The organism is Lactobacillus apis, assembly GCF_003150935.1.
GTDB classification, from domain to species: Bacteria; Bacillota; Bacilli; order Lactobacillales; family Lactobacillaceae; genus Lactobacillus; species Lactobacillus apis.
In genome coordinates this window covers 1047058-1104728 of sequence record NZ_CP029476.1, presented here as the reverse complement: position 1 = coordinate 1104728, position 57671 = coordinate 1047058, and the positions used below count along the sequence as shown (strand labels likewise).

Here is a 57671-nt window from a genome sequence, read left to right as displayed (position 1 = left end):
GGCTTTATTCAATCCAGTAATAATGATACCAAAAATTTGATAGAATGTAATCATAAAACTAAAAATATCCAAAAAAGATATTGAAAGGTGATCTCCATTTTGAAACGAAAAATTTCCCAGCTTTTAGTGGTACTTGTTACCATAGTCACATTATTATTACCGACACAGACAATATCGGCTCAGGCAATACCGGACAATTACAGACAAGAACAACTGGACTTAGATGTAAAATCTGCTCTTGCTATTGATAGTAGTACCGGTCAGCTTTTATACGGTAAAAATATTAACGAGCCACTTCCGATTGCTTCAATGACGAAGCTTATAACAGCCTATCTGACATTGAAGGCAATTGATGATAAAAAAATCACTTGGAATACTGAAGTTCAACCAACTGAGCAAATTGTCAAGGTGGCGAATAATAGACTTTTTTCCAATGTGCCATTAAAAATGAATCATTCTTATACAATTAAGCAGTTGTATCAAGCCACTTTAATTGAATCGGCAAACGGTGCAGCGATGTTATTAGCTCAAGCTATTAGTGGCTCACAAAAAGCCTTTGTAAAGCAAATGCGTTTGCAAGTAGAGCAATGGGGCATAAAAGATGCCAAGCTATATACTGCTTGTGGCTTGCCCAACAAAAGTGTAGGGAGTGACGCTTATCCTGGAGCTGAAAAAAATGCAGAAAATCTAATGTCGGCTAAAGATATGGCAGTAGTTGGTCAGCATTTACTAAATGAGTATCCAGAAATAATTGAGACAACTAGAATTGCCCATTTGGATTTCGTAGATCAAGCTACCAAAACACCAATGACAAATTTTAATTGGATGCTTAAGGGGTTATCGCAACATAGTTCCAATTTCAACATTGATGGTCTGAAGACAGGTACAACTGATGCAGCGGGTGCGTGTTTTATTGGCACTGCGAAGCATCAGGGAGCGAGGGTTATCACTGTTGTTATGGGGGCTAAACACCTAAACAGCGCTGATCCAGCTCGATTTGAACAAACAAGTAAATTATTATCATTTGTTTACCAAAAGTATCAACCAATTAAATTGAATAAGGACCAAGCAATCATTGGTTCAACTAATGTTAATGTGCATAATGGAAAAAGCAAGCAAGTTAATATTAGCATAAAGAATCAAGCAATTATTTGGCGACCTGTTGATGAAACATTTTCGGTTGGTCTAACTAAAAAAACAGTAGAAGCTCCGATCGTTAAAGGTCAAACAGTCAGTTCATATTATTTTAAGTCAGGTAATTCAAAACTATTTTCGCTAGAGCAGCCCAACGGCATCATGCTTCCAGCCCAAGCGCAAACGTCAACTGATAGAGTAAGTATCTTTATTCGCTTCTGGCACTGGCTATTTGGAGGATAAAATGACAAAAGTAACAGAAAAGATCTTAACAAAAGTAATTTCGAAGAGAAAAAGCGCTAGTCATAAAGGCGATTATGGTAGGGTTTTGCTAATTGGTGGTAGCGAAAACTATGGTGGAGCGATTATCATGGCTACTGAAGGAGCACTAAAAAGTGGTGCAGGCCTGGTAGCTGTGGCTTGTCACTCGATTAATTTAAATGCACTTCATGCTCGTGATCCAGAAGCAATGTACATCGATTGGCGTAGCAGCGACTTGGCAGAACTAGTTCCAAAAGTAGATGTTATTATTTGTGGACCAGGGATGGGCACTAATGAGTTTGGTAAAAAAATACTGATGATGTTATGCCAAAAAATTACAAGTAAGCAAACATTGATTTTAGATGCCAGTGCGCTTGATTTAATTGCAACTAATCATGAATTAATTCCGCAAGCTGCTGGCTTAGTGATCCTCACCCCACATCAAATGGAGTGGCAACGCGTCAGCCAGCTCAGAATACCTTATCAAACTGATAGTGCCAATCTTTCTACTCTTGTTAATCTTTTTCCTAATAAAAATGGCATTTTGGTTTTGAAATCAAATCACACTCACATTTATGATTCAAACGGAAATATTTATGAAAATACTACTGGTAATCCAGGAATGGCAGTAGGAGGCATGGGAGATACCTTAGCTGGAATAATAGGTGGATTTGTAGCTCAGTTTGGTAGCAACATTGATTCAGTTTTAGCAGCAGTTTACTTGCATTCACTGGCTGGAGATATCATTGCAAAAAGAGATTATGTTGTTCAACCAACTAAAATCAGTGCGCTTTTGCCTAAATTAATGAAAGAATTTGAAAATCAATAAGTTTATTTTGCAAAAGATTGTAAAATAGACCTGAGAGCTTCATAAGGAGGTCGGCTGACATGAAAGACAACTTATTAAAACCGCTCGCGACTTTTTTTATACTTTTGATTTGTGCGATTAGTTTGGCGCGCGTTTCAATGCCTCCAACACAAGAAAAGGCAAATTTGCCTCAAAAACAAAGTACGGCAACTAAGACCGCAGCTTCTTATCGTCCTTATAAAGACCCTAAAACTTTAAATGTGCCGATCAATTGGCGTAAACCAAGTCAAAGCATACCGTATCCCAAAGTTAAACGTCTTGAAAATGATTTAACGATTCGTGTCTCCTTAAAAGGGAATCGCGTTTATATTTTACGTGACAATCATGTTGTATACACAATGGTTTCAAGTGCAGGAAAGTATTACAATGGTAAGTCATATACGCCGACTGGTACATTTAAGATTCAGAATAATCGTGGGTCATCGTTTTACAATCCTAAATTAAATGAAGGTGCGAATTATTGGACAAGCTTTGACACTGACAATGTCTATTTATTTCATTCTGTTCCCGTCAAAACCAATGGCAAGTACAATAAAAAAGAAGCAAAAAAGTTGGGTATTAAGCCCTCATCACACGGTTGTATTAGATTAAGTGTGCCTGATGCATATTGGATAATGAAGCATGTACCGGCAAACACCGAAGTTATAATCAAAAACAATTAAAACGGTTGGCTTTAACAGTTTTTCCTGTTATAATCTGTTTTTGTAAGGTGTTAGGAGTAGTAAGTATCTTTTCCATTTTTAGCGAGTTCACGTTGGTGTAAGGTGAACTGGAGAAATAGCTGAAGGCGTGCCTAATAATATAAAAAGATAACAAATTAAATAAGCGGATACTTAGTGTCAATTAGAGTGGTACCGCGGGTAAAAACTCGTCTCTTCCTTTTAAGTAAGGAGGAGACTTTTTGTTTGATTTTGGAGGTAACGATGGACTTTAAAAATAAAGTAGTTGATTTGGTTTCAAGCCAAGTTGATCTGCCAAAAGATAAGATTAGTCAGTTAATCGAACGGCCTAAAAATGAAAAGATGGGTGATTATGCTTTTCCGGCTTTCGTCTTAGCAAAAACAATGCATAAAAATCCAGCAGAAATTGCAAAAGAAATCGCAGCTAATTTGACTAGTGCTGACTTTGCAAATATTCAGGCAGTTGGCCCTTATGTCAATTTTGCAATTGACCATGAAAAGCTAATCAGTCAAACTCTTGACGAGGTACTAAGTGAAAAAGAACACTATGGTGACCAGAAGTTAGGTGAAGGTAATGTTCCTATCGACATGTCAAGTCCTAATATTGCAAAACCAATGTCAATGGGCCATCTGCGTTCAACTGTGATTGGTAATTCAATTGCAGAAACAATGAAAAAGGTTGGTTACACACCAATCAAAATCAATTATCTTGGTGATTATGGTACCCAATTTGGTAAATTGATTTATGCATACAAGCGCTGGGGCAATGAAGAAGACGTCAAAAAAGACCCTATCATGAACTTGTTTAAGTACTATGTTAAATTCCATGAAGAAGCTGAAAAAGATCCCAAATTGGATGATGAAGGACGTGCTTGGTTTAAGAAGCTGGAGGACGGTGATCCTGAAGCAGTCGAATTATGGCAATGGTTCCGTGAGGTTTCTTTAGCTGACTTTAAGCGGATCTATAAAGAATTAGGCGTAGACTTTGATTCTTATAAAGGTGAAGCCTTTTTCAATGACAAAATGCAGCCTGTTATTGATGAATTGAAGGAAAAGGGCTTGTTGCACGAATCTCGCGGAGCCCAAGTTGTTGATATGGGTGAAGATGAAAACCCAGCTTTAATTGTTAAATCTGATGGTAGTAGTATTTATTTAACAAGAGATTTGGCAGCTGCAATTTATCGAATGAACACTTACCATTTTGTAAAAATGCTATATGTTGTTGGGAATGAGCAAGCACAACATTTCGTAGAATTAAAAACTGTTCTTAAGAAAATGGGTTATGACTGGGCAGATCGAATTCATCATGTTCCATTTGGCTTAATCACCCAAAATGGCAAAAAGCTTTCTACTAGAAAGGGTAATGTTGTTTTCCTTGATCAAGTTTTAGGGGATGCAGTTGACCTTGCGCGCAAGCAAATTGATCAAAAGAATCCTAACTTGGTTAATAAGGAACAAGTTGCGCATGATGTAGGTGTTGGTGCAGTTATTTTCCACGATTTGAAAAATGATCGAATTGAAAACTTTGATTTTGACTTGGATGAAGTTGTTCGTTTTGAAGGTGACACTGGTCCATACGTTCAATACACCAATGCGCGTGCTCAAAGTGTTTTACGCAAAGCTGCGAAGATGGGTCAAGAACCTAACCTTTCAAATAATAGTCTTAATGATGATTGGTCATTTAGCGTTGCTAAGGCTCTAGCCGATTTTCCTAGAATCATTGCACGTAGTAGTGACAAGTTTGAGCCTTCTATAATTGCTAAATATGCTTTAGATGTTGCGAAAAAGTTTAACAAGTACTACGCTAATGTTAAAATTTTGACTGAAGATGAGCAGATTAATAGTCGTTTAGCCTTGGTTGAAGCCACTTCAATTATTTTAACTGAAGCATTAAGATTATTAGGTGTAAATGCACCAAAAGAAATGTAAATTTTTTTGCAAAAATAGCGTTTACATTGATTAAAAGATTGCTCATCACTTCATTATTACGGTACAATGTGACTGTAAGATTAATAGGAGGTAATTATTAATGGCATATTTAGATAATGGTAACCAAATCTTTAAAGATGCGCGTGAAAACCATTATGCAGTAGGTGCTTATAACACTAACAATTTGGAATGGACTCGTGCAATTTTGCAAGCTGCTGAGGAAACTAGAACCCCAGTTTTAATCCAAGTTTCAATGGGTGCTGCTAAGTACATGGGTGGTTACAAGGTTGCTAAGGATATTGTTGAAGACTCAATGGATTCAATGAATATCTCAGTTCCAGTTGTTTTGAACTTGGACCACGGTGATTTTGAAGCTGCTAAGGAATGTATTGCACTTGGCTACTCATCAGTTATGTTTGATGGTCATGCTTTGTCAACTGAAGAAAACTTAGCTAAGACTAAGGAAATCGTTAAGTTGGCTCACGAACGCGGCATTTCAGTTGAAGCTGAAATCGGTAAGATTGGTGAAAACCAAGGTTCCGAAGGTGGAGAACTTGCTTCTGTTGAAGATGCAAAGGCATTTGCTGCTGCTGGCGTTGACAAGCTTGCTTGTGGTATTGGTAACATTCATGGTGTATACCCAGCTGACTGGAAGGGTCTTAACTTTGACCGTCTAAAGGAAATTGCTGATGCTGTTTCAGTTCCACTTGTATTACACGGTGGTTCAGGAATTCCTGAAGAACAAGTTAAGAAGGCTATTTCACTTGGTATTTCAAAGGTTAACATTAACACTGAATTCCAATTAGCATTCCAAGAAGCTACTCGTAAGTACTTCGAAGCTCACAAGGATGAAGACAAGGACAACAAGGGTTACGATCCTCGTAAGCTTCTTCTTCCTGGTACTGAAGCAATCACTGACTCAATGAAGGAAATGATTACTTGGTTAGGTACTCCATCAATCGACGACAAGATTAAGTCAGTTGCATTTGATAAGAGCTCATTAAACTTAGAATAATTAAGTTAGCTTAATATCTAAAAAAAGTCAGTTTAAAACTGGCTTTTTTTGTACTTCAAAAAGCTAGTTCTCTAATTTTTAAATGAGTGGAAAAATTCTTGACTTAAAGTGGGCTTTAAGAACTATACTCAAGAAAAACATATGGGAGGACAATTATGATTTTTGATGAAACATTTACACTTACTAATGGAGTAAAAATCCCTAAATTAGCTTTGGGAACTTGGGAAATTCCAGACGATGAAGTAGCTTCACCTGTAGCAGCCGCTTTAAAGATGGGATACCGTCATATCGATACCGCACAGGCTTATCATAATGAAAAAGGGGTTGGTCAAGGAATAAGAGAATCTGGCATTCAACGTGACCAAATTTTTGTTAATTCAAAAGTTGAGGCTGAAATCAAAAACTATCAAGAAGCGAAAAAGTCAATTGATGAAACTCTCACACGGATGGAACTTGATTACTTAGATATGATGATCATTCATAATCCGCAACCTTGGCGAGAAGTAAATCAATCTTCTGATCGTCATTTTGAAGGCAACTTAGAAACCTGGCGTGCTTTAGAGGATGCAATGAAAGAGGGTAAATTAAGAGCTATTGGTGTTTCAAGCTTTGAACCAGAGGATTTGAAAAATTTGATTGATAACAGTGATACTAAACCACTGGTAAATCAGATTTTGTGTCATATTGGAGCAACTCCTAAGAAGCTAATCGATTTTTGTCAAAAAAATGATATTGTAGTTGAATCATTTTCTCCAGTTGCACATGGAGAAGCTATGAATAACTCAACAATTAAAGAAATTGCAGATAAATATGATGTTTCTGTTGCTCAGTTGTGTATTCGTTATGATTGGCAGTTAAACACTGTAGTTCTGCCTAAAGCAAAAAATCCAGATCATATGAAGCAGGATGCAGCGCTGAATTTTGAAATAAGTGCTGAAGATATGTCCACTTTAGAGAATATCACTAGTTTTGATTACGGTTCTGCTGGGCATTTTCCAGTATTTGGTGGAAAAATGTAAAGCAAGAACGTAAATTTGCTAAGATGTAAAAAACTTTCTACATTTAATCATCTTAAATGTAGGAAGTTTTTTGCGTTAGGTTATAAAAAGTGCATGTAATTAGCAGCTTGGGTTAAAAAGCTCTTGTAAATAAAAAATATCGTTTTCAAATGTATATTTCAGCACTGAACAGTTTTTAATTCGATCTTTACGCGTAAAGGTGTTGTACTTTTCCCATTGTCGATAGAAGTTTGCAATAGCAGCCCCATGCGAAACGATTAAGATTTGTTCATTGCTAGACTCTGCAACTATTTTAGTAATGGCTTCATTGATTCTTCTAGTCAGCTGGACTTGGGATTCACCCCCAAATTGAACAAAGAAGTCATTATAAGGAAGAGGAGGATTTAAATGTTCACCCTCGCCCTCGTAAGTACCAAAGTTCCATTCACGTAAATCTTTATGAGTTGAAAAAGGCAATTCAGTGATTAACTTTAGAGTATCAACTGCTCGTTCTGAAGTAGAACAATGCGCTTCCTCTAAAGTAATCTGCTTGTGTTCAAAATATTCTTTTTTGGTAGTCAAAGCTTGCTTAATACCTAATTCGGTCAATGGTGAATCACAAAAGCCCTGAATTTTATGTTGAACATTAAACAAAGTTTGCCCATGACGTACCAAGTAAATTGTTTTCATAAATAAGTTACCTTTCTATTTTTCATTAATACGTAACACTCAGAGTTTATTATAATACTTTTGTTTTTAAAGATTATCGTAGCTTTTATACTGTACTCTAAATTAGTATAAAAACTAGTAAGTTAAGATTTTACTCGTAAAAGTTCTTTTCAGTATTTTGCTAACTTCATTAATTTCTTCTGCCAGCTGAATATTTGATGTATCAGTAGAAACCGCAAAATTGACATTAATCTCATTAACCGGCAACACAATATAATTGATATTGCTAAATCTATCATTTTTAACCATTTCAATACTAGTTGTCATGTTTCCCAATCCCTTGCTCGCTAGCTTAAGGGCAGTGAGCGAATCTCGAACGTGAATTTGTGGGTAAAAATGAAGTCCAATTTTATTAAAATAGTTATTAATAATTTCTTGATAATGGCGTTCACCATCAACAATAATAAAGTTTTCCAGGATGAGCTCATGAAGTTTGTTAAGAGAAAAAGGGATTTCTTTTTGGCAAGGCTGGTATAACTTTGAATTTCTACCTAAAACTAAAACTTGAGTATCTTTGTGCAGGCTTTGGCTCTTAATACTGGGAAGTTGAATAACGTTACCAACAAACAAGTCTAGTTGTTCATCTTTAAACGCTTTTTCTGCATCAGCTGTACTAAGTTCTAGCGTAGAAGTTCTTAAGTTAGGAAACTTCTCCAATAAAATTGGTAATATGGTTAGGTTAAAATTCTCTCCAAGTGGGGGAGTAATTCCCATTCGTAATGTGGGAAAAGAACTTTGCTCATATTTTCTCATTTTATTAGTTAATTCGTTTTGTAATTGTAAATCTTTGCGCAAATAAGTGATTAAAAGATGCCCTGCAGGGGTTAATTGTACCGGGTGAGAATTACGATTAATTAGAGTAACATTGTATTGTTTTTCATATTTTTTGATTACGCGACTGACGTAAGGCTGTGATAAATAAAGCTTTTGTGCTGCTTCGGAAAAAGACGTGCTGCTTTCAAGTGCTTCCAAAAAAGTTAATAGCCGACTATCCATTTTACTCACCTATTCCTATTTTGTAATAGTAATTTCAATAATTAAGTATTTCACATACTTTAAATTATAGTGTTAAATAAAAGAGTAAACAACAGTTTATCTAGGAGAATAAAAATGGTTAATAACGAAAAATTTCAATGGGATGCAGTATATGATGTAGCCGTTTTGGGCTTTGGTGGGGCAGGTGCAACTGCTGCTAGATTTGCCGCTGATAACGGTGCAAAAGTTCTTTTAGTAGATAGTGCCCCTGAGGGTCATGAAGGTGGTAATACAAGATATTCAGGTCAAATGGTTGGTGCTGGTACTGACTATGAAGCATTAAAGAACTACCATGAACATATGGCGGCACCGCTTAAGCCAGACAATGAAGCTTTTGAAAACTTGATTGAAGGTATGGCTAACATGGGAAACTATTTTAGAAAGTACTTAGATGTTGAGCCAGTAAGTATGAAAAAAATGCTCGCAGGAACGCCTTCAACAGCATACGTAACTGAATACCCTGAATTACCTAATGCAGATTCATATGACGACTATTTAGTTCACGAAGGCGTTGATGACGCAGCTTTGTGGAAGATTTTGAGACAAAAGGTCATTGATCGCTCAGATAAAATTGATATTTGGTATTCTTCTCCAGCTAAGCATTTAATTCAAGACGGTGTCTCAAAAACAGTTATTGGTGTTCAAATTGAACGTGATCATGTTTTAAGAAATATCAAAGTCAAGAATGGTGTAATTTTGGCTGTAGGTGGTTTCGAAAATAATAAAGAAATGATTCAAACGTTTTTGCAATCGCCTTATTTGTCACCAATTGGTTCCCTATATAATAAAGGTGACGGTATTAAAATGCTGCAAGAAGTAAATGCTCAATTGTGGAATATGCGATCATTTGAATCATTGGGACAATTCCACGGTTTATCATTGCGTCAAAAAGAGGGTGTTCGCTCAACTTACGCTTTGAATGTCTTTTGGCAAGAGAGTTCAACTGGTAGTGTCGTTGTAGTTGGTGATGATGGTACACGTTACTTTAACGAAGCCGAAATGAACCGTCATGGTCATATTTATAACCACGGCGACTGGGTTGTTCCACTAAATCAAGAGCGCCCATACATGATCTTTGATCAACAAAAATATAATGAACTAAAGAATGAACCTGATGATGGTCTAAAAGTTCCTGGTTACCTTGAAAAAGCCATTAAAGCAGAAACAATCGAAGAATTAGCAGAGAAAATTAATAAGAGTGCTACCAATTTGACTGAAACAATTGAAGAATTTAACTTTATGGCTGAACAAGGCAAGGATTATGCCTTTCATCGAAATCCAAAAACTTTGCGTAAATTTAGCGAAAATGGACCTTATTATGCAATTGCTTTAAGACAAAATATGCTTAATACGCAAGGTGGAGGAAGAAGAGACGGACACTGCCAAGTTCTTGATCCTAATAACCAACCAATTCCACACTTGTATGAAGCTGGAGAATTAGGTTCACCATTTGTTAATAAATATACTACTGGTGGTAATGTGGCGGATTGCTTGATTTCTGGTAAAATTGCTGGAGAAAACGCAGCAATGATTAAGCAGGATTTACCAGTTTCTGGTGGTATTGACCTTAACGAAGCAGTTGTAAATAGTAATTTTGATACAACCAGTGATGAGGACAAAGGACAATATTCTGTTGGTAAAAACCAATATTTAGGTTATAGCAACCAAGGAATGGGTGACGGTGTTGTTGTCCGGACTACAGTTGGTGATAATGGCCAGATTAAAAATGTTGAGATATTGAAACAAACTGAGAGTGATGACTATGGTCTAAAGGCAGTGAAAGAATTGCCACAAAAAATGGTCGAAGAAAACACGTATGATGTTGATGCAGTTTCTGGTGCTTCGCAAACTAGTCGCGCAATTAAGGAAGCAGTTAAGGACTCATTAGATAAAGTCAAATAAACTAGATGATTTTCTATATATAAAAAGGCACTGCAATTTGCAGCGCCTTTTTAGTTTTTTATTTTACTTTTGTAAATTCAGTTGGTTCTTTAAGTGCAGGATCAGATTGAAGTGCAATTTTATCTTTACCTAATGTAATTGGAATTAGGCCATGTTGATATAATCTTTCTTCAATGAACATTTTACCGTCTGCATTTTCAATTACTGGGTAATTCCATTTGCCAATAGTAGCTTTTAGTTCACCGTTTTCATCGCAGAGGGTAACCAAACCGTAACCTGGATTTTGATAATCACCAAGTAATTCAGCTGTTGCTTTTACCGCTTTTGGAGATGGTCCTTTAAGCTTAGCAATGTTATCTTCACGAGCACGATTTTTATCTGCCATGATTTTACTTACTTTGTCTGCCCAATCTGTATCATGAATTCCTAAAGTTTCGTCAATTGTTTGATAGCCAAGAGCAAAAATTGAATCTGTTGAATCCATATTGGTAGTAAAGACAAAGGCAAGGTCAAGGTCAGGAACAAAACCAAGGAATGAGCAATAACCAATGTATGAGCCACTGTGATAGAAGTATTTGTGACCCCGATAGTCTTCCATCATCATACCCAAACCATAAGCACCAAAGTTTGCCCCACCGTAAGGACGATTAGGTAACATAATTGATTGTGGTAAATAACGTTGTGCTGTCACTTCATCTTTGGTTGATTTTTGGGTTTTCAGTTGAAATTCTGCCCAAGTTAGCAAGTCAGAAATTGTAGCTAGCATACTGCTGGCACCACCAACTTTACCAGGTGCAATAAATGGTACTTCTTCTGTTACATCATTGTCTCTAATATATGGCTTAGGTATGCGGTCACGAGGAGCCTCATTATGGTTGATGTATGTGTCATTCATGTGTAGTGGCTTTAAAAGGTGTTCACGCTCATATGAACCGTAATCTTGACCGATTGCTTGTTCCATTACGTAGGTAGCCACAGCATAAACCAAGTTGCTGTATTGCATTTTTACACGCAATTCTTGATTGGGCTGTAAATAACCGACATGCTCTGCTTTTTCTTTTAATGAAAGATCATGTTTATTCATATTAGTAAAACGCATTAAATCATGTGCTGGTAAGCCACTTTGATGACTTAATGCATCCCTGAATGTTAAGTGATCTTCAACATATTTGTCGACCATTTTAAAGTCAGGCCAATATTTCTTTAATGGATCATCTAAGCTAATTTTGCCTTCATCAGCCAGTTGACAAATTGCTGTAGCTAAGAATGACTTAGAAATAGAAGCCAATGGATACAGACTATCTTCGTTTGCATCACCGTAGACGTGGCTGTAGCTTTCATTTTTGTGATATACACCAAAGCCTAGACTAGGTAAATTAAATTTATCCATTACTTTTTCAGCGAAATCAGTTATTTTTTGCTTTTCCATTACTACTCCTTTAAAAATTACCGGTACATTAGTGTAAACGTATCGATAAAAAACAGACTTTTATCACCATTTTACTCCTTTCTTTACTAAAATTAAATGTTATTTTTATAATTATGATGTAATAATTTTATTTCTATGATATATTTATTAATATTAATAAATTAAATTTATAAAGAAATGAGAAATAAGATGAAAAAAGCTAAACTATTTTCTTCAATTGGTATTTTGAGTTTGTCAGCATTTGCTTTAACTGCATGTGGTAAAGGCAATGACAACAACAGTGCTAATAATGATGACACCAAATCTGTAGCCAAGTTTCCAATGGAAACACCGAAAAAGGCAATTAAAAAGGGTGGCACTGTCAAAATTGCCGTTGAAACAGATACCCCATTTTCAGGTATCTTTTCTCAAGAATTATCTTCTGAAGATGTGGATTCAACAGTTGCTTCTCCTGGCCAGGAAACTTTGTTTGACAGTGATGACAATTATCGCGTTACGGACAAGGGTGCTGCTACACGTAAATTAGATCCAAAAAACAACACAATCACCATTAATATTAAAAAAGGTGTTAAATGGTCAGATGGTAAGCAAGTCGTTGCCAAGGACTATGAATATGCATATGAAATCCTAGCTAACAAGGATACGGCTTGCCAAAGATATAGTAGCCAATTTGAACTCTTAAAGGGCCTCAAAGAATACCATGAAGGTAAGGCTAAGACTATTTCTGGAATTGAAATGCCAGATGGAGAAAATGGCCGTAAGTTGATTCTTCACTTCACTGAATTAAGCCCAAGTATGTACAATGCGGGAAGTCGTTCACTTTGGGAAGGGGTTGAACCATACCACTACCTTAAAGACGTTCCATTTGCTAAATTAAAGTCATCTGACAAGATCAGAAAGAATCCATTATTCTTTGGTCCTTATAAGATGGAGAAACTTGTTCGTGGTCAATCAGCTACTTGGGTACCTAACGAATACTACTGGCGTGGTAAGCCTAACCTAGATAAGATTGTTGTTTCAGTTATTTCACCAAACTCTGCTTCACAAGCAATCAAGAGTCATAAGTTTGATGTAATCCCTGTAATTAACACGCAATGGCCACAAGTTAAGGAAACTAAAGACGTTAACTTCATTGCCCAAATTCCAATTGCATATCACTACTTAGGTTTTAAGGTTGGTAAATGGGATAGTAAGCTCAGCAAGAACGTTGAAAATCCAAAGGCTAAAATGAACAACAAGTATTTACGTCAGGCAATTGGATATGCAATGAACGTTGATGCAGTTAATAAACGCTACACTTATTCATTAACTTTCAGAGTGAAAACTCTTGTTCCGCAACAATTTGGTGACTTTTACGACAAGAGCGAAAAAGGTTTTGACTATAACTTAAAGAAAGCTAATGAAATTTTAGACAAGGCTGGTTATAAGAAGAAGGGTAAATGGCGTGTGCAACCTAACGGCAAGCCTTTAACTATTAATGTTGCTGCTATGAGTGGGGATGCAACTAAGGAACCAATCATCCAAAACTACATCCAACAATGGCATAAAGTAGGTTTGAATGTTCAATTAGCTACTGGCCGTTTAATCGAGCACAACTCGTTCTACGATAAGTTGCAACACGATGACAAGGGGATTGATATGTATATTGGTGGTTGGTCAACCCCTACGGAACCATCGCCAAACCCATATTACAGTGAAACTGCACCGTTTAATATGACTCGTTTTGTAACTGAAAAGAACAACAAGCTCTTGGAAGAAATGAATTCGCAAAAGGCTTTGAACCATAAATATCGTGTTCAAAAATTCCATGAATGGCAAAAATACATGAATGACGAAGCTTATGTAATTCCAATCGATAATTCATACCAAATTTCAGCAATTAACGATAAGATTACTGGTTATTCATTGAAGCCATCTGAGGGTAATAACGGTCACCCATTATGGTACAAAGTTGGTTACGCAAAATAAGATAAAAATAGGCTAGAAAGGGACTAGACTAACTAATGAGAACAGGTTCAAAAATTATCACTTTAGATAACGGCTATCACTTATGGACAAGTACCCAAGGTGAAGGCGATATCCATTTATTAGCATTACATGGAGGCCCAGGCGGCAATCATGAATATTGGGAAGACGCCGCAGATCAATTGGCTAAACAAGGACTTAATGTCCAAGTAACAATGTACGATCAATTGGGCTCACTTTATTCAGATCAACCCGATTATGATGATCCAGAGATTGCAGCTAAATACCTAACCTACGAATACTTTCTCGACGAAGTGGATGAGGTTCGGGACAAGCTTGGCCTTGATAATTGCTACTTGATTGGACAAAGCTGGGGCGGCTTGCTGGCGCAAGAATATGCGGTTAAATATGGTCAACACTTAAAAGGAACAATTATTTCTTCTATGGTTGATGATACAGATGACTATATTGAATCAATCAATCGTCGTAGACAAGAAATTTTTCCACAGTCAGAAATTGACTTTATGCGTGAATGTGAAGAAAACAATGACTATGACAATAAACGCTACCAAGAGGACGTTCAAATATTGAACATTAACTTCCTTGATCGTCGTCAGCCATGTAAGCTATATCATATTAAGCGGATTGGCGGATTGCCTGTATACCATGCTTTTCAAGGTGATAATGAATTTGTGGTAACTGGCAAATTGAAAGATTGGCACTTTAGAAAGTATTTAAAAGAAATCAAAATGCCAACATTATTAACCTTTGGTGAAGAGGATACAATGCCTTTAGAAACAGCAAGAATCATGCAAAAAGAAATTCCTAATTCTCGCTTAGTTACTACACCGAATGCGGGACATCACCATATGGTTGATAATCCAGATGTTTACTACAGACATGTAGCTGATTTTATCCGTGAAGTTGAAGCTGGCACTTTTAAGGGGGAATAACCGCTTATATAACTGCTCGAGCTAAAGATAAATAAAACAAAAGAAACCGTGAGTCGATTGACTTACGGTTTCTTTTACTTTTTGCTTAACTAGTATCTATTCTTTTGACTCGTTTTTATTTACCAATTATGCCGAATCCACCTAAAATAATTCCGGCAATCAAAACGGTAATAATCAATTTAGTTGAAGTCATTTTCTTCTTGCCGAGAAGCCAGTAGCAGACTGCAACTAATAGTACTGGAACAAGGGAAGGCATGATTTGATCTAAAATTGATTGTGCTTTTAGAACAACTTTACCTGTTTTAAAGACTAATGGTACATTTGCATTAACAACTGTTGGAATCAGAGCCCCTACAACTGTTACTCCGAGTAAAATTGCTGCATCAGTTAGTCTGTTTAATTTATTTCCTGCTGCATAAATTAATTTCTCACCTTGCGAATATCCCATCGGAAGTAGGGCAAAACGTAAGAACAGAACAACAAAGTTTGCTATCAGCCAAATGATTGCACCAATTGGATTTCCTTTTAGTCCCATATATGAAGCAATTGAACCGAAAATTGTTGGTAGAATAACACCAAAAATTGTATCACCGACACCAGCAAATGAGCCCATCAGACCAGCTTTTAAACCGGCAATTGCTTCTTCAGCTTTCCGTCCTTCTTTTTCTTCAATGGCCATATCCATTCCGACAATAAACCCACCGACGTATGCGTTCGTGTTGAAGAACTGGTTGTGAAGTTTCATCATTGCAACACGATCTTCTTTTTCAGGATAGAGTTTTTGAATTGTTGGTAACATTGTGTAAAGATATCCAGTCGACATCATTCGCTCATAGTTCCAACAGATTTGGCTGCTCCACAACCAACGCCAGTTTGCGCGGAATAAATCTTTCTTAGTTATTTTTTGGGAATTAGTCTTCATATTCGCCGAGTTCATTTTCATGTCCTCCTTCAGTTTGAGTAGTTGTTGCTTCCTTAGTTTCACTTTGTTTGTAATAGATAATTGCCATTGCTGCACCAATAATTGCCACACCAAGCATTGGTACTTTGATATATGCAGCTAAAAAGAAACCAATTAATAGGTAAGCAATAAAACGTTTAGTAGGTAAAAATCTAAGTAAAATTGCAATTCCGACAACTGGTAAAATTCCACCGGCTGCGGATAAACCATTAGTTAGCCATTGAGGCATAGAGTTAACTACAACCTGAATTGTGTTTTTACCAACTAATAACATCAAAAGTACCGGTAGTGCACGTGATAATCCCCAAGGAAACATCCCGTAAATAATATTATGGGCAACGCCGTTTTCATTATCTTCTTCAATCATCTTATCTACTCGATGTAAAAAGAATGTATTAGTGAAACGGGCCAGAACATCTAATTGAACCATTAAAAGGCCGACAGGGACTGCTAGACCAATTGCAAAGCTAACACCTTTGTTGCTCATAACCGCGTAGGCAGTGCCGACAATAGCCCCAGTCATAAAGTCTGGCATACTAGCACCGCCATAAGTACCGACACCCAACACCATTAATTGAAGCGTCGCGCCCACAACTAAGCCTGTCTTTATATCACCCATAATAAGTCCAGCTACAAGACCAATTAAAAGCGGATAATTACATAATATTGCAACTGTAAGTTGGTCAATAATCATCCAAAAAGCAAGTGCTGTTAATAGTAAAATTTGCCACCATGTGATTGCCATTTTAGTTCTCCTTCTTATTTAACATTGAAATAAATGGCTCTTGTTTATCGTTCGGAACCATTTGATGATAAAATTCAATTCCTTTTTCTGCCATCTGATTAAAGGTAGCAGTGTCCTCGTCAGTAACAGCAACACTTTTAGCAACTTGACGCGCTCCCTGAGACATTGACATGTTACCAACATTTACTGCCGGAAGCTTAACACCAGCGGATACAAGCTGTGCCAAGATTTGCGGCTTTTTTAACGAGTAAAAGAACTCTTTGACCGTTATATTGCCCACTATTGATTCGTTCTGCAGCTCCCTTAGCTGTAAGAATACTTAAGTGAATCCCAGCTGGAACAGCCGTTTTTAAGGTTGCCTTTTGCACCTTACTGGTAACAATTTGATCGTCAACGACCATGATTCTCGTCGTATTAAGACTTCTAGTCCACATGGTAGCAACTTGACCATGAATTAAGCGCGAATCAATTCTTACATTGACTAGAGGGTTACCAGTATTTACAGGAGCAGTTTCTTTATTGGGTGCTGCGGACTGCTTTTTAGGTTTCTTTTTGATGTTTGACGCCATTAATTCAATTGTTTGACTGATTGCTTCTTCAGCAGGAGTTCCTGTTGCCAGTGATAAGGTCAACATAAGGGAAAGTCCGGAATATAGTTTGACGTCAGGATGTTCTGCAATAAAAGTATTTGCTGCGTTTGCTGGTGTACCGTTTGGAATATCAGCAATAATTACGACTTCCTCAGCAGAATCTTGTCTGCCCTGATAAATATCTTCATAGCATTTGACGACATCATCAATGCCCATCGGATCTTTAAAAGAAACTGTTGCGAAATTAGTTAATTCGCCTGTAATCATTTCACAGCTCTTAAGCGTTTGTTTTGCATAGTCACCATGACTTGCTAAGATATACATATAAAAATCACTCTCCTTCAACTTAATGCGTTAACTTGGTTAAAAGATAAATATTAATTCTAAATGAAAGCAATTGCAATAGCTTTATAACAATATTTTATAAAAGCAGCTATGGACTTTTATATTTCTTAGTGTTTAACTTAATGTGTTAAATATTGAAATGGATTGGGAGGAATAAACATGGTAGAAGCTTTGACTAGAATTAAGCAATATGAAGACTTGGGGTTAGGCTTATTTATTCATTGGGGCTTATATTCGCAATTAGAAGTCGGAGAGTGGACAGAATATATCCATCATCGAGATAAAGCAGAGTATGAGCATTTAATTAACAATTTTTCTGCTAAAGATTTTGATGCCGAGCAAATTGTTCTGTCTGCTAAAAAAATGGGTGCTAAGTATATTGTTTTAACAACCAAGCACCACGAAGGCTTTTTCCTGTATGATACCCAAGGACTATCTGAGTTTGATGCAATGCACAGTCCTGCCCATAGAGACTTGATTCGAGAGTTTATTGATGCCTGCCATAAATATAATGTTCAGCCTTTTTTATACATGGCGACATATGATTGGCATAATGAACTGTATGAAACTGACTTCAATAAGTATTTAGATTATCTATTAAAATCCGTTGAAATTTTGTGCAAGAATTATGGCTCAATTGGAGGATTTTGGTTTGATGGTGATTGGAATAAAAAAGAGGCTAATTGGAAATTAGATCGTTTATATGGAACAATCAGAAAATATCAGCCTAACGCAATAATTGTTAACAATACAGGTTTAAAAAACAGAGGAAAGATAAGTAATCCTGAAATTGATGTTGTGACATATGAGCGAAAAACGCCAGATCAAGTTAATCATGGTTTCCAAGATAAATATGTTGCTGGGGAAGCCTCAGTAACAATGAATAAACATTGGGGCTATGCAAGAGATGACTTAAACTTCAAATCTACAAAAGAGCTAATTGAAAATATTGTTCATGCTCGTGGCATTGGAGCTAACATTTTACTTAACATTGGCTTAACTGGAACTGGACAAATTCCGTTAATGAATCAAGCCGTTATGGAACAAATCGGCAAATGGACAAAGATGGCGGGGCAAAGTATCTATACCTCACGACCTTCTTCTGCAATCAAGGCGAGCGGAAACGATAAAGATATTGCTCTGATAGATAAAAATACTCTATATTTGTTTTTACATGATTTAGAAATTGTTGGCGATGATAATGTAGTTTTAGGCGGAGAAGGTATCAATTTACGTTCATTTAGTGGTATATTCAAACAGATAGAAAAAATAACTTGGCTAGATGATCAAAAAGAACTTCCTTTTATGCAAGATGTTGATAGAGGAACGCTTACGGTGGACATAGGTGGTTACACTTATGGGACAGATTGGTGTGTAAGAATAGCCAAGGTTTCCTTTAAATAAAGCCGGTGAAATTGATGTCAAAATATCAAGATATTGTTTTAAAATTGGTTGAAAAGTTAGATAATGGATGGCTGAATCCTGGTGATCGTTTCTATAGTGAAGCAGAAATCAGTCGAATTTATCATGTTAGCTCTACGACCGCAGTAAAAGTTCTAAATACCTTAGAACAACAAAATAAGGTAACTCGAGTTCAAGGAAGTGGGACTTTTGTAGCAAAAGAAGCACATAAGCAGGTTGCAATGCTCACGGATTTGAACTTGGCTGAGGGGCAAACTGAAAGTGTTAAAGTACTTTTAGTAAGAATGGGCGATGATCAAGATGTGCTGCAAAAACTTCATTCCGATGAGATTAACAATTATCTTGAAGTAAGACGTTTACGCTATATTGGTAAAAAAGTAAGTCAATATTCAATTAGTTATCTAAATCCAAATTATTTAAATACTGATGAATTGGATAACTTGTCATTGTTCAATTCAATTTACCAAAAGGTTAGGGATGACTCTAAAATTGATCCTTTTGAATTGCCATTTAAACAAAAAAATTGGGCAAAAACTGTTTCCGATAAAGAAATATTGCAGTACTTCACACAAGAAGCAAAACAACTTTTTATTTATCAGGAACGAGAAACTTATTTGCCACTAGTTTCTGGTGAACTACTTGAATATACAATTAGCTATAAACTACCTGAATTCTGGGGTTATGAGGCAACTGCAACAGCTTATCGCCAGTAACTCTTACATCTAAATTAATAGAAAACAAAAAACTAAATCAAAAATGATTTAGTTTTTTGCTTTTTTAAGTAAAAGCACTTTTTCGACAGGTAATTTGACCCTCAGTTCGTCTAATGTGAAAGGTACTTGTAAAGAAATCTGATATGCGGTTAAGTGGAGAAACTCGTCTTTTTTATCATTTCGGTTATAGAGTGGATCACCTATAATTGGACAACCAATTGCGGCAAGATGGACGCGAATTTGGTGTGTGCGTCCAGTTTCCAATGTTAATTTAACTAAAGCTGTATTGTTGTCATAGCGCTTCAAAACTTGATAGTGTGTGATTGATTTCAGTCCGTCACTAACGACTTTGCGCTTACGTTGATCAAATGGATCATGTCCAATGGGTAGGTCAATTGTTCCGCTATCATCAATTGCTTTTTCTAGATTAACAACTGCTAAATATTCACGGTGAAAGGCCTTGGTAACTAATTCACGGTTTAGAATAGGCACAACTGCTGGATTTTTGGCAACGAGGAGCAGCCCACTCGTCAACATGTCTAAACGATGTACAATAAAGGGAGAAAAGCCCAGATAGGTGGCGCAATCATTTAGGGCAGTGTTAGTTTCAAACAAGTTAGGATGAGTTTTTTGACCAGCTGGTTTGTTAATTATTATGAAATTTGGATTTTCGTAGATTATTTCCGGTATTTTATCACTAGGTGCATATTCATTTTGCGCTGTTTCAACGTGGTCTAACCAAAGTTCGACTTTATCGTTAGGATAGACCGCTTGATTGAAATACCGATAAGCACCATTAATTATTATCTTTTGTTCGGTACGCAAAAAATGACGCCATTTGCGTGGAATTAGTAATTGACGTAACAAGTCGTTTACTGAACAGGGTTCATGATTTGTTGGAATGTTAAATGTAAAGTAATAGCTCATAAATATTTGTTAAATCTTCTTGAAAATAAAGGGAAGCCTTGTTAATATGATAAAATTTTAGTTGTTTCTAAAGGAGCAGATAAAATGGAAAATAATGAACCAAAGAAAAGTGGCTTAGCGGCCTTATGGTATCGCATTGATCACCGCTTTTATATCGGGCGCTGGATTATCTTAATCTTGCTCAGCATGACGCTTTTGGTTTGTACTTATTATACCGTCAAAGTTAAAACATCAAACATTTCAAATTTGAAGGCTTCATTGTCTACGACGACTGCTATTTATGATTATAAAGGTCAAAAAGCAGGAGCACTATATTCGCAAAAGGGTACTTTCGTAGAATATAACAAAATTTCGCCAAACGTAAAAAATGCTGTGATATCGACTGAAGACCGTACTTTCTGGAAAAATCCTGGCTTTAGTATTAAGGGAATGGGACGTGCGGCCTTAGGACTGGTCATTCACCATGGTCAAATTTCAGGTGGTGGTTCGACCTTAACGCAGCAGCTGGCCAAAAACGCTTTACTGACTCAGAGGCAGACTTTGTCGCGAAAAATCGAGGAGCTATTTTTTGCGGTTGAAATAACTCATGTATACTCCAAAAAAGATATTTTAACAATGTATCTTAATAATGCCTATTTTGGTAATGGGGTTTGGGGAGTCCAAGATGCTAGTAGAAAGTACTTTGGTAAAAACGCAAATGAGTTAACGGTCGGAGAAGGTGCAACCTTAGCAGGAATTTTACGTAATCCAAGTAATTATAACCCAATTGACCATATGAATTATTCTTTATCAAGACGGAACTTAGTCTTGGATTTAATGGTTGCAAACAACAAGTTGACATCTTCCCAAGCTAAGGTTGCAAAAAGCCAAAGCTTGGTTCTGCGTGATACTTATCACAACCAGGATGGCTATCGCTACCCGTACTTTTTTGATGCTGTTGTCGATGAGGCGATCAAACGCTATGGCTTAAAAGAAGAAGATGTTATGAATAAGGGGCTGCGTATCTACACGACGCTGAACCAAAATTATCAGGGACAACTCCAAGAAAAATTTAGCCAAGACTGGTTGTTCCCTCAAGGTTCAACTGATGGAACAAAGACGCAAGGCGCTAGTGTGGTAATGGATCCAGGTACTGGAGCAGTCAGGGCGGTCATTGGCGGACGTGGCAAGCATGTCTTTCGTGGCTATAACCGAGCTACCCAAATGAAGCGTCAGCCTGGCTCTTCAATTAAACCGATTGTGAGCTACGCACCTGCATTACAACAAGGCTATCATTATGACTCTCAGCTTTCTAATAAGTTGCAGCGTTTTGGTAAAAATGGTTATGAGCCGCATAACGTTGATAATGGCTATTCAAATAAAATTCCAATGTATGTTGCTTTAGCTCAAAGTAAAAACGTACCGGCAGTTTGGTTACTAGACCGGATTGGTGTGTCCAAAGGGGTACAATCAGCAAATAATTTTGGAATTAAAGTTCCAAAAGAAGATCAAAACCTAGCTTTAGCCCTAGGTGGTTTATCAACCGGTGTATCTCCACTACAGATGGCACGAGCATATTCTGCTTTTGCCAATAAAGGTAATTTGCCGAATAATTCATATTTCATTACTAAAATTACTGATGCAAGTGGTAACGTAATTGCCGAAAATCATGATACTGGCAGACACCGAATTATTTCTGAAAGTACAGCACGTGAAATGACAACAATGTTATTAGGTGTGTTTACCAATGGTACAGGAGCATCTGCTCAACCAGCTGGTTTTCGAGTTGCCGGGAAAACTGGTTCAACTGAGGTTCCAAATTCATACGGCTTTGGAACCAAGGATCAGTGGATTGTTGGTTATACGCCTGACGTAGTTGTTGCAACTTGGGTTGGTTACGATCGCACTAATAAGCAACATTTCATGCACGGTGTTTCAGAAACTGAAATCACTAGACTATACAAGGCAGAGATGGAAGGAATACTTCCTTATACTGCCCAGAACCAATTTACCGAACAAGCTCCTAAGCAAATTATCCAAAATAATGGTACTGGATCGGATTGGACAAACGGGTTGAATGATAAAATTCAAAAAGGTATAGGGTCAGCGGGAGAAAAGCTAAATGAATGGTATAATAACCTAAAGGGTCTTTTTGACCGATGATTAGGAGGACTAAAAAATGGTGAATATTTTCGATACGACCAATCAATTAGCATCCGAACTGCAAGAAATTGATGAATTTAGTGGTTTGAAAGAAGCAATTGAAGGTGTTAAGAATAACGCAGAAAGTAATGCACTTTTCAAGGAAATGGACAAGGTACAAAATGCGATTGTAATTGCCCAATCCAAAGGTGAAGACTTATCGCAAGAGCTTCAAGATGAATATAAAAACTTAAATGAAAAAGTACAACAAGATCCACAAATTTTGAACTTATTACAAGCAGAACAAGGTCTATATGGTACGATTGAAGAAGTACAGAAGATAATTACTCAGCCGATTAATGATCTGTATAAAGGTCTTAGAAATTAGTTAGACCAATGAAATTTATCCACTTAGCGGATGCGCATCTAGATAGTCCTTTTTTGGGGCTATCTTTTTTGCCATCTAAGAGCTCTTTACAAATACATCAGGCACCCAATAAATCGTTCACCAAGATTGTTGACTTGGCTTTAAAAGAAGACGTTGACCTAGTATTGATTGCGGGTGATACATTCGATAGTGCGCGTCCTAACCCAAGTACGCAGATTTTTTTCGCTGAGCAAATTGAACGGCTAACTAAGGCACAAATTCAAGTAGTCATGATTTTTGGTAATCATGATCACATGGCAGAAGCTGATTTGCTCGTTCCCGAAAGCCAGTATTTCAAGTTGCTTGGCGACGAAGAGAAAATCGAGTCTATTACTTGTCAAACCAAGACGGGCTTTACTTATGATGTAACGGGTTTTTCTTATTTAAATAATCACATCACGGAAGATAAGGCGAGCCAATTTCCTAGTAAAGCAGCGCATTACACCTTCGGACTAATGCATGCACAAGAAAAGACGAATCAAAGTGCCCAGGATGTTTATGCGCCTTTCAGCTTAACTGCTTTAAAAGACCTGAATTATGACTATTTTGCTTTAGGTCATATTCATCTTAGACAGGTTTTAGCTAAAGATCCGTGGATTGTATACTCTGGAAATATTCAAGGGCGCCACATTAACGAAACAGATAAAAAAGGCTGCTACTTGGGTGAAATTAATGAACAGACAAAGGAAACAACCATTCAGTTTGTTCAAACAGGTCCAATTGTGTGGCAGCAGCAAGTAATTAAGTTGAATTCTGAAGTTTCACAAACCGAATTGCAGAATCTAATTATCGATTCATTAAATCCAAATGAAACAACTTACTTTTGTCTGCAAATAAGCGGAGCGGAGTATTTAAATGATAAAGAGCGTGAGCTGATTCAGGAAAATGATTTTTGGCGCATGATTTCCAATCAATTAGATTATGATTCTCAATTAGTAGACGTTCGTCTTTCGGCGAATAGTCAGCTAAAAATCGCTGAAAGTGATCTTGCCTTTTTTAATCGAGCAGAAAAAGAGCTTTTTGCTACAGATGAATTTACTGAATTAAGTAAAGACTGGGCCAAAAAAGATGAACTCTCAAATCAACTGGAAAATGCTCCAGATTTTCTAAAGGAAGTGAAGGAACTGGCCGAGGTTAAACTGAATAGCAAGCTGAAAGGAATTAGCGATGAAGTTAAAGAAAATTAAAATTGTCAATTTTGGGCAGTTTTCTAATGTTACCTTTGACCTGTCCAGTCCTAAACTCAACGTTTTCTATGGTACGAACGAAGCTGGTAAAAGTACGGTAGTTGCCTTTATTAAGCAGATTATGTTTGGCTTTCATTTAAAAAAACAGAGTTCAACTTTTTTTGAAGATTACACACCTTTAGCGCGGGTCAGTCCGATGGGGGGCTCTTTATTTTTTGAAAACAATCAAGGAGATCTCTTTGAACTTGAGCGCTTATATGCTGGCGGTAAAGGACTTAAAGGAGGCACATTAACGGTAAAACTAAACGAGCAGATTGTTCCAGAAAGCGTCTTTTTCGAAGAAATCAAAAATATTGATGGCGACTTTTATGCGGATAGTTTTATTTTTAATCAAGACATGCTTGCTAAAGTTGAGAAAATTCAACAAACTGACCTCTTGGAACGAATCTATTATTTGGGAGCCTCAAACAGTGACCAGTTAATCGATTTAAGAGATGACTTTGCTAAAAAAGCTTCCGAAATCTTCAAAAAGATGGGGAGTAACCCGCCACTTAATGTTCTTTTTAACAAATTAAAGGATCAGCGAATTAAGGTTGATGAAGCTGAAAACGAGTTTAATGATTATCGCACTTTGAGTGAGCAAGAAAAAACACAAGTAAGTGCACTAGAAGAACAGGAGCGAGCTCTTCAAAAACTTCAGAGTGAGCAAGAGCAATTACGGCAGCTGCAAAACCAGGTTCCTAACTATCGCAAGCTAATTGAACTAGAGCAGGAAGTGGAACAAGTTAAATTTGATCCAGAAAAATATCAAGCTGCGCAAAGACTCGATTTAGAAGGCAAAAATCTTCAAAAAGAGCAAAGTGAGCTAGAACAACAACTCGCCAACTTTTCGTCTAATGATGAAAATCAGAATCCTTTGAAGTTGTTGGTACAAAAAAAGCCTGAAATATTGCAATGGCGCGCAGAAGACCGTGATTGCCAGCAGGACTTTCAGCAAGTTAGTCAGCAGCAGGAGCAATTACTCACTTTAAATCCAGACTTGCATCAAATCACCAATTTAACTCAGGCAGATATTATTCAATTACAAAATGATTTTGAAAAATTGCCAGCTTCTGAAGACAATACCTCTAGTTCTGAAAATTCTGTTGGTAAATACGCTGCGATTGGTTCAGGTTTAATCTTTGTTATCGGCATAATTCTGTTAGTTGCATCATCACCTCTAATCGGTGGTTTGGTCATGTTAATTGGCCTAGTCGGAGCTTGTTGGGGCATTGGCAAACAAAAGCAAGAAAAGCGTGTGCTCAACCAACAGGCTAAACAGGCGAAGCTGATTAAGGAACAAAGAATTACATTTTCACATAAGTATGGTCTTAATCCTGATCAGCTTGATCTTCATAGTTTGGTCAATGAATGGCGTCAATACCAAATGCTTGAGCAAAAAAAGCAGAATGATTTGCAGCATGAACGCGAGCTTAACGAGCAACTTGCAAAAATTGCAATGAAAATCAGTGCCACACTCGATCGCTCAATTGAACCTAGTTTTGAGGCCGTTATAGCTTCATTAGATGAACTTGAGAATCGGTTAGCGAACTCGCGGCACATAGCAGATCAAAGAATTGATCTGCAAAAGCGGCTGGCAAAAACTCAAGCTGAGTTGCATGATCTGAATTTACGGTTAAAGACGGCATTTGCTCAGGCACAGGTTCAAGATATGGCTGAATACCAAGCTTTGCAGGCTAAGAGTACTCGACAAGCCGAACTAAAAACTAAGATTTCTCTTTTGAAGGATAATCTTGGTGAAAATCTAGCTGAGATTAAGCAGCTTCAAGAAAGTGATCAACTTGCCAAAAAGCTAGAAACAGTCCAAATTAAAATTGACCAAAAGCAAGAAGTAATCAAGGAATTGCAAACCAAAGATGCCGAAACAAAGGTAAAAATGACCAATTTGGCGAATTCAAATGCCGTTTTTGCAGCCAAACAAGAATTAGCTAATACAGAAACTGAATTTAGAAACTTAAGTATTGAGTATCTAGCTAATTTAGCTGCTTCAAAGTGGATTTCACGCGCCTTAGACCTCGCTTCAAATGAGCGGTTCCCTAAAATGTTAAAGACAGCAAAAGAATATTTGCGACTATTAACAAATAATCGGTATAATAGTCTTAATATTGATAAGAAATTAACAGTTACTAGATTCGATGGTAAAAAGATTAAAGTACAATATTTGTCACGTGGCACATCTGAGCAGCTTTATTTTGCACTCAAGTTGGCTTTTGTTGAACAAATTAAAGATCAGATTAACTTGCCAATTTTAATTGACGACTCTTTTGTAAACTTTGATGATCAAAGAGTAAATCAAATTAAGCAGTTGTTGGGCCAGGTATCCGAGAATAATCAAGTACTTATTTTTACCGCACAAGCTGGATTAGTTGAAAAGTTACAGCTTAAGCCGCTAACTTTTACGAAAGGAACCGAGTAATGTATAAACACTTACTGGACTACAATGATGGCGAAGAATTAGAGGCGATTGTCTTAATTAAGAATTCCCAGTTAAGACATACTCAGAAGGGTAAATTATATTTGGCATTGTCTTTTGGTGATGCTTCTGGTGAAATTCGTGGAAATTATTGGGATGCAACTAATCAAGATGCTGCAACCTATAGTAGTGGCACAATCGTTGAATTGGACGGTAAGCGCGAAGAATATCAGGGACAGCCACAAATTAAGATTTATGGTTTGCGTGTGGTAGGACCTGAAGAGGGCTATGATCTAAATCAATTTGTTAAATCGGCGCCAGAAGAAATTTCTTCAATGAAAGATGAAATTAATCAGTATGTGTTTGAAATCCTAAATCCAACTTGGAATAGAATTGTGCGCTATTTATTGAAAAAATGGGACAAGCGCTTTTTTGATTATCCAGCAGGCAAGAGCAATCACCATGCGGTACGTGGCGGTCTGGCATATCATACACTGTCAATGTTAAGAGATGCTAAAGCAATTGCCGATAACTATTCGCAAGTTGACCGTTCGCTCTTATACGCTGGCTGCATTTTACATGATATGGGTAAAGTTTTGGAATTGTCTGGTCCAGTGGCAACCCAATATACTACGGAAGGTAACTTGATTGGTCATTTAGTTTTAATTGATGAGCAAATAATGCTTGCTGCAAGAGAACTAAATTTTGATCTTGAATCAGAAGACGTTTTGTTGTTACGCCACATGGTATTGTCGCACCACGGTAAATTTGAATATGGTTCACCAAAATTGCCGGCTTTATTAGAAGCTGAGTTATTACACAGAATTGATGACTTGGATGCATCGCTTTATGCAATAACGAACGCGCTGCAAAATACGCGTCCTGGTAATTTTACAGATAACATTATGAGCCAGGGTGGAAGACGCTTTTATCGGCCGAAGAATGATGAGGCGTTGACGAAGTTTAAAAAATTAGAGTAAAAAAAGAAGTTCATTTTCTAATGAACTTCTTTTTTATTGCTTTTTATTTCTTAGAATCTGAAGTAGAAACGTAAGATGATAAGACGTTCTTCAGGTCGTTATCCTTAATTGAAACATCAGCCTTCTTTAGAACAGTTGAAATAACACTACGCATTGTTTCCTGATCTTGGGACATTGAACGATAAATTTCATCATCAATTTCCTTCTTGTGAGAAGCAAATGTACCCTTAGCTGGGTGTTTAATCATTCTAATTACGTGGTAACCAGATTGAGATTTAACTGGGCTACTAGTAGTTTCGCCAGTCTTAAGTTTAAATGCTGCTTTCTTGAATGCAGGATCTAAAGTTGCATCAGTTGAATCAAATGCAGGAAGCTTACCTTCATCAGCCTTAGTACCAGGGTCTAATGAGTACTTCTTAACTAAGCTCTTGAAGCTCTTACCATTCTTTAATTCTTTAATGATGGTGTCAGCCTGTGATTTCTTAGAAACCAAGATGTGTTGAACAGTAACCTTAGGTTGATATTCTTTCCAAGCCTTGTCTTCTTGACTCTTGGAAATTTTCTTAACATCTTTTAATGCAGCTTCACTGAGCAAATTAGTCTTTAAGTTTTGCTTGAAACTTGAAACTGTCATGCCATTTTGTTGTAAAACGGCATTAAATTGAGAACCATATTGCTTTTTATAGCTGTTGAATTGTTTATCAACTTGTTTCTTAGAAACTTTACTACCATATTGTTGCTCTAAAACATGGTTAATAATCATGTTTGCAAGAGTAGTTTGACCCGCTTGTGATTTCTTCATTTCGTCGTAGTAATCATTTTGGGTAATCTTGCCACCCTTATAGGAAGCAACTGTTTTACCACCGTTAGAACAAGCAGTGGTTGATAGCGCAATACCAGCTACAGCAGCTACTGTAGCTAATTTTTTAATATATTTTTTCATAAAATATTTCTCCACATCCTTAATTAAATAAGTCACCGACAATTAATATAACATAAACTCGCAGAACAAGTTTTTAAATTTACAGAATTCATTCAAAAAACAAACTTTCTTTAACAATTTTTAGAATTATTTGTTCTTTGGTGTACTTTGAACTAGTTTATCAAGTTCTTGCTGTAAACTATCAACTATGCGAGAAACACTAAGTTGGTAATACTCAATTTCTTTTTCTACTTCAGTCATTCCCTGTTTAGCAATCGGCGTTGCATCTTTTAGTTCTTGTTGAGCGGTTTTTAAATCAGCGATAGCATTAGTCAGACTCGTAACATCATCTTTCACACCACTAAATTGCTTTTGAACTGGTTTAGCTAAGCGATTGCCATTTTTATCTTCAAAAAGAGAGAGGACCATCCCGAACCCTGCACCTACGGCAAGTCCTAGGCTAAAATGTTTCATTTTTTCTCCTTAAAATTGTGCTTTAATCTGATCAGCAATCTTCTGATAGTCATCAGGAGTGTATTTATCTTCATTATTCCGGGTGACAATTTTTAAACCATCACCTTCAAAGCGGGGAATGAAGTGAATATGTGAGTGCATTACAACTTGACTAGCACTTTCACCATTATTGGTGGTAACGTTCATTCCAGTTATCTTAGGATCGAATTTCTTAATTGCATTGGCAATTGCCGGAATGTACTTTAAGTATTTTTCTGCATCTTCGGCAGTATAATCAAATAAGTTTGTGAGATGTTTTTTGGGCACCATTAAGGTATGTCCTGGATTAACCTGTGATAAATCTAAAAAAGCTTTAACGTCATCATTTTCGAAAACGGTATAACTAGGAACTTCACCACGAATAATTTTGCAAAATAAACAGTCTTTATCTAATTCATCCATTTTTAAACCTCTTGATTTTGAAATTTAGTTTCCATTAATATCATGCTATCATATAAAATAAGTAAATTCACTAAAAGAAAGATAGGAATTATGGTTCTAAAAATAGAGCATTTGACTGGTGGCTACACTGGTGTGCCAGTCATTAACGATATTAATATTGAAATCAAACCAGGAGAAGCATTAGGCATTATTGGACTTAATGGTGCTGGAAAATCTACTACAATTAAACATATTTTAGGATTGTTACGTCCGCAAAAAGGGAAAATTAGTTTAAATGGAATAGAATTAACTAAACAACCAACTGAATTTAAGCGACAAATTGCTTATATTCCGGAGATACCAGTTTTATATCCTGAACTGACCTTAAAAGAGCATCTAGATTTAACAATTTTAAGCTATCAACTGGATGAAGATAAGGCTTGGCAAAGAGCGAATAAGCTGTTAACGATGTTCAGGTTGGAGGACAAGCTAGAGTGGTTACCAATTCATTTCTCCAAAGGGATGAAGCAAAAGGTGATGATTGTCACTGCATTTCTAGCAGATACACCTCTTTTAGTGATTGACGAACCATTTACTGGTCTGGACCCACTTGCTGTAGCTAATTTAATTGAACTGATTAAAGCAGCGATAAGTGACGGTAAAATGATTTTGATGTCGACTCATATCCTAGCTGATGCGGAGCAAGCAATTTCAAATTATGCGGTATTAAACAATGGTGTAATTGATGTTGTAGGTAATCTGACTGAGATTAGGCAGCATTATGGTCTAAACGATAGCGATTCTTTCGACAAGATTTACCAAATCTTAAATCAGGAGCAACGTCATGCGTGAGTTAGCTCAAAAAAGATTACGCAAAAATTTACAGCAGTCGCTTAAGTACTTGGTGTTAGTTTTTAATGATTTCTTTATTCTGGCTCTGATTTTTCTATTCGGCGCCTTAATGTTTTGGTACGCCCAGAGTATGAAAAAGATGCCAACCGGATTATGGTTTTACCGCCCGCTAGTTGGAGTAATTATTTGGTTGCCCTTAATTTCTGGAAAACTAGTAACTTTACTTGAGCCAGCTGATTTGCATTTTCTCTTACCGCAGGATAAGCAAATGCGTGACTATTTAAAACCAATGCTAAATTATAGCTTGATTGTACCCACAATTATTTTGGTACTTATTGCGGGAATCTTGTTTCCCTTCGCGACACTTAAAGCTGAAATATCTCCAGTAGCATATGTTGTACTTGCAGTAGTAGTTTTATTGGCAAAAGTTCTTCAGTTGAAATTAGAAGAATATAATTTATATTCGAGTCATAAGCTTTCATTGCCACTACTCAGCTTGCTACTTTTACTTGGCTTAATTTGCAGTGCCACTTGGACAATTTGTAGCTATATAGCTGTCATCTTGATTTTAGGTGCGCTTTTTATGCTTGCACAAAAGCAAAAAAATGTTGCTTTATTTGATTGGCAATATGCGGTTAACCAAGAACAAGATAGAAAAAATCGTGTTTATAGTGCCTTTAGCATGTTTACTGATGTAAAAGAAAAGAAAATCAGTATAAAGCGGCGTAAATATTTAGACTTTTTGTTACCAAAATCTTTGGCAAAAGAAGAACCAAATAAATTCCTATATCGTCGTTCTTTATTGCGTAATCCAGAATACCTTAATTTACTAGTAAGAATGACTGCATTTGCAATTTTAATCTCATGGCTAGTTCAGAACTGGCTTTGGGCGTTTGGTTTGTCATGCTTAGTTATTTTTCTGACCGTTTACCAGTTATTACCCTTAGTATCTGAATTTGATGATAACGTTATGTATCGAATTTATCCGATTGAACGCGAAAAAAGGGGCCAAGATTTAGTAGCAGTACTTAAATTGGCGCTAGGCCTGCAATGGCTTATTATTAGCTTGTCTTGGCTAATTATCTTACCAATTAGTTTGCAGCTAGCTGAGGCAATCCTCGGTCTATTAATTTTTAGTATAATTATTTTGTGGTTATACTTACCAATCAAAATCAAGAAAAGGAAGATTTAAAAGTGAGATTACGGAATAAGCCGTGGGCAGTTAAGTTGGTACAGGAGCATCCAGAAAGTGTATTAGACCGTCCTGATCCTGAAAAACAGATTGATTGGTCACAGCGTTTTGCAGACTGTTCCAGACCGTTGGAAATTGAAGTTGGTTCAGGCAAGGGACATTTTATTACCACTTTGGCTGAACAAAATCCCGATAAGAATTTTGTTGCACTTGAACTGCAAGTGACAGCTGCTGGAATGATTTTGCGAACGAAACTTGAAAAGAAGCTAGATAATTTACAAATTTTATGTGCTGATGCAGCAGATATTACGTCATTTTTCGCTGTAAATAGAGCTGATACGCTATACTTGAACTTCAGCGATCCATGGCCTAAAACAAAACATGAAAAACGGCGCTTAACTTATAAAACATTTTTAGAAAAATATAAAAAGATTTTGAAGCCTGAAGGTCAAATTGAGTTTAAGACTGATAACTCAGGATTATTCTCATATTCAGTCGCTAGCATGAACAATTATGGCATGCATTTTGACTTTGTCTCTGTTGATCTTCATCATGAAAATGAGGAGATTGTAGCAATGAACATTGAAACTGAATATGAGCACAAATTTGCTGCTAAAGGTAATCCAATTTACGCTCTTCATGCAGATTTTGGAGTAGAATAGATTAGATATTTATCTAGATGAGTGAGGCTTAATGATATGGAACAAATTAAAGAATTAAACAAAGAAAAACTATCAGAGATAACTAGAAGTGGCCGAGTAGTTTTAGAATTTTCAGCTGACTGGTGCCCTGATTGTCACTTTTTAGATCCATTTTTACCTGAAATTGAACAAGACTTTTCTGAAAGTAAGTTTTACCAAATTGACCGTGATGGTTCAATTGATGTGGCTAAAGAGTTAAACATTATGGGAATACCATCATTCGTGGTCTACCAAGATGGCGAAGAAATTGGTAGACTAGTTAATAAGGATCGTAAAACCAAAGACCAAGTTGAAGATTTTTTGCGGTCATTGGACTAAGTGAAAGAGGATTGAATTTTGATGATTACTAGTATTAATAAACGTAGCTATCCCAATACTTTGATTGTTATTTTAGGTCAAGATCAAGGTAAGAGTGAATATGAAGAAAGAGGTAATATTACTCGTATCACTGATGAAAAAGGGAACGTCACTGGCTTCAATTTTTTCAATGTTGATAAAGTTATTGATTACGATAAGTTACCAGACGGTCAAGTTAAATTATCCGATGCAGATTTAAGTGCATTGAATAAAGCATTAGCAGATGCCGGTTTTGCTGAGGAACTTGCATATGGTAAACCAACATTGGTTTACGGCTATGTTAAGACTTGTGATAAGCACCCTGATTCTGATCATTTACATGTCACTACAGTTGAAGTTGGTAACGGCGAAGAACATCAAATTGTTTGTGGTGCTCCTAATATTGCTCAAGGACAAAAGGTAGTTGTTGCCTTACCAGGAACTTTAATGCCTAACGGACAAATGATTTGGCCTGGTGAATTACGTCATGTTGATTCATACGGAATGATTTGTTCAGCACGTGAATTAGGCCTTGAACATGCTCCAGAAAAACGTGGCATCATGGTTTTACCAGATGATTTTCAAGTTGGAGACGAATTTGATGCTGCTAAATGTGATGAATTATTAGCTAGCGGTAAAATCAGCCTATAAATAAACATAAACTTCACGGTTAACGTGAAGTTTTTTTATGGTTAAAAACGTACAGCGGTAATTTGAGATTTATTTTTGTAATTAACTGTTTATTTGAACTCTGCTCTTTTTACTGCAACAATGGTAAAATAATAAACGATGAAAAATAGATTTTGGAGCTAAGATATGTTAGACAAGAACAAGCAAATTTGGTTTATTGGAATTAAGGGAACAGGAATGGCTGCCCTAGCATTATTACTTAATGATCTAGGTTATGAAGTGAGCGGTAGTGATATTGAAAAATATACATTCACGCAGGAACCACTCGCAAAAGCTGGGATTAAAATTGCTCCTTTTAGTGCTGACAATATCAAAACTGAAGGTCAAGTAATTGTTAAAGGGAATGCGTTCAAAAACGATAATGTTGAAGTTAAGGCTTGTGAGGACAAAGGGATTAGCTGGCAAAGCTATCCTGATACGGTTGAAGAAGTTGTTGCGATGCATACAAGTATTGGTGTTGCAGGAACTCATGGCAAGACCTCAACAACCGGAATTCTTGCTCGCGTAATGAGCGAAGCAGCGCTAACTTCATATCTAATTGGAGATGGTGAAGGAAAAGGAATCAAGAATTCACGCTTTTTTGTCTACGAAGCTGACGAATATCGCCGTCACTTTTTGGCCTACCATCCTGACTATCAGATTATGACAAATATTGATTTTGATCATCCTGACTACTTTAAGGATCAAGCAGATTATACTTCCGCCTTTCAAACTGCTGCAGATCAGACAAAAAAAGGTTTATTTGTTTGGGGTGGCAATGAACGTTTACGTGAACTCAAAACAGCAGTCCCTAAATATACTTACGGGTTTGAAGCTAATGATGATTTTCAAGCAGTAGACGTCAAGCGAACAACAGAAGGATCCACCTTCAGTGTTTTGGATCACGGTCAAATGATTGGTGAATTCACAATTCATTTGTTTGGCGATCATAATATCTTGAATGCAACGGCTGTTATTGCTGTTGCTCACACAGAGAAGATACCTTTGGAAGATATCAAGCAAGGGCTCCTTACGTATCAAGGTGCTAAACGCCGCTTTTCCGAAAAGGATTTTGGCGATATTAATATTATCGATGATTATGCTCACCACCCAACTGAAATGCGGGCAACGATTCAAGCAGCTAGACAGAAGTTTCCTGATAAGAGACTTGTAGTTGTCTTCCAACCGCATACTTTTTCGCGAACCAAGAAGTATGCACATGATTTTGAAGAAATTTTAAGTGGTGTTGATAAAGCATACGTTACCCCAATTTATGCTTCTGCCAGAGAAGCAAGTGGCGACATCTCGAGTGAGGATCTAGTAGCTAAGATTCCTGGATCCGAAGTAATCAACCTCGACAACATTGCTGACCTGGCTCAAAATAAAGACAGTGTGATTGTCTTTATGGGTGCAGGTGATATTCAAAAGTATGAAGACGCTTTGGAAAAATTAATTTAATTAAAAAATGGCCGTTACTTATTAGGTAATGGTCATTTTTATTTATTAAAGTCGTAAATAGTATTTAGGACTATAATTGATAATGAGGTGATATTATGAAGTTAAAGAAAAGAATTGCATTAGGTGCCATAGCAAGCGTTTTGGCGTTAGGATCTTTTGCAACAGTACGTCAAACAAATGAAGTGTTTGCAGCAACGACAACTACGAATACAATGAAATTAGTGCATGGCGCTTACGTTTATAATAAAAATGGTAAACGACTCAAGAGATTTCAGGGCAGTAGATACAAGACTCATTTGTATAAAGGAGCAACTGTAAAGTTTGCTGATAAGCTTGAATCTATCGAGCCCAATACTAAGCAGTACTTCCTTTTAGATGATGATAATTATCACCAAACATGGTTACCATATACTAAGATTGGCAAAAGCTATTATTACAATATAGGTTCTGGTGGTTATATTAATGCGGCCAATGTTGGCCAGATTAATCAAAAACCGCTTTATACTGCTGAAGCAACCGTTAAGGTAAAAACTCCTAATTCTTTTCCTGTTGGTCGCGGAAAAGACAGCATGATGATCAAGAATAAGCAAAATATCAAGGTAGATCGTACCACGTTAAAGCAGGAGGATCCATCTGCAGTTCCTTCTTACCGTATTAGTGGTACAAAGACTGGTTTTTTAGCAAAATCAGTTGTAGTAACTCCACCAAGACAGAAATTACTGACTTTTAGTGGTTATACCTATGTTTTAGTTAATGCCAGTATCAATACTTTTAACAATAAAGGTGAAGTTAGAGAAAACCAACAGCCACCATTTGAAGCCTATAGACCTTTTGGTAAAGGTGATAAACTACCAGTAGATGAATTACTTTATATTTGGTTACCAAAAGAAAATAAGGCTGAGTTGTTTTATCATTTGCTAGGTGATTCAGGTATGGGTGATATTGTTTACGTGGACAATTCTAATGATAATTTGAGCTATCTTAAAGCCGATGACTGTAAATATATCGGTGGGCCATTCTTGACACCAGTTAATACGCCTGAGCAGGCTAAAGCTGATACTCAGCTAGCAACAAGCACTGAAAAATCAGACTTGCAGAAACTAATTGATCAAGAAAATGTAGTTAAGAATTCAGAATCTTACAAGGAATTTAAACATGACGGTTATGATGCAGCGTTAGCAACTGCCAAAAAGCTTGTTGCTTCAGATACTGCAACTGTAATGGAAGTCAAACAAGCAACCTTTGTCCTAAAAGGACAGCAAGAAAAAGAATTGAAGTCGCCTGACGAACTTAGTCTTCTAGATTATGTAACCGATACGAAGCCATATTAGGTGTTGATTTAATAGTTTTTATTAAGCATTAGAAATTCTGTAGTTAGTTTATGAACCAAACTAAAAATTTTAGTTTGGTTTTTTCTTTATTAATTTTATTTTTCAGCTAAAATAGAGATTAAAATTTTAAAAAAAGTAGTTTGAGGTAATTATGAATTTACAAAAAAAGATGCTTAAAGGCGCAGTAGCTGGAATGATAACGCTTGGGCTTGTAAGCCGGTTAGCAAGTTTTAACGCTGCAACTGTTAAAGCAGCAACAGACAATAACAGTCTTGAATTAGCGCATAATGCCTATATTTTTAATCAAAAGGGTAAAAGGATTAAAAATTATCATGGGCAAAAGAATAATGCATATTTGAAAAAGGGCACGAGTATAAACTTTTCTGGTTCTATTAAAGAAGTTGAACCTAACACTAAAAAGTTCTATTTGTTAAATGAAGATCGTGAAAAGCAATCTTGGTTACCATATAAGATGATTAAGGGCCAATGCTATTACAAACTTAGCTCCGGTGGATATGTTAAAGCAAACAATGTTTATCGAATTGCTGGCCATCCCTTATATACTGATCAAGCAACTGTTAAAATTGCCAATTTAAAAAAGAACGAATCATACAAAATCGGTGTTGGTAAAGACAGTATTAACTTAAAAAATGGTAAAATCTATCAAGTTGACCGTGTGACTGGTATGTCAGGCCAATCAGGTCTTTCGATTGAATATCGTGTTCGCGGAACTAAGACTGCCTTTATTCCAGAAACCAAAATAAAGGCTAAACCTAAGCAACAGTTGCAAACTTATACGCAAGCTAGTTACATTATATTTACCCAAAAAGCTGGAACTTATAATGTGGATGGTTCAGCTCGTTCTACAACTGATCCTAACGCAACTTTTGCTGCCTATGATGTTTACCCAGTTGAAAGTGCAATTTATTTGTGGAATGCTAATGACAATAAGGCAGAACTATTTTACTTGTTAAAGGATTCCTGGAACGAGCCTCGTTTTTATTCATTAGCTAATTATCATGCACAAGATTTTGCTGGGTTAGTTTATGTTAAGGCAGATACAACTGAATATGAATCAGGTCCAGCTTTAAAACCAACTAACACACCTGAGCAGGCTCAAAAAGATGCTAAGATAGCAGTCAAAGAAGACAAACAGGAATTACAAGATTTAGTAGATCAAGAAAACATTACGCCATACCAAAGCTCGTCTTTGAGTAATCTTGAAAATCGCTTTAAGGCTGCACTGAAGTTAGCTAAAACTACACTAAACTCTGATAAGGCAACAATTTCAGAAGTCAAAGCGGCAAAAGCAATCTTGGTTAAGACCCAAAATGATTTATCTCATTATGATAAGTCACAAGCCGAAAGTGATGCTATTTTAGGTGCTACTACACCATGTATTATATGGATCAGTACAATGAACTAAATAAAGACTAACCTAAAAGACTGAGTTTTCAGTCTTTTTTTGCTGTTCAAAATTAATAAGTAAAGTAAATTGCAAGATAGATCAGTATTGTGCCAGAAAAAAGGAAAAACTGGTAAAATGATTAATGAATACTAGACTAGTTTAACTGTGAGGAGATCTAATGGCTAACCAAAAACTACTTTTAATTGATGGTAATTCTGTTGCCTTTCGCGCTTTTTATGCATTATACCGTCAGCTTGAGAACTTCAGAAATCCTGAGGGATTACATACTAATGCCATTTATACATTTAAAAACATGCTCGATGTCTTACTTAACGATGTTAAGCCTGACCATGTGTTAGTTGCTTTTGATGCGGGCAAAACTACTTTTAGAAATAACATGTACGCTGATTATAAGGGGGGACGTCAAAAAACACCAGGTGAATTGTCCGAGCAATTACCGTATATTCAAGAATTGCTGCACGACTTAGGTATATCGACCTACGAGCTGGAAAATTATGAAGCAGATGATATCATCGGTACTTTTTCTAGAATCGGTGAAGAAAATGGTTTCGATGTAACAATTGTGACTGGTGATAAAGATTTAACCCAATTGGCTACTGAAAAGACTACGGTCATGGTGACTAAGTCAGGTGTGATGAACTTAGAAGCTTACACACCGGAACACATGAAAGAAGTTAATGGTGTTACACCAACTGAATTTATCGACATGAAGGCTTTGATGGGTGACAATTCCGATAATTATCCAGGAGTAACCAAGGTAGGGCCCAAAAAGGCTTCACAATTGGTCCAAGAATATGGTTCAGTTGAAAATCTTTATGATCATATCGACGAAATGAAGCAGTCAAAATTAAAAGAAAACCTGCTGAGCGATAAAGACAAGGCTCTTTTGGGTAAAAAACTTGCGACTATTGATTGTCAAACTCCAGTTACGATTGGAATTGATGATATTAAACGTAAGGATATCGACTATCCAAAATTACGACGTTTTTATGAAAAAATGAATTTTAGAAAGTTTTTAAGTGAACTTAATCCTAACGCTGCAGATTCAGAAAATCAAAATGATGAAAATGAAAAAGTTTTGATGGAATACACAGAAGTGACAAAAGATAATTTGGCAAAAGTTGATGCTAAAGAAGGCGACACCATTGTCTTTTACCTAGGGATGCTCGGACCTAATTATCATTTAGCTGATTTTGTTGGTTTTGCATTTAAAATTGCTGGTCAAATTTATGTCAGTCGCGATGTTGACCTATTAAAAGAGCAAAATCTGCAACATCTGTTAGAAGATGAAAAAATCAAAAAGAATGTTTTTGATTTAAAACGTACGACAGTTGGACTTAACCGACTTGGAATTCATGCACATGGAATCGATTATGATATGCTTCTTGCTTCATACTTGATTAACAATGAAAATAATTCGGATGACATGGCTGAAGTTTGCCGGATGTATGGCAATAACTCTGTTAGAAGTGATTTGGACGTCTACGGCAAAGGAAAAAGTGAACAAATTCCTGAAGATGATAAGGTTTTGTTTAATCACCTTGCAACCAAGGCTGAAGCAATCGAAAGCTTGAAGGAAACCTTACTTGCTAAACTTAAGGAGCATGAACAGGATGATCTTTTTGCTAGCATCGAGATTCCCGTTGCGCGCGTTTTGGCAAAGATGGAAATTAATGGTATCAAGGTATTACCTGATACATTAACCCAATTGCAAGATGAGTTTGCCGTCGAATTGTCCAAAATGGAGAAGGAAATTTATGAAGAAGCTGGCGAAGAGTTCAATATTAATTCGCCAAAACAGCTTGGCCATATCCTGTTTGAAAAAATGGGCCTTAAGCCAATCAAAAAGACTAAAACTGGCTATTCGACTTCAGTTGATGTTTTAAATCAGCTTAAGGATGAGAATCCAATTATTGAAAAGATTCTTTCTTATCGTCAAATTGCAAAAATCCAGTCAACTTATGTTAATGGTTTGCTTGATGTCATTCAAAAAGACGGACGTGTACATACACGTTATTTGCAAACTTTGACTGCAACAGGACGTCTTTCTTCAGTTGATCCTAACTTACAAAATATTCCAACTAGAACAGATGAAGGAAAGCAGATCAGAAAAGCGTTCGTTCCTAGTCAACCTGATGGTTATATTTTCTCCTGTGACTATTCACAAATTGAATTGCGGGTTTTGGCTCAGGTTTCAGGTGATGAGCAGATGCAAGAAGCATTTAGAACGGGGTATGATATCCACGCTCATACTGCAATGAGAATTTTCCACTTAAAGTCAACCGATGAAGTAACACCATTAATGCGTCGCCGTGCAAAGGCAGTTAACTTTGGTATTGTTTATGGTATTTCAGATTATGGCCTGTCTAAAAACTTAAATATTAGTCGTAAGCAGGCAAAAGAATTTATTGATAACTACTTTGAACAATATCCACAAATTAAAGATTATATGGATAAAGCGGTGAAAGTTGCTCGTGAAAAGGGTTATGCGGAAACCATTATGCATAGACGTCGGTATCTTCCTGACATTCATGCAAAGAATTTTAATGTCCGTTCTTTTGCAGAAAGAACTGCAATCAACTCACCAATTCAAGGATCTGCCGCAGACATTATTAAAATCGCAATGATTAATATGCAGCAAAAGTTAGATGAAATGCACTTGAAGACTAAGATGGTTGTCCAGGTTCACGATGAATTGATTTTTGATGTTCCAAAAGATGAGCTTGAAACAATTAAGAAGATTGTGCCTGAAGTAATGCAATCAGCAGTTAGATTAGATATTCCTTTAGTTGCTGATTCAGGTTATGGTCACAACTGGTTTGATGCCAAATAAGGAGTATAAGTAATGCCAGAAATGCCAGAGGTTGAAACGGTACGTCGTACCTTATTACCACTGATTAAAGGAAAAACAATAAAAAAAGTTACGTTGTGGTACCCCAAAATTATTGCCAGTGATCCGCAAGAATTTGAACAGCAATTAGTTAATAAGAAAATAGAAACGATTGATCGCTATGCGAAGTACTTATTGATTAGGTTGAGTGGGAACTTGACGGTAGTTTCTCATTTGCGTATGGAAGGCAAGTATCGCTTAGTTAAAGAAAATACGAAAAAAGATAAGCATGATCATGTTCAGTTTGTTTTTACCGATGGCTCAGCTTTGAGATATAACGATGTTCGTAAATTTGGTAGAATGCAGTTAGTTAAAACTGGAACGGAAAAAGAAGTAACTGGTATCAGTAAACTGGGCCCAGAACCTAATTCACCCGATTTTACAGTTGCTGCTTTTACTAGGGGACTTGCGCGCAAGAAAAAGAGTATTAAGAATACGCTTCTTGATCAGTCAGTGGTTGCTGGATTAGGTAATATCTATGTTGATGAAGTTTTATGGGAAACCAAAATTCATCCTTTGAGTATGGCCAATGCACTACCAAAAACCAAAATCAAACAGCTTCACGATAACATTAATTCTTTAATTGAACTAGCGATTGAAGAACGAGGAACTACGGTTCATACATACCTTGATGCTAATGGAAAAACCGGTGGCTTTCAGGAAATGCTCAAAGTTTATGGTCATAAGGGAGAGCCATGCGTTCGTTGTGACACACCACTAGAAAAAATAAAAGTTTCGGGCCGAGGGACTACATTTTGTCCCCACTGTCAGGTAATTTATAAATGACTTTAGTACTTGGCTTAACAGGTGGAATTGCAAGTGGGAAAAGCACGGCAGATGCTTTTTTCCTTAAGCGCAATTTACCTGTTATTGACAGCGATGTGATTGCACATGACATTTTAAATATCGGTCAGTTAGGTTATAAAAAAGTGATTAGTTACTTTGGCCAAGATATTTTAAATTCTGATCGTACACTTAATCGCAAAAAATTAGGACAAATTGTTTTTAATGATCAAAGTAAGTTAAATGTGCTTAACCAGATAACACATCCATTGATTTTTAGCGAAATTGAAGATAAAATTACGCAAAATAAACTTTTAAAGAAACCAGTAGTTATTGTAGATGCACCTTTGCTATTTGAAACTAAAGTAAAAGATTATTGCGATAAAACCTTGTTAATTGCGGTTCCAGAGGAGTTGCAATTGCAGCGATTAATGACACGTGATCGCCTAAATAAAACTGAGGCTTTAAATAGAATAAAAACACAGATGCCACTATCGCAAAAGGAAAAATTAGCAGATTATGTCATCACAAATACTGGTACAATAAAAGAGCTAGAAACTAAATTAGCAAACCTGCTATGTGAACTAAAAGAGGAGGACTAAGATGGAATGTCCTAATTGTCGGCAAAATGCCTCACGTGTAATCGATTCGCGTCCAAGTGATGAAAATCGTGCAATTAGACGCAGAAGAGAATGTGAAAACTGTGGCTTTCGCTTTACTACTTTTGAGCGAATTGAAACAACGCCATTATTAGTAATTAAGAATGATAATACTAGAGAGCCGTTTAATCGTAAAAAGATTCTGCATGGTGTAATGGCAGCTGGACAAAAGCGTCCAATTACCAGTGCACAATTTGAAGAACTAGTTGATCACGTTGAAAACAAGGTTAGACAGCAAGGTGTAAGTGAAATATCTTCGAAAAAAATTGGTCAGTTGGTAATGGATGAATTAGCTGAACTAGATGATGTTGCTTATATTCGTTTTGCATCGATTTACCGCGAATTTAAAGATATGTCGAGTTTCATGAAGACAATGGAGGATATGATTGCTAAAAGAGAGAAAGGAAATTAGAAATGTTTGAGACAGATAATCCCAAACAACCTTTTTTTATTGCTAATCATATTGACCTATATCCAGCTGATCTTCGCATTTTAGTAAAGCTTTATCAGCCTTTAATTGGCTCTCTTGCTCTTTCCATGTACCTTAGTCTGAATGAAGATTATAATTCTGGTGCAATGCTATCTGATTCAACTGGCTTATACGCGTTACAAGAACAGCTTGATTGCAACCTTAAAAGCCTTTTTATTGCGCTGCATAAGCTTGAAGGTACTGGTTTGATTCAAACACGCATGATTGAAAATGAAATTATGGGTCAGGTACTAGTTTTTCAGCTAGCAAAGGTTCCAAGTAGTAATGAATTTTTTGCTACTCCTCTTTTAGCCAGTTTGCTTAAGGAGAAAGTTGGTATTAGCGCATTTCAAAAATTGAGTCATGTCTTTGCCCAAGAAGGTAGTCAGAACTTAAACCAACCTAATGGCTTAGCGACCGCAACTGATGTTTCTGCCTCATTCATGGACGTTTTTCGTTTACCCGATCAAGAAGCAATTGAACCTTCAATTGAAGTGAAACAGGCTGCTCAAGAAAACCAGATTCCTAAACCTGTTCAGGCAAGTATCAAACAAGATGACAAGATTGACTGGGATTTTATGAAGCAGCAGTTTGAGATTTATCAAATTCCAGAGACAGAAATTGATCGCAACCGGGAAGCAATTCGGGCCGTTATGCGCACCTATGGTTTGTCCGAACAAGAATTTGTTGATGAGGCTTTATCGTGTTTACACGGTGACTATCAGCTTGATATGTCTTTAATCAAAAAAACAATCGCAAACAGTATTCATGCCCAAACAACACGTGATCAACTTAAAAGAGTCACGCGTGCTGAAGAAACCAGTCCTTCAAATACGCATTTTAGTGAACAAGAACAAAAACTTTTACAACTTGCTAAGAGTAAATCTCCAGCTCAGTTTTTATATTATCTAAAAACTGAGCGTCATGATTATGTTGATGCAAGCGAATATCATGTCCTTGACAGTTTATACAATGAAAAAGGGATACCAGCTGAATTGCTGAATCTTTTGACCTACGCTTGTCTAAAAAGCGCACCGAATATTTCCTATCGTTTAGCGAATAAAATCCTGCATGATTGGTTGCAGCACGGTGTGAAGACGGGTGAGCAGGCACTTGACTATATGAACAAACGTGAGCAAAATAAAGGAAAATATCCTCGTTATACTCAGGCAAAAAGGGTTGAAAAGGCAACAGACTGGAGCAAGAAAAAAGCTACAGTTAAATCAGACGTTTCTTCGGCAGATTTAAAGAACTTTTTCAAGAACTTTGAAGACCAAAATGGCATGAAGTAGGTGAATCTATGGAACCGATTAATAAATTTATTTCTGCAAAGAATCATCCAGCAGCTAAAAAAATTGATCCAGCTCAGATTAGGCAACAAGTTTTAGCTGAACCGGCTGTCAGTCAGTTCATTGGCGCTCATCAGGACAAAATAACGGATGAAATGATTGATAAGAGTATGTCTGCTCTTTTTGAATTTTATTTGTTTCAACAAAATAAAAAGGATCCAGTCACACAGGGCTTTAAACCGAAATTGATTCTAAATACTAATGCGATTGATATTACTTACGTTCCTGAAGATAGTAAGATTGAACATGATCGGGAAGTTAGTGCCAGAAAGAATCTGCGTTTAATTGATCTGCCAACCAGTTTGCATGATGTTAAACTCAGTCAAGTTGAGATAACGCCTGAAAGAAAGCAAGCAATGGCTGATATTGGTCAATTCTTGAGTGCGTACTCTAAGAATATTCATCAAAAAGGTCTATTTTTATCAGGTAGTTTTGGAGTAGGTAAAACTTTCATTCTTGCTGGCTTGGCAAATTCACTTGCAATGATGAATAAGCGTGTTGTTTTCATGCATGTGCCTAATTTCATTGCCGGTCTTTCAAGTCATTTTAATGATAATAGCCTGCCGGAAGAAGTACAGCGAATTTCAAATTGTGATGTACTAATTTTGGATGATATTGGTGCTGAAAATCTCAGTCAGTGGTCTCGTGACGAAGTTTTAGCAGTAATCCTGCAATCCAGGATGGACAATCAATTGCCGACTTTCTTTTCTTCTAATTTCTCGATGAACGATTTGGAAGAACATTTTAAGGAGACTAAAAATGCAATAGATCCAGTTAAAGCTGCAAGACTAATGGAAAGAGTACGGACTTTGGCTAAAGAGGTCGTTGTTTCTGGTCCTAATAGACGACGCTAAATTAAAAATAAGTTAAAACAAAAAGCACTTAACTAAAAAGTGCTTTTTGTGATTTTTATTAAAAAAGTTCTTGCAAAAAAATGTTAGATATGTATAATTATCTTAATTGAATGAACATGATGCAGCTCAAGTCAGAGAGAATCACATTATTCTGGAAGTGGTTCAATGTAGATGTACCCCACTCATTCAAACTTAAAAAGTAATTAAAATGGGTGAGTTCCATTATCAACTTAATTTGAGAAGTTAGATTCGTATATCTGACTTGAAATTTGGGTGGAACCACGCTAATAACGTCCCAGTGCATCACTGCACTGGGACGTTTTTTTATATTTTCGGAGGTATAGATGAGTTTTTCAGTTATTTTGCCAGATGGATCAAAACGTGATTTTGATCAAGCAATTACAATTAGTGATTTGGCACATGGTATTTCAACATCACTAGGAAAAGCAGCACTTGCTGGTAAAGTAGACGGACAATTACAACCGGTTGATTATCAACTCGATCGTGATGCTAATGTAGCAATTATTACTGATAAAGATGAAGAAGGCTTGAATGTCTTACGTGATACAGTAGCATTTGTTTTTGAAGCAGTTGCTAAAAGAGCATATCCAGAATTACGTTTTGGTGAACATGCTGCAGGCGAAGATGGCTTTTTTGTTGACACCGATAAAGAAAATCAAATTAAAGTCAATGAATTACCTGAACTTGAAAATGCCGTTAAGAAAGCAGTTAAAGCAGGCGAAAAAATTGAAAGTGTTGTTATGCCTAAGGCTGAATTGGAAGAAATCTTTAAAGATGATCCATTCAAGCTTGAGTTATTAAGTCAAGAAACAGGCGATGAAGTTAAGGTATACAAGTTAGGTGACTTTGTTGATTTTGGCTTTGCCGCACTTTTACCAAATACTGGTAAAATTAAACAATTTAAGCTTTTATCTGTTGCTGGTGCATATTGGAAGGGCAAGTCATCCAATCCAATGCTGCAAAGAATCTCAGGTACAGCATTCTTTAAGAAAGCAGACTTGGATGCAGATATTAAACGCCGTGAAGATATTAAAGAACGTGATCACCGGACAATCGGACGTGATCTTGACTTATTCTTCGTTGATCCTAAAGTTGGTGCTGGCTTACCATACTGGATGCCAAAGGGTGCAACTATTCGCCGTGTTGTTGAACGCTACATTATTGATAAAGAAGTTGCCGATGGCTATCAACACGTATATACCCCAGTTTTGATGAATGTTGATGCATATAAGACTTCTGGACACTGGGCACACTATCGTGATGATATGTTCCCACCAATGGATATGGGTGATGGTGAAATGCTCGAATTACGGCCAATGAACTGTCCTTCACATATTCAAATTTACAAGCACCATATTCGTTCTTACCGTGAATTACCAATCAGAATCGCTGAATTAGGTATGATGCACCGGTATGAAAAATCAGGTGCCTTATCTGGATTGCAACGTGTTCGTGAAATGACTTTGAATGATGGTCACACTTTCGTTGCACTTGAGCAAGTTCAAGAAGAATTTACCAAGATTCTGAGACTAATCATGGAAGTATATAAGGACTTCGATATTACTGATTACTACTTTAGACTTTCATATCGTGATCCAAAGAACACTGAAAAGTACTTTGCAAATGATGAAATGTGGGAAAGAAGTCAATCAATGCTTAAGAAAGCAATGGATGACATGGGACTTGAATATGTTGAAGCCGAAGGTGAAGCAGCCTTTTACGGTCCTAAACTTGATATTCAAACCAAGACTGCTTTAGGTGCGGATGAAACCATGTCAACCATTCAACTTGACTTCATGTTGCCAGAACGCTTCAACTTGTCATACGTTGGCCAAGATGGTGAAGAGCACCGTCCAGTTATGATTCACCGCGGAATTGTTGGAACAATGGAACGTTTCATTGCTTACTTAATTGAAATTTACAAGGGTGCGTTCCCAACTTGGTTAGCACCAGTACAAGTAGAAGTAATTCCAGTTAACCTTGATGCACACTCTGAATATGCGAAAAAGGTACGCGATGAACTTAACAAGCGCGGCTTCAGAGCTGAAGCAGATTTAAGAAATGAAAAATTGGGTTACAAGATTCGCGAGTCTCAAACCCAAAAGATTCCATATACCTTAGTTTTAGGTGATGAAGAAATGTCTTCTAACAGCGTTAACGTTCGTCGTTACGGAACTGAAGAAGAAATTGTAAAGAGTTTTGACGAATTTATTGCAGAAATTGATCAAGATGTTAAGTCATACTCAAGAAAAAATAGGTAGTTAGAAATTGAAAAAGTATTTATCGATAAATCAAAGATTATAGGGTGACAACATAAACATTTAATTTTTTAATATACTGGAACTTTGCAAGTCGGGTAACAAACGTAGTGTTGACGGGGATGCACTTTTGATTTTTTAAATCAATTGATAAGAAAAGTATGATGTGTTTTTGTTGATCGAACACAAAGGAGCATTTATATGTCAATGATAGAATTCCACGACGTGCAAAAATATTATGGTAAATTTCACGCCTTACACGATATTAATTTAGAAATAGACAAAGGTGAAACGGTCGTTTTAATTGGTCCTTCGGGGTCAGGTAAGAGTACGCTGATTCGGACAGTAAATCGATTAGAGTCGATTCAGGGTGGAAAGTTGATTGTTAATAATCAAGATTTATCCAATCCTAAAACGGATTCCAATCGTTTACGTCAAGATGTCGGGATGGTTTTCCAACACTTCAATCTTTATGCAAACAAAAATGTACTAGAAAACATTATGTTGGCACCAAGAATAGTTAGTCATATGCCTGAAGAGGAAAACAAAAAGCAGGCGATAGAGTTGCTAGACATGGTAGGTCTTGCAGATAAGGCTCAAAACATGCCTGCGCAAATTTCTGGTGGACAGAAGCAGCGTGTTGCAATTGCTAGATCCTTGGCAATGAAACCTAAGTTATTGCTGTTTGACGAGCCAACTTCTGCACTTGATCCTGAAATGATTGATGACGTTTTGCAGGTTATAAAAAAGGTAACTTCTGCAAGTGAAATGACATCATTGATTGTTACGCATGAAATGGGCTTTGCTAAAGAAGTGGCTAATCGCGTGATTTTTATGGATCAAGGACATCTTGTTGAAGATGACGAAAGTATAGCCTTCTTTAAGCAACCTAAGACAGTGCGTGCACAACAATTTTTGAGTAAAATTATTTCGCACTAAGGAGGTTGGCATGATGAAGAAAATTATCTGGCCAATTGCTCTATTATTTAGTGCATTAATGCTCACTGGTTGCGGAAAAAGCGTAACAGATCAATCAGCTTTAAAAAATGTCCGTTCGTCTAACACAATTACTTGGGCCGTTGAAGGTGACAAAAAGCTTTTCAGTCTAATTGATATTCGTGATGATCAGGAAAAGGGATTTGACATCGATATGGCTAAAGCCATTACTAGAGAGATTTTGGGGCCAAAGGGCCAAGCAAGATTTACTTTAGCAACATCACAATCAAGAATCCCACTTTTGAAAAATGGTAATGTTGATGCAGTAATTGCAACTTTAACGATTACGCCTGAGAGAGCCAAAATCATTAGTTTTTCTAAGCCATATTTTAGGGCTGGTAAATCATTGCTAGTTAATAAGGATTCTGATGTTAAAAGTGTGCGTGACCTAAATGGTAAAACTGTGATAGGAATCGTTGGTGACAACTCGGTTGAAGTAATTAAAAAAGTTGCACCTAAAGCTAAAGTTGTTGCAATGCAAGATTACGGTCAAGCTGTTTCTGCCCTTAAATCACATCAAGGTGACGCCTTAACTAGTGATAATGGTATTTTGTATGGACTTGCTGCGCAAAGTGCGGGAAGTTTAGAAGTAAGAGGTGGCACTTTTACGAAAGAACCTTATGGTATTGCGGTTAACCAAAATCAGGAACCTTTTCATCGCGCAATTAATCGCGCAGTTGATAAAATCCAACGCAGTGGTGAATATAATCGCTTAATTAAAAAGTGGTTTGGCCAAGTTCCCGGTTTCAACTATAAGGAGATGTATTACAAATGATCAACATATTAAATCACTTTAGTAACGAGCTTTTTGTGGGTTTTGGCTGGACACTTTTAGCTAGTTTCCTAACCTTAGTTTTCAGTTTGATTTTCGGTATTTTAATTGCTTTGTTAGAAGTAATTCCTCATAAAGTTGCTAACAAAATTGGACGTGGTTATGTAGAAATTTTTCGTAATATTCCTTTGTTGATTATTGTGATGTTTTTCTATCTAATAGTTCCAAAGTATATTATTCAATTAAATGGTTTTACAGCAGGTACAATTGGATTGTTTCTCTATACTTCAGCTTTTATTGCTGAAATAATTCGTTCAGGTATTCAATCAGTATCTGGTGGTCAAATGGAAGGTGCCAGATCGACTGGCATGACTTATAAACAGGCAATGCAGTACATCATCTTGCCGCAAGCAATGAAGATTGTCATTCCACCATTAGGTAATCAGTTCGTTAACCTTATTAAGGATTCCTCAATTTTAGCCTTTGTAGCTGGCTTTGATTTAATGTATCAAGCCAATGCAATTGCATCCGTAACTTTTGACACAATGAATAGTTACTTCATTATTGGAATCCTATATTTAATCATCACGATGCCGTTAAGTTACTACATGCGGTATCTTGAAAAGAAATTAGCGTAGGGAGGCGATTGATATGCAAACATGGATAGACGCATTATCTTGGCTAAACTTTGGCTTCTTGCTTAAAGGTTTGGCTGTTACATTATATATTTCATTAGTATCGATTGTTTTAAGTTTTATTTTGGGTTCGGTATTAGGGATAATAAGATATTCAAAAATAAAATTTATTTCAGCTGCGGTTGGATTTGTAATTGATCTGGTTCGTAACCTTCCTTTATTGTTAATTATTTTCTTTACTTATTTTGGAATGCCTAAAATTGGCTATCGCCCTAGTGCAATTACTTCGGCAATCATTGCAATGACAATTTTTGAATCAAGCATGCTAGCTGAAATTGTTAGATCTGGTATACAGTCAGTTTCTGAGGGGCAAATGGAAGGGGCCAGATCGACGGGGATGAGTTATGTCCAAGCATTGTGGCACATTATACTGCCACAAGCATACCGCCATATGATCCCAACGATTATTGGACAATTTGTCTCTTTAATTAAGGATACCTCTCTTGCCACAATTATCGTTGTTCCAGAATTGATGCAACATGCTCAAGTCATCTATGGTCAAAATGCTAATTACATTGTTCCAATGTTTGCAGCATTAACCTTGCTGTATTTTATTATTTGTTTTACACTTTCAATGGCAGGAAGCTATTTGCATAAGCACATGGCTAGTTAACAATTTTGATTTTTTGATAAAAGGTCTTTCCTCAAGACTAAGAACATTTTTAGACAGATTATATTGACTAATTGAATACTAACGCGTATAATCACATTAGTTGAGAACAAGAAGAAGCTCCCGCTTCTCGCCTATGTTAAGTTGACCTCTGGGCTAATCGATATTTTCTGTTGATTAAAGGCGGGTACGTTTTACCCGCCTTTTTCTTGTCCTCAAATTAACACGGAGGTGAAGAATTATACCAAAGAATTTGATATTAAACGATCAAATACGTGCTCGTGAAGTTCGTTTAATTAATGAAGATGGTGAACAAGTTGGTGTTGTAACAAAGACTGAGGCTTTACGCCAAGCCAGTGCTGCAAGTTTAGATTTAGTTCTAATTTCGCCTAATGCCAAGCCACCAGTTGCCCGCATTATGGATTACGGTAAATACCGCTTTGAACAACAAAAGAAGGTTAAGGAATCTCGAAAGAAATCTAAGACCGTCAGTGTCAAAGAAATCCGTTTGAGCCCAACAATTGAAGGCAATGATTTTAACACTAAATTAAAGCACGCTCAAAAATTCCTCACTAAAGAGGGAGCAAAAGTTCGTGTTTCAATTAGGTTCAGGGGTCGAGCTATTACTCATAAGGAATTAGGTCGCGAAGTATTGGAAAAGATGGCTGAAGCCACTTCGGATATTGCTACTGTAGTAAGCAAACCGAAAATGGAAGGTCGTTCAATGTTCTTAATGCTTGCTCCCAAGAGTGATAAAAAGTAAATTAGTTAATTTGGAGGAATTAGAAAATGCCTAAAATGAAAACCCACCGCGCTTCTGCAAAGCGTTTCAAGAGAACAGGTTCTGGTCAATTAAAACGTCATCACGCTTTTACTGGACACCGTTTCCACGGTAAAACAAAGAAGCAACGTCGTCATTTGAGAAAGGCTGCATTAGTTTCACGCAGCGACTTGAAGCGCATCAAACAGATGCTCTCTCAAATGCGTTAATTAATTGTAAGAGACGATATTTAGGAGGAATTTTAGATGCCAAGAGTTAAGGGTGGAACTGTTACACGTAAACGTCGTAAGAAGGTTATGAAGCTTGCCAAGGGTTACCGTGGCGCAAAGCATATGCAATTTAAGGCTGCAAGTACACAATTATTTGTATCTTACAGATATGCATTCCGTGACCGTAGAAGACGCAAGAGCGACTTTAGAAAATTATGGATTGCCAGAATCAATGCAGCTGCAAGACAGAATGATATTTCATATTCTAAGTTAATGCACGGCTTGAAAGTAGCTGGTGTTGACATTAACCGTAAGATGTTAGCTGATATTGCTTATAACGATTCAAAGACCTTTGCACAATTAGCTGAAACAGCTAAGAAGGCTTTAAATTAATTTAAAAATGGCGCATTGGCGCCATTTTTTTATGTCAAAAATTATCACTTTACTGAGTTTTTTTGATATATTAGATGAGTGAAAACTTAAATAAAGGGGAAGTTGAATGTTATTCAGGCCACGTTATACAATTGATACGATTTATCATTTAGATACTGATGTGCTTCAACAGATGAGTGTCAAAGCAGTTTTTTCAGATTTAGATAATACATTACTTGCATGGAATGAATTTGAGACTGCCAAAAAAATGGATGAGCTCAATCAACGTTTGGCCAAAGCTGGCATCAAATTGGTTGTAATTTCCAATAATAATGCAGAAAGAATCGGTAAGGTTCTCAACCCATATCAAATTGACTTCGTTGCGAAGTCAAGAAAGCCGCTTCCTTTTGCAATAACTAAAAAAAGAGAACAACTTGGTTTGGCAAAAGATCAGGTAATGATGGTTGGCGACCAGTTGATTACTGATATTCAGGCTGGAAATTTAGCCGGTGTAGAGTCAGTTTTGGTGAAACCATTGGTTGAAACGGATAAATGGAATACTCGCATTAATCGCTTCTTAGAAAAAATAATTTTTTTCTTTTTAGCAATTTCGCATAGAGTTACCTTTAAGGAGACATTAGAAAATGGATGATGAGTTAATTTGTATCGGTTGTGGAGCAAAGCTGCAATCAACTGATCCAGAAGAAGCAGGTTTTTTACCAGCTCAACGTTTAAAGAAAGCTATCGAAAATCAAGACGAAGACAACGATACATATTGCCAACGCTGTTTCCGCTTGCGTCATTATAATGAAATTATGCCTGTTAATGCGGATAACGATGACTTTTTAGCACTGCTAAATTCATTGGCAGAAAAAAAGGCGTTAATTGTTAACGTGGTTGATTTGTTTGATTTTACTAATTCATTATTATCTTCTCTTAAACGTTTTATCGGTGATAATGACTTCATTTTAGTAGGAAATAAATTTGATTTATTTCCGCTAAATTCTCGTCAAAGCAAAATTAAAGATTGGATGCGTCAAGAGGCTAATCGAGTTGGCCTATTTCCAAAGAAAATTTTTTTGGTTAGTGCCAAAAAACAAAAGAACTTAGAAACTTTAATTTCGTATTTAGATAAAGCTTCTAGAACAGAAGATGTATACTTTGTTGGCATGACTAATGTTGGAAAATCAACTTTGTTAAATGCAATTATTGACCAAATGGGTGACATTAAGAATCTGATTACAACTTCTCGTTTCCCTGGAACTACATTAGATAAGATTGAAATTCCGCTGGAAAATGGACACTTTTTAGTTGACACTCCAGGTATTATGACTGAAAATCAGTTGGCAACGCGGTTAAATGCTAGTGAATTAGCAGTTATTTCACCACAAAAGCCATTAAAACCTATGACATACCAATTAAAGCCAGGTAATACATTATTCTTAGGAGGACTTGGGAGAATAGACTTTATCAAGGGTGATCCGGCTAGCTTTACAGTATATGCGGCGCGTGGATTATACATTCATCGCACCAAGACTGAGAATGCTGATACTTTTTACGAAAAGCATGTTGGTGAATTGTTGAATCCACCAGAAAAAGAAACAGATCTTCCCGGACTAAAAGGGCAAGAATTCCATACTTCAAGTAAAAGTGACTTGCTATTTGGTGGTATTGGTTTTGTGACAGTGCCGGCAGATTGCTTGGTTAAGATTTATACTCCTGATAAAATTGGTTTAGGTATTAGACGTGCACTAATTTAGAGGCAAAAATGATCGCTATTGCTAAGGATTTAGGAAAAATTCCGTCAGTTGAAATTAAAGAAGAAAAAATAGAGCCTAAGAAGGGTAAACAAATTGGAATTTTAGGTGGAACATTTAATCCAGTACACTCGGCTCATTTAATAGTTGGTGAACAGGTATATAATAAGCTTCACCTCGATGAAGTTTGGTTTATTCCAACTAATATTCCGCCTTTGAAGGATTCCCCAACTGTTTCACCGCAAGATCGTGCTAATATGTTAGAATTAGCAACTCAGGACAATCCTCATTTTCAGGTGAAGTTATTTGAACTCTATCGAGGTGGAGTTTCATATACAGTCGATACATTGCGATATCTACATGAAACTCAACCTGAAAATCATTATTACTTGATTATGGGCAGTGATCAGGTAAATAATTTCAACGAATGGAAAGAACCAACTAAAATTGCGCAATTGGCAACCTTGGTTGGAATTAAACGCGCGGGCTATCCCACTAAAGCAGAATTGCCAATGATCTGGGTCGATGTGCCAAGCTTAGATGTCAGTTCGACCTCAATACGCCAAACTATTGCAATGGGTGGCTCAATCAGGTATCTTGTACCTGACACAGTGAGAAACTATATACAAAAAAAGGAACTATATCATGAGTGATTTATTTTTTAATGAAACGTACTCACCGCTATCTAGCGCTGAAATAGTTGCTAAAGAAAGAAGCAATATGGATCAAAAGCGTTTTACCCACTGTGTAGGAGTGAGTGAGACGGCTCGTAAGCTTGCTAAACTAAATGGTTATGATGAGGATAAAGCCGCACTTGCTGGTTTTATCCACGATTATGCCAAGCAAGTGCCAGTAGAAGAGTTTCAACAAGCAATTAAAACCCAGGGATTTGATCAGGATTTGCTTAATTGGGGTCCTGCAATCTGGCATGGAATAGTTGGTACTTACTTTATTGAACGTGATTTAAAAATTACTGATGCGGAAATATTAACCGCTGTACGACGTCATACAACTGCTGATACAGAAATGACCACCTTAGATAAGATTGTTTATATGGCTGATTATATTGAGCCTGGACGAGATTTTGCGGGTGTTGAACAAGCACGTGATGTCACCTATGCCAACTTAAATGAAGGTGTAGGCTATCAACTTGCACATACACTTGAATATTTAGTCCATAACAGAAGTAAAATTTATCCACGCACTTTAGAAGCATACAATGTGTGGAGTGTCAAAAAGCAATAAGGAGAAAAATTGACTAGTAAAGAAATCTTAGCTTTTACATTAAAAGCAATCAGTGACCGCCATGGTGAGGATACTGCTGCATATGACATGCAAGGATACAGTATTTTAGCTGATTATTACGTTGTTACCAGTGCAGGTTCTAATAGACAGTTGCACGCAATTGCTAATGCAATTATTGATGAGGCACATAAGGCTGACTTCTATGATTATCGAGTTGAAGGAAGTAGCGAATCAAATTGGCTGCTTTTAGATTTAGGTGATGTAGTCGTCAATGTCTTTACTGAAGAAGCCCGAGACTTTTATAATGTCGAAAAACTATGGGCAGACGGTAAAAAATTAGAGTTAGAGGAAGATTAGCTGCTAATGAGTGTTGTTGGGATCATTGCTGAATACAATCCCTTTCATAGTGGACACGAGTTTTTGATGAATCAGGCTCGCTATCTGGCAGGAGACAAAGATCCAATCGTGATTGTTATGTCAGGTAACTATGTTCAAAGGGGCGAAATGGCAATTATGGATAAGTGGTCGCGTGCTAGGGCTGCACTTGAAAGTGGTGCGGATTTAGTATTTGAACTACCATTTTCAACTGCGGTTCAACCAGCAGACCTCTTTTCGCTTGGAAGCATCGACCAATTAGTTAAAGTTGGTGTTACTGACTTAGTTTTTGGCGTTGAAGATGCAACCCAAAATTTTGCTTACTTAGGAAGCAAAATTGCAGAAATTCCACAAAGTCATATGGACTTTAATGATTATAGTCAGACATATTCAACACAGTATAATCAAATGGTTGCACGTGAAGTTGGGCATGAAGTTAATGAGCCTAATGCAATTTTGGCGTTGGCCTATGCTGTTGCAAATCACAATTTAGGTACACCTTTAGCACTACATCCAGTTAATCGAATTGGTGCTGGGCATGATGATTTGTTACAAAATAATGGTGTAGTTCAAAGTGCGAGTGCAATTCGCAATATTATTTTGCATAACAAAATAGATTCGGAATTAGAGCAATGGCTGCCCAAAAAAGAAGTTCAAATGCTTGATGCCCAAAGCGAGTATCCAAACTGGAATATATTGTTCCCATTTTTAAAGTATCGACTTGAATCTACTAGTGTAGAAGAACTACGTCAAATATATCAAATGAGTGAAGGCCTTGAATATAAAATGAAACAAGAGATTCACTTGGCCCATGACTTTACTGAGTTTTTACGTAGAATCAAGTCGAAACGGTATACCTATGCGCGTTTGAGAAGATTATGCTTGTATACTCTACTGAATGTAAGTCAAGACGATATGATTGAAAGCTTTAACCATGAGTCGTTGTTACTATTGGGTTATAGTAAGCTTGGGCGCAATTATTTGAAGCAAATTAGAAAAGATACTTCTGCCAATATTATTTCAAAGGTTGATCAGAACAATGCTAAGCATGGTTCATTGGGCTTACAGGTTCGCGTTGATCGTTTATTTGAACAAATAATGCAGAAGGATCAAAATTTTGGCCGTCGTCCGTTGGAGGTTTAGAATGCTATCAATTAACTTTTCACAAATCAAAAATAGTAATGAAGTTTTGACGAAAATTGATCAGGAAGTTCAAATGAGGCCAGAATTTTTTGACCGGAGCAAGAACTTAGTTGATCAAGTAAAAAAGGTGCAGTTAACTGGTTCACTTTTTTACAATGAACCATATGTAACTGGCGATTTTCATGTTAAGGCTTCCTTGGTTGTTCCGTCGAGTCGAAGTTTAGAACCTGTCGATTACCAACAGGACTTTCGGTTTACGGAAAACTATACTGATGAAGAAGTACCGAAGGAAAAGATTGATGAAAGTGAAATTCCAATCGTTAAGGTTGAAGATGATTTAATCGATTTGCAGACTGCAGTCGAAGATAATATTATTCTTAATATTCCAATCACAATTTTGACACCTGAAGAAGAAAAAGAAGATATCTATCCTCAAGGCAATGGCTGGTCTGTTATTTCAAAAAGTGATTATGACCAAGGAAAGAAAAATCAAGTTAATCCCGCATTTGCCAAGCTTAAATCCTTGCTTGAGCAGGATGAACATGATAAAAATAATAAGCAAAAATAAAAATAAGTAATGCAAAAACTTTGAGTTAGTCTTAACTCGGTTTTTTAATCTTGTTTTAAAACCTCTTTTAAAGTATGCTTATCTTAATTAAAAGGTTTTAACTTGATTTAGCATTTGATAGTTAATATAAAGGATGATAAAAATGGCAAAAATTTTAATTGTTGAAGATGAAAAGAACTTAGCTCGCTTTGTGGAGCTAGAATTAAAACATGAAAAATATGATACTGTTGTTGAGAGCAACGGTCGTAAAGCATTGGATTTGGCTTTGAAAGAAGACTTTGATGCTATTTTACTCGACCTAATGTTGCCTGACTTAAATGGTCTTGAAATTGCTTGTCGTGTTCGTCAAGTTAAGAGTACACCGATAATTATGATGACTGCACGTGATTCTGTAATTGATCGTGTTTCTGGTTTAGATCATGGTGCAGATGATTACATTGTTAAACCTTTTGCCATTGAAGAATTGTTAGCTCGTCTACGTGCCGTTTTACGTCGTGTCAAGATTGAAAAAGATGCGTCAGATGATACAGTTGAAAAGAAGGTAGTTAAGTTTAAGGACTTAACAATTGAAACTGCAAATAGAATTGTTCGTCGCGGGGATGGTAAAGCAGTTGACTTAACCAAACGTGAATACAATCTCTTAATGACTTTAATTAAGAACAAGAACAATGTTGTTAGCCGTGATCAACTACTTTCTAAGATTTGGGGACCAGGTTCAAACATTGAAACTAATGTTGTTGAAGTTTATGTTCGTTACCTGCGTAATAAGATTGACATCCCAGGTCAACAATCATATATCAAGACTGTTCGCGGTACCGGATATATGGTAAGAGATGAAGATGATGAAAAGAAGTAAAGTCAAAGGTAAAAAAGAGACCAAGCACTCATCGTTAATTGTACGCTGGGTCAGTATCGTTGCTTTAACGATCATGGTCTCTTTTATTGTATTCTCAGTTGTTATTTACTCAGTTGTAGGTCAGCAATCGTTGGTGCAGCAGAAAAAAACTTCGACTGAAATGGTTGTTAAGCTAAATGAGAGCTTAAATAGAATTCCACATGAATTACAGATTTCTAATGTGGTTCCTGCTCTAACGCCATCAACCAGAAATGTTTTAGAAGGCAATCCGCCTATTACTAATGATGACCATCCTGGAAGTGCATTTAATGATGACCTCCTTTCATCACTAACGAATCCTGATTTGAGTGTTGTTGTTTATAACTTGGAAAAAGAAGACGTTTTTGATAACGGTGGACCAATCCCTAAGTTTAAGCATATTAAGGGTGATTATTCG

Annotated in this window: 56 protein-coding genes, 1 tRNA gene, 1 pseudogene and 1 other annotated feature (2 of these 59 only partly in view); of the genes and pseudogenes, 47 read left to right on the top strand and 11 right to left on the bottom strand. The window is 36.7% G+C overall.

Going from position 1 to position 57671, the window contains the following annotated elements; translation table 11 throughout:
* Window positions 1-3 (bottom strand) — tRNA-Leu (locus DKL56_RS05320) (it extends 81 nt beyond the left edge of the window).
* A gap of 93 nt (window positions 4-96) precedes the next feature.
* On the opposite strand from DKL56_RS05320, the gene DKL56_RS05315 reads away from it, so the two are divergent.
* From DKL56_RS05315 to DKL56_RS05290, 6 genes are all read left to right on the top strand, one after another.
* Entirely contained in the window at window positions 97-1377 is a 1281-nt protein-coding gene (locus DKL56_RS05315) for a serine hydrolase (protein ID WP_109716044.1), read from the top strand.
* Window position 1378: 1 nt separating this feature from the next.
* Entirely contained in the window at window positions 1379-2224 is an 846-nt protein-coding gene (locus DKL56_RS05310; protein ID WP_109715680.1) for an NAD(P)H-hydrate dehydratase, read from the top strand.
* A gap of 59 nt (window positions 2225-2283) precedes the next feature.
* Window positions 2284-2925 (top strand): L,D-transpeptidase, encoded by a 642-nt coding sequence (locus tag DKL56_RS05305; protein WP_109715679.1) that lies wholly within the window; start codon window positions 2284-2286, stop codon window positions 2923-2925.
* A gap of 261 nt (window positions 2926-3186) precedes the next feature.
* Window positions 3187-4872 (top strand): arginine--tRNA ligase, encoded by a 1686-nt coding sequence (gene argS, locus DKL56_RS05300; protein WP_109715678.1) that lies wholly within the window; start codon window positions 3187-3189, stop codon window positions 4870-4872.
* 100 nt (window positions 4873-4972) lie between these two features.
* Window positions 4973-5887: a class II fructose-1,6-bisphosphate aldolase gene (gene fba / locus DKL56_RS05295; RefSeq protein ID WP_109715677.1), complete on the top strand. Its 915-nt coding sequence runs from the start codon at window positions 4973-4975 to the stop codon at window positions 5885-5887.
* Window positions 5888-6039: 152 nt separating this feature from the next.
* A complete protein-coding gene (locus tag DKL56_RS05290; protein ID WP_109715676.1) occupies window positions 6040-6906 on the top strand; it encodes an aldo/keto reductase in 867 nt (288 codons plus the stop codon).
* Window positions 6907-7005: 99 nt separating this feature from the next.
* On the opposite strand, the gene DKL56_RS05285 is transcribed toward DKL56_RS05290, so the two are convergent.
* Complete coding sequence (locus DKL56_RS05285) at window positions 7006-7575, bottom strand: histidine phosphatase family protein (protein ID WP_109715675.1); 570 nt, start codon at window positions 7573-7575, stop codon at window positions 7006-7008.
* 114 nt (window positions 7576-7689) lie between these two features.
* Window positions 7690-8610, bottom strand: a complete 921-nt coding sequence (locus tag DKL56_RS05280) for a LysR family transcriptional regulator (RefSeq protein ID WP_109715674.1) — start codon at window positions 8608-8610, stop codon at window positions 7690-7692.
* A 114-nt stretch (window positions 8611-8724) separates the two neighbouring features.
* On the opposite strand from DKL56_RS05280, the gene DKL56_RS05275 reads away from it, so the two are divergent.
* Entirely contained in the window at window positions 8725-10551 is a 1827-nt protein-coding gene (locus DKL56_RS05275; protein WP_109715673.1) for an FAD-binding protein, read from the top strand.
* A gap of 58 nt (window positions 10552-10609) precedes the next feature.
* Here the strand turns inward: DKL56_RS05275 and DKL56_RS05270 are convergent, their stop codons facing one another.
* Window positions 10610-11980 carry a serine hydrolase domain-containing protein gene (locus DKL56_RS05270; RefSeq protein ID WP_109715672.1) on the bottom strand — a complete coding sequence of 457 codons (1371 nt, stop codon included), beginning with the start codon at window positions 11978-11980 and terminating at the stop codon, window positions 10610-10612.
* Window positions 11981-12169: 189 nt separating this feature from the next.
* Here DKL56_RS05270 and DKL56_RS05265 point away from each other — a divergent pair, with 189 nt between their 5' ends.
* Window positions 12170-13948 (top strand): oligopeptide ABC transporter substrate-binding protein, encoded by a 1779-nt coding sequence (locus DKL56_RS05265; RefSeq protein WP_109715671.1) that lies wholly within the window; start codon window positions 12170-12172, stop codon window positions 13946-13948.
* Between the two features lie 35 nt (window positions 13949-13983).
* Window positions 13984-14898: a proline-specific peptidase family protein gene (locus tag DKL56_RS05260; protein ID WP_109715670.1), complete on the top strand. Its 915-nt coding sequence runs from the start codon at window positions 13984-13986 to the stop codon at window positions 14896-14898.
* A gap of 115 nt (window positions 14899-15013) precedes the next feature.
* Here the strand turns inward: DKL56_RS05260 and DKL56_RS05255 are convergent, their stop codons facing one another.
* The 3 genes and pseudogenes from DKL56_RS05255 to DKL56_RS05245 form a co-directional block, all read right to left on the bottom strand.
* Window positions 15014-15835 (bottom strand): PTS system mannose/fructose/sorbose family transporter subunit IID, encoded by an 822-nt coding sequence (locus DKL56_RS05255; protein WP_082089553.1) that lies wholly within the window; start codon window positions 15833-15835, stop codon window positions 15014-15016.
* On the bottom strand, window positions 15810-16604 hold the full coding sequence (locus DKL56_RS05250) for a PTS mannose/fructose/sorbose/N-acetylgalactosamine transporter subunit IIC (RefSeq protein ID WP_109715669.1): 795 nt from the start codon (window positions 16602-16604) through the stop codon (window positions 15810-15812). The genes DKL56_RS05255 and DKL56_RS05250 overlap by 26 nt, the downstream gene beginning before the upstream one ends.
* Window position 16605: 1 nt before the next feature.
* Window positions 16606-17518: pseudogene (locus DKL56_RS05245) on the bottom strand (PTS sugar transporter subunit IIAB).
* Window positions 17519-17698: 180 nt separating this feature from the next.
* Between DKL56_RS05245 and DKL56_RS05240 the strand changes: the two are divergent.
* Window positions 17699-18943, top strand: coding sequence for an alpha-L-fucosidase (locus DKL56_RS05240; RefSeq protein WP_109715668.1), 1245 nt, complete (start codon window positions 17699-17701; stop codon window positions 18941-18943).
* 14 nt (window positions 18944-18957) lie between these two features.
* Window positions 18958-19674 carry a GntR family transcriptional regulator gene (locus DKL56_RS05235; protein WP_109715667.1) on the top strand — a complete coding sequence of 239 codons (717 nt, stop codon included), beginning with the start codon at window positions 18958-18960 and terminating at the stop codon, window positions 19672-19674.
* Between the two features lie 48 nt (window positions 19675-19722).
* On the opposite strand, the gene DKL56_RS05230 is transcribed toward DKL56_RS05235, so the two are convergent.
* Window positions 19723-20601 carry an RluA family pseudouridine synthase gene (locus tag DKL56_RS05230; protein ID WP_109715666.1) on the bottom strand — a complete coding sequence of 293 codons (879 nt, stop codon included), beginning with the start codon at window positions 20599-20601 and terminating at the stop codon, window positions 19723-19725.
* An 84-nt stretch (window positions 20602-20685) separates the two neighbouring features.
* Between DKL56_RS05230 and DKL56_RS05225 the strand changes: the two genes are divergently transcribed.
* Genes DKL56_RS05225 through DKL56_RS05205 form a run of 5 tightly spaced genes read left to right on the top strand, consistent with a single transcriptional unit; the run spans window position 20686 to window position 27789 of the window.
* Window positions 20686-22743 carry a PBP1A family penicillin-binding protein gene (locus DKL56_RS05225; RefSeq protein WP_109715665.1) on the top strand — a complete coding sequence of 686 codons (2058 nt, stop codon included), beginning with the start codon at window positions 20686-20688 and terminating at the stop codon, window positions 22741-22743.
* 16 nt (window positions 22744-22759) lie between these two features.
* A complete protein-coding gene (locus tag DKL56_RS05220) occupies window positions 22760-23110 on the top strand; it encodes a YlbF family regulator (protein WP_046307319.1) in 351 nt (116 codons plus the stop codon).
* An 8-nt stretch (window positions 23111-23118) separates the two neighbouring features.
* Window positions 23119-24336 (top strand): metallophosphoesterase family protein, encoded by a 1218-nt coding sequence (locus DKL56_RS05215; protein ID WP_109715664.1) that lies wholly within the window; start codon window positions 23119-23121, stop codon window positions 24334-24336.
* Window positions 24317-26812 carry an ATP-binding protein gene (locus tag DKL56_RS05210; RefSeq protein WP_109715663.1) on the top strand — a complete coding sequence of 832 codons (2496 nt, stop codon included), beginning with the start codon at window positions 24317-24319 and terminating at the stop codon, window positions 26810-26812. Before DKL56_RS05215 ends, DKL56_RS05210 begins: the two co-directional genes overlap by 20 nt.
* Window positions 26812-27789, top strand: a complete 978-nt coding sequence (locus tag DKL56_RS05205; protein WP_046307314.1) for a 3'-5' exoribonuclease YhaM family protein — start codon at window positions 26812-26814, stop codon at window positions 27787-27789. Before DKL56_RS05210 ends, DKL56_RS05205 begins: the two co-directional genes overlap by 1 nt.
* 43 nt (window positions 27790-27832) lie before the next feature.
* Here DKL56_RS05205 and DKL56_RS05200 read toward each other — a convergent pair whose 3' ends face one another.
* From DKL56_RS05200 to DKL56_RS05190, 3 genes are all read right to left on the bottom strand, one after another.
* A complete protein-coding gene (locus DKL56_RS05200) occupies window positions 27833-28732 on the bottom strand; it encodes a peptidylprolyl isomerase PrsA (protein ID WP_074425028.1) in 900 nt (299 codons plus the stop codon).
* A gap of 126 nt (window positions 28733-28858) precedes the next feature.
* A complete protein-coding gene (locus DKL56_RS05195) occupies window positions 28859-29185 on the bottom strand; it encodes a hypothetical protein (protein ID WP_109715662.1) in 327 nt (108 codons plus the stop codon).
* A gap of 9 nt (window positions 29186-29194) precedes the next feature.
* Window positions 29195-29626, bottom strand: coding sequence for an HIT family protein (locus DKL56_RS05190; RefSeq protein ID WP_109715661.1), 432 nt, complete (start codon window positions 29624-29626; stop codon window positions 29195-29197).
* Between the two features lie 90 nt (window positions 29627-29716).
* Between DKL56_RS05190 and DKL56_RS05185 the strand changes: the two genes are divergently transcribed.
* From DKL56_RS05185 to DKL56_RS05035, 31 genes are all read left to right on the top strand, one after another.
* Window positions 29717-30457: an ABC transporter ATP-binding protein gene (locus tag DKL56_RS05185; protein ID WP_109715660.1), complete on the top strand. Its 741-nt coding sequence runs from the start codon at window positions 29717-29719 to the stop codon at window positions 30455-30457.
* Window positions 30450-31649, top strand: a complete 1200-nt coding sequence (locus DKL56_RS05180; protein ID WP_109715659.1) for an ABC transporter permease — start codon at window positions 30450-30452, stop codon at window positions 31647-31649. The genes DKL56_RS05185 and DKL56_RS05180 overlap by 8 nt, the downstream gene beginning before the upstream one ends.
* A gap of 2 nt (window positions 31650-31651) precedes the next feature.
* A complete protein-coding gene (gene trmB, locus DKL56_RS05175; protein WP_109715658.1) occupies window positions 31652-32311 on the top strand; it encodes a tRNA (guanosine(46)-N7)-methyltransferase TrmB in 660 nt (219 codons plus the stop codon).
* Window positions 32312-32347: 36 nt separating this feature from the next.
* Window positions 32348-32668, top strand: a complete 321-nt coding sequence (locus DKL56_RS05170; RefSeq protein ID WP_109715657.1) for a thioredoxin family protein — start codon at window positions 32348-32350, stop codon at window positions 32666-32668.
* Between the two features lie 21 nt (window positions 32669-32689).
* Window positions 32690-33337 carry a YtpR family tRNA-binding protein gene (gene ytpR, locus DKL56_RS05165; protein ID WP_109715656.1) on the top strand — a complete coding sequence of 216 codons (648 nt, stop codon included), beginning with the start codon at window positions 32690-32692 and terminating at the stop codon, window positions 33335-33337.
* A gap of 165 nt (window positions 33338-33502) precedes the next feature.
* Window positions 33503-34813, top strand: a complete 1311-nt coding sequence (murC, locus tag DKL56_RS05160) for a UDP-N-acetylmuramate--L-alanine ligase (protein ID WP_074425040.1) — start codon at window positions 33503-33505, stop codon at window positions 34811-34813.
* 95 nt (window positions 34814-34908) lie between these two features.
* The gene (locus DKL56_RS05155; protein WP_109715655.1) at window positions 34909-36144 is read left to right on the top strand and encodes an SLAP domain-containing protein; all 1236 of its coding nucleotides are present in this window, start codon (window positions 34909-34911) and stop codon (window positions 36142-36144) included.
* Between the two features lie 151 nt (window positions 36145-36295).
* Window positions 36296-37570, top strand: a complete 1275-nt coding sequence (locus DKL56_RS05150) for an SLAP domain-containing protein (RefSeq protein ID WP_109715654.1) — start codon at window positions 36296-36298, stop codon at window positions 37568-37570.
* Window positions 37571-37730: 160 nt separating this feature from the next.
* The gene (polA, locus tag DKL56_RS05145; protein WP_109715653.1) at window positions 37731-40406 is read left to right on the top strand and encodes a DNA polymerase I; all 2676 of its coding nucleotides are present in this window, start codon (window positions 37731-37733) and stop codon (window positions 40404-40406) included.
* A 12-nt stretch (window positions 40407-40418) separates the two neighbouring features.
* Window positions 40419-41249 (top strand): DNA-formamidopyrimidine glycosylase, encoded by an 831-nt coding sequence (gene mutM, locus DKL56_RS05140; protein WP_109715652.1) that lies wholly within the window; start codon window positions 40419-40421, stop codon window positions 41247-41249.
* Window positions 41246-41848 carry a dephospho-CoA kinase gene (gene coaE, locus DKL56_RS05135; protein ID WP_109715651.1) on the top strand — a complete coding sequence of 201 codons (603 nt, stop codon included), beginning with the start codon at window positions 41246-41248 and terminating at the stop codon, window positions 41846-41848. The genes mutM and coaE overlap by 4 nt, the downstream gene beginning before the upstream one ends.
* Before the next feature lies 1 nt (window position 41849).
* Window positions 41850-42317, top strand: a complete 468-nt coding sequence (gene nrdR, locus DKL56_RS05130) for a transcriptional regulator NrdR (protein WP_046307290.1) — start codon at window positions 41850-41852, stop codon at window positions 42315-42317.
* A gap of 2 nt (window positions 42318-42319) precedes the next feature.
* A complete protein-coding gene (locus DKL56_RS05125; RefSeq protein ID WP_109715650.1) occupies window positions 42320-43666 on the top strand; it encodes a DnaD domain protein in 1347 nt (448 codons plus the stop codon).
* An 8-nt stretch (window positions 43667-43674) separates the two neighbouring features.
* Complete coding sequence (gene dnaI / locus DKL56_RS05120) at window positions 43675-44577, top strand: primosomal protein DnaI (protein ID WP_109715649.1); 903 nt, start codon at window positions 43675-43677, stop codon at window positions 44575-44577.
* Window positions 44578-44921: 344 nt separating this feature from the next.
* Window positions 44922-46859, top strand: coding sequence for a threonine--tRNA ligase (gene thrS, locus DKL56_RS05115; RefSeq protein ID WP_109715648.1), 1938 nt, complete (start codon window positions 44922-44924; stop codon window positions 46857-46859).
* A gap of 198 nt (window positions 46860-47057) precedes the next feature.
* Window positions 47058-47795, top strand: coding sequence for an amino acid ABC transporter ATP-binding protein (locus DKL56_RS05110; protein WP_109715647.1), 738 nt, complete (start codon window positions 47058-47060; stop codon window positions 47793-47795).
* Window positions 47796-47805: 10 nt separating this feature from the next.
* The gene (locus DKL56_RS05105) at window positions 47806-48627 is read left to right on the top strand and encodes a transporter substrate-binding domain-containing protein (protein WP_228150045.1); all 822 of its coding nucleotides are present in this window, start codon (window positions 47806-47808) and stop codon (window positions 48625-48627) included.
* Window positions 48624-49262 (top strand): amino acid ABC transporter permease, encoded by a 639-nt coding sequence (locus DKL56_RS05100; RefSeq protein ID WP_109715646.1) that lies wholly within the window; start codon window positions 48624-48626, stop codon window positions 49260-49262. The genes DKL56_RS05105 and DKL56_RS05100 overlap by 4 nt, the downstream gene beginning before the upstream one ends.
* Before the next feature lie 13 nt (window positions 49263-49275).
* Entirely contained in the window at window positions 49276-49932 is a 657-nt protein-coding gene (locus DKL56_RS05095; RefSeq protein ID WP_109715645.1) for an amino acid ABC transporter permease, read from the top strand.
* Between the two features lie 102 nt (window positions 49933-50034).
* Window positions 50035-50145: a sequence feature (ribosomal protein L20 leader region), on the top strand.
* A gap of 37 nt (window positions 50146-50182) precedes the next feature.
* Window positions 50183-50692: a translation initiation factor IF-3 gene (infC, locus tag DKL56_RS05090; RefSeq protein WP_046307269.1), complete on the top strand. Its 510-nt coding sequence runs from the start codon at window positions 50183-50185 to the stop codon at window positions 50690-50692.
* A 26-nt stretch (window positions 50693-50718) separates the two neighbouring features.
* Window positions 50719-50919 (top strand): 50S ribosomal protein L35, encoded by a 201-nt coding sequence (rpmI, locus tag DKL56_RS05085; RefSeq protein WP_046307267.1) that lies wholly within the window; start codon window positions 50719-50721, stop codon window positions 50917-50919.
* A 36-nt stretch (window positions 50920-50955) separates the two neighbouring features.
* A complete protein-coding gene (rplT, locus tag DKL56_RS05080) occupies window positions 50956-51312 on the top strand; it encodes a 50S ribosomal protein L20 (protein ID WP_046307264.1) in 357 nt (118 codons plus the stop codon).
* Window positions 51313-51418: 106 nt separating this feature from the next.
* On the top strand, window positions 51419-51943 hold the full coding sequence (locus tag DKL56_RS05075) for a YqeG family HAD IIIA-type phosphatase (protein ID WP_109715644.1): 525 nt from the start codon (window positions 51419-51421) through the stop codon (window positions 51941-51943).
* Window positions 51936-53051, top strand: a complete 1116-nt coding sequence (gene yqeH / locus DKL56_RS05070; RefSeq protein WP_109715643.1) for a ribosome biogenesis GTPase YqeH — start codon at window positions 51936-51938, stop codon at window positions 53049-53051. Before DKL56_RS05075 ends, yqeH begins: the two co-directional genes overlap by 8 nt.
* Before the next feature lie 8 nt (window positions 53052-53059).
* Entirely contained in the window at window positions 53060-53701 is a 642-nt protein-coding gene (locus DKL56_RS05065; protein ID WP_074425062.1) for a nicotinate-nucleotide adenylyltransferase, read from the top strand.
* Entirely contained in the window at window positions 53694-54293 is a 600-nt protein-coding gene (gene yqeK / locus DKL56_RS05060) for a bis(5'-nucleosyl)-tetraphosphatase (symmetrical) YqeK (protein ID WP_109715642.1), read from the top strand. Before DKL56_RS05065 ends, yqeK begins: the two co-directional genes overlap by 8 nt.
* A 9-nt stretch (window positions 54294-54302) precedes the next feature.
* Window positions 54303-54650, top strand: coding sequence for a ribosome silencing factor (gene rsfS / locus DKL56_RS05055; protein ID WP_074425066.1), 348 nt, complete (start codon window positions 54303-54305; stop codon window positions 54648-54650).
* 6 nt (window positions 54651-54656) lie between these two features.
* Window positions 54657-55811, top strand: a complete 1155-nt coding sequence (locus tag DKL56_RS05050; RefSeq protein ID WP_074425068.1) for a nucleotidyltransferase — start codon at window positions 54657-54659, stop codon at window positions 55809-55811.
* 1 nt (window position 55812) lies between these two features.
* Window positions 55813-56379, top strand: a complete 567-nt coding sequence (locus DKL56_RS05045; RefSeq protein WP_109715641.1) for a DUF177 domain-containing protein — start codon at window positions 55813-55815, stop codon at window positions 56377-56379.
* A gap of 142 nt (window positions 56380-56521) precedes the next feature.
* A complete protein-coding gene (locus tag DKL56_RS05040; RefSeq protein ID WP_109715640.1) occupies window positions 56522-57235 on the top strand; it encodes a response regulator transcription factor in 714 nt (237 codons plus the stop codon).
* On the top strand, window positions 57213-57671 hold the beginning of the coding sequence (locus DKL56_RS05035; RefSeq protein ID WP_109715639.1) for a HAMP domain-containing sensor histidine kinase. It continues 1110 nt past the right edge of the window; 459 of the gene's 1569 nt are visible here — the first part of the coding sequence; its start codon is at window positions 57213-57215; the stop codon falls past the right edge of the window. The genes DKL56_RS05040 and DKL56_RS05035 overlap by 23 nt, the downstream gene beginning before the upstream one ends.

Coding starts and splice junctions, on each gene's coding strand:
- DKL56_RS05310 (WP_109715680.1), top strand. CDS start 1,379: ATGACAAAAGTAACAGAAAAGATCTTAACAAAAGTAATTTCGAAGAGA.
- DKL56_RS05305 (WP_109715679.1), top strand. CDS start 2,284: ATGAAAGACAACTTATTAAAACCGCTCGCGACTTTTTTTATACTTTTG.
- argS (WP_109715678.1), top strand. CDS start 3,187: ATGGACTTTAAAAATAAAGTAGTTGATTTGGTTTCAAGCCAAGTTGAT.
- fba (WP_109715677.1), top strand. CDS start 4,973: ATGGCATATTTAGATAATGGTAACCAAATCTTTAAAGATGCGCGTGAA.
- DKL56_RS05285 (WP_109715675.1), bottom strand. CDS start 7,575: ATGAAAACAATTTACTTGGTACGTCATGGGCAAACTTTGTTTAATGTT.
- DKL56_RS05280 (WP_109715674.1), bottom strand. CDS start 8,610: ATGGATAGTCGGCTATTAACTTTTTTGGAAGCACTTGAAAGCAGCACG.
- DKL56_RS05275 (WP_109715673.1), top strand. CDS start 8,725: ATGGTTAATAACGAAAAATTTCAATGGGATGCAGTATATGATGTAGCC.
- DKL56_RS05270 (WP_109715672.1), bottom strand. CDS start 11,980: ATGGAAAAGCAAAAAATAACTGATTTCGCTGAAAAAGTAATGGATAAA.
- DKL56_RS05265 (WP_109715671.1), top strand. CDS start 12,170: ATGAAAAAAGCTAAACTATTTTCTTCAATTGGTATTTTGAGTTTGTCA.
- DKL56_RS05260 (WP_109715670.1), top strand. CDS start 13,984: ATGAGAACAGGTTCAAAAATTATCACTTTAGATAACGGCTATCACTTA.
- DKL56_RS05255 (WP_082089553.1), bottom strand. CDS start 15,835: ATGAACTCGGCGAATATGAAGACTAATTCCCAAAAAATAACTAAGAAA.
- DKL56_RS05250 (WP_109715669.1), bottom strand. CDS start 16,604: ATGGCAATCACATGGTGGCAAATTTTACTATTAACAGCACTTGCTTTT.
- DKL56_RS05240 (WP_109715668.1), top strand. CDS start 17,699: ATGGTAGAAGCTTTGACTAGAATTAAGCAATATGAAGACTTGGGGTTA.
- DKL56_RS05235 (WP_109715667.1), top strand. CDS start 18,958: ATGTCAAAATATCAAGATATTGTTTTAAAATTGGTTGAAAAGTTAGAT.
- DKL56_RS05230 (WP_109715666.1), bottom strand. CDS start 20,601: ATGAGCTATTACTTTACATTTAACATTCCAACAAATCATGAACCCTGT.
- DKL56_RS05225 (WP_109715665.1), top strand. CDS start 20,686: ATGGAAAATAATGAACCAAAGAAAAGTGGCTTAGCGGCCTTATGGTAT.
- DKL56_RS05220 (WP_046307319.1), top strand. CDS start 22,760: ATGGTGAATATTTTCGATACGACCAATCAATTAGCATCCGAACTGCAA.
- DKL56_RS05215 (WP_109715664.1), top strand. CDS start 23,119: ATGAAATTTATCCACTTAGCGGATGCGCATCTAGATAGTCCTTTTTTG.
- DKL56_RS05210 (WP_109715663.1), top strand. CDS start 24,317: ATGAAGTTAAAGAAAATTAAAATTGTCAATTTTGGGCAGTTTTCTAAT.
- DKL56_RS05205 (WP_046307314.1), top strand. CDS start 26,812: ATGTATAAACACTTACTGGACTACAATGATGGCGAAGAATTAGAGGCG.
- DKL56_RS05200 (WP_074425028.1), bottom strand. CDS start 28,732: ATGAAAAAATATATTAAAAAATTAGCTACAGTAGCTGCTGTAGCTGGT.
- DKL56_RS05195 (WP_109715662.1), bottom strand. CDS start 29,185: ATGAAACATTTTAGCCTAGGACTTGCCGTAGGTGCAGGGTTCGGGATG.
- DKL56_RS05190 (WP_109715661.1), bottom strand. CDS start 29,626: ATGGATGAATTAGATAAAGACTGTTTATTTTGCAAAATTATTCGTGGT.
- DKL56_RS05185 (WP_109715660.1), top strand. CDS start 29,717: ATGGTTCTAAAAATAGAGCATTTGACTGGTGGCTACACTGGTGTGCCA.
- DKL56_RS05180 (WP_109715659.1), top strand. CDS start 30,450: ATGCGTGAGTTAGCTCAAAAAAGATTACGCAAAAATTTACAGCAGTCG.
- DKL56_RS05170 (WP_109715657.1), top strand. CDS start 32,348: ATGGAACAAATTAAAGAATTAAACAAAGAAAAACTATCAGAGATAACT.
- ytpR (WP_109715656.1), top strand. CDS start 32,690: ATGATTACTAGTATTAATAAACGTAGCTATCCCAATACTTTGATTGTT.
- murC (WP_074425040.1), top strand. CDS start 33,503: ATGTTAGACAAGAACAAGCAAATTTGGTTTATTGGAATTAAGGGAACA.
- DKL56_RS05155 (WP_109715655.1), top strand. CDS start 34,909: ATGAAGTTAAAGAAAAGAATTGCATTAGGTGCCATAGCAAGCGTTTTG.
- DKL56_RS05150 (WP_109715654.1), top strand. CDS start 36,296: ATGAATTTACAAAAAAAGATGCTTAAAGGCGCAGTAGCTGGAATGATA.
- polA (WP_109715653.1), top strand. CDS start 37,731: ATGGCTAACCAAAAACTACTTTTAATTGATGGTAATTCTGTTGCCTTT.
- mutM (WP_109715652.1), top strand. CDS start 40,419: ATGCCAGAAATGCCAGAGGTTGAAACGGTACGTCGTACCTTATTACCA.
- coaE (WP_109715651.1), top strand. CDS start 41,246: ATGACTTTAGTACTTGGCTTAACAGGTGGAATTGCAAGTGGGAAAAGC.
- nrdR (WP_046307290.1), top strand. CDS start 41,850: ATGGAATGTCCTAATTGTCGGCAAAATGCCTCACGTGTAATCGATTCG.
- DKL56_RS05125 (WP_109715650.1), top strand. CDS start 42,320: ATGTTTGAGACAGATAATCCCAAACAACCTTTTTTTATTGCTAATCAT.
- dnaI (WP_109715649.1), top strand. CDS start 43,675: ATGGAACCGATTAATAAATTTATTTCTGCAAAGAATCATCCAGCAGCT.
- thrS (WP_109715648.1), top strand. CDS start 44,922: ATGAGTTTTTCAGTTATTTTGCCAGATGGATCAAAACGTGATTTTGAT.
- DKL56_RS05110 (WP_109715647.1), top strand. CDS start 47,058: ATGTCAATGATAGAATTCCACGACGTGCAAAAATATTATGGTAAATTT.
- DKL56_RS05105 (WP_228150045.1), top strand. CDS start 47,806: ATGATGAAGAAAATTATCTGGCCAATTGCTCTATTATTTAGTGCATTA.
- DKL56_RS05100 (WP_109715646.1), top strand. CDS start 48,624: ATGATCAACATATTAAATCACTTTAGTAACGAGCTTTTTGTGGGTTTT.
- DKL56_RS05095 (WP_109715645.1), top strand. CDS start 49,276: ATGCAAACATGGATAGACGCATTATCTTGGCTAAACTTTGGCTTCTTG.
- rpmI (WP_046307267.1), top strand. CDS start 50,719: ATGCCTAAAATGAAAACCCACCGCGCTTCTGCAAAGCGTTTCAAGAGA.
- rplT (WP_046307264.1), top strand. CDS start 50,956: ATGCCAAGAGTTAAGGGTGGAACTGTTACACGTAAACGTCGTAAGAAG.
- DKL56_RS05075 (WP_109715644.1), top strand. CDS start 51,419: ATGTTATTCAGGCCACGTTATACAATTGATACGATTTATCATTTAGAT.
- yqeH (WP_109715643.1), top strand. CDS start 51,936: ATGGATGATGAGTTAATTTGTATCGGTTGTGGAGCAAAGCTGCAATCA.
- DKL56_RS05065 (WP_074425062.1), top strand. CDS start 53,060: ATGATCGCTATTGCTAAGGATTTAGGAAAAATTCCGTCAGTTGAAATT.
- yqeK (WP_109715642.1), top strand. CDS start 53,694: ATGAGTGATTTATTTTTTAATGAAACGTACTCACCGCTATCTAGCGCT.
- DKL56_RS05050 (WP_074425068.1), top strand. CDS start 54,657: ATGAGTGTTGTTGGGATCATTGCTGAATACAATCCCTTTCATAGTGGA.
- DKL56_RS05045 (WP_109715641.1), top strand. CDS start 55,813: ATGCTATCAATTAACTTTTCACAAATCAAAAATAGTAATGAAGTTTTG.
- DKL56_RS05040 (WP_109715640.1), top strand. CDS start 56,522: ATGGCAAAAATTTTAATTGTTGAAGATGAAAAGAACTTAGCTCGCTTT.